This window comes from Thauera propionica, from assembly GCF_002245655.1.
Taxonomy (GTDB): Bacteria; Pseudomonadota; Gammaproteobacteria; order Burkholderiales; family Rhodocyclaceae; genus Thauera; species Thauera propionica.
Genome location: NZ_NOIH01000033.1, coordinates 1 through 52,874 on the forward strand (window position 1 = coordinate 1; position 52,874 = coordinate 52,874).

65 protein-coding genes (1 of these 65 running past the window's edge) are annotated in these 52,874 nt (G+C 66.0%); 57 read left to right on the forward strand and 8 right to left on the reverse strand.

Translation table 11 applies throughout. The features are described from left to right. From CGK74_RS16985 to galE, 31 genes are all read left to right on the forward strand, one after another. A partial coding sequence (locus CGK74_RS16985; RefSeq protein ID WP_240498765.1) for an EF-Tu C-terminal domain-related protein occupies positions 1-456 on the forward strand: 456 nt, incomplete at its 5' end. A 62-nt stretch (positions 457-518) separates the two neighbouring features. Then, the gene (gene rpsJ, locus CGK74_RS16990) at positions 519-830 is read left to right on the forward strand and encodes a 30S ribosomal protein S10 (RefSeq protein WP_004258173.1); all 312 of its coding nucleotides are present in this window, start codon (positions 519-521) and stop codon (positions 828-830) included. Positions 831-942: 112 nt separating this feature from the next. Continuing rightward, entirely contained in the window at positions 943-1,581 is a 639-nt protein-coding gene (gene rplC, locus CGK74_RS16995; protein WP_094269592.1) for a 50S ribosomal protein L3, read from the forward strand. Positions 1,582-1,591: 10 nt separating this feature from the next. Then, positions 1,592-2,212, forward strand: coding sequence for a 50S ribosomal protein L4 (rplD, locus tag CGK74_RS17000; protein WP_094269593.1), 621 nt, complete (start codon positions 1,592-1,594; stop codon positions 2,210-2,212). Next, the gene (gene rplW / locus CGK74_RS17005) at positions 2,209-2,514 is read left to right on the forward strand and encodes a 50S ribosomal protein L23 (protein ID WP_094269594.1); all 306 of its coding nucleotides are present in this window, start codon (positions 2,209-2,211) and stop codon (positions 2,512-2,514) included. Before rplD ends, rplW begins: the two co-directional genes overlap by 4 nt. 6 nt (positions 2,515-2,520) lie before the next feature. After that, positions 2,521-3,348, forward strand: coding sequence for a 50S ribosomal protein L2 (rplB, locus tag CGK74_RS17010; RefSeq protein WP_094269595.1), 828 nt, complete (start codon positions 2,521-2,523; stop codon positions 3,346-3,348). Positions 3,349-3,358: 10 nt separating this feature from the next. After that, entirely contained in the window at positions 3,359-3,634 is a 276-nt protein-coding gene (rpsS, locus tag CGK74_RS17015; RefSeq protein WP_004258198.1) for a 30S ribosomal protein S19, read from the forward strand. Between the two features lie 9 nt (positions 3,635-3,643). After that, positions 3,644-3,973, forward strand: coding sequence for a 50S ribosomal protein L22 (gene rplV, locus CGK74_RS17020; protein ID WP_004258218.1), 330 nt, complete (start codon positions 3,644-3,646; stop codon positions 3,971-3,973). Positions 3,974-3,982: 9 nt separating this feature from the next. Further along, positions 3,983-4,753, forward strand: coding sequence for a 30S ribosomal protein S3 (gene rpsC, locus CGK74_RS17025; protein ID WP_004258219.1), 771 nt, complete (start codon positions 3,983-3,985; stop codon positions 4,751-4,753). Then, positions 4,753-5,169, forward strand: a complete 417-nt coding sequence (rplP, locus tag CGK74_RS17030; protein WP_004258222.1) for a 50S ribosomal protein L16 — start codon at positions 4,753-4,755, stop codon at positions 5,167-5,169. The genes rpsC and rplP overlap by 1 nt, the downstream gene beginning before the upstream one ends. A gap of 2 nt (positions 5,170-5,171) precedes the next feature. After that, positions 5,172-5,366, forward strand: coding sequence for a 50S ribosomal protein L29 (rpmC, locus tag CGK74_RS17035; RefSeq protein WP_094269596.1), 195 nt, complete (start codon positions 5,172-5,174; stop codon positions 5,364-5,366). After that, positions 5,363-5,632, forward strand: coding sequence for a 30S ribosomal protein S17 (gene rpsQ, locus CGK74_RS17040; RefSeq protein ID WP_004258226.1), 270 nt, complete (start codon positions 5,363-5,365; stop codon positions 5,630-5,632). The genes rpmC and rpsQ overlap by 4 nt, the downstream gene beginning before the upstream one ends. Positions 5,633-5,784: 152 nt before the next feature. Further along, positions 5,785-6,153 (forward strand): 50S ribosomal protein L14, encoded by a 369-nt coding sequence (gene rplN, locus CGK74_RS17045; protein WP_004258229.1) that lies wholly within the window; start codon positions 5,785-5,787, stop codon positions 6,151-6,153. An 11-nt stretch (positions 6,154-6,164) separates the two neighbouring features. Beyond that, the gene (rplX, locus tag CGK74_RS17050) at positions 6,165-6,482 is read left to right on the forward strand and encodes a 50S ribosomal protein L24 (RefSeq protein ID WP_094269597.1); all 318 of its coding nucleotides are present in this window, start codon (positions 6,165-6,167) and stop codon (positions 6,480-6,482) included. Between the two features lie 9 nt (positions 6,483-6,491). Further along, positions 6,492-7,031 carry a 50S ribosomal protein L5 gene (rplE, locus tag CGK74_RS17055; RefSeq protein ID WP_094269646.1) on the forward strand — a complete coding sequence of 180 codons (540 nt, stop codon included), beginning with the start codon at positions 6,492-6,494 and terminating at the stop codon, positions 7,029-7,031. Between the two features lie 7 nt (positions 7,032-7,038). Beyond that, positions 7,039-7,344 carry a 30S ribosomal protein S14 gene (gene rpsN / locus CGK74_RS17060; protein ID WP_094269598.1) on the forward strand — a complete coding sequence of 102 codons (306 nt, stop codon included), beginning with the start codon at positions 7,039-7,041 and terminating at the stop codon, positions 7,342-7,344. Between the two features lie 13 nt (positions 7,345-7,357). Then, the gene (rpsH, locus tag CGK74_RS17065; RefSeq protein WP_048706205.1) at positions 7,358-7,753 is read left to right on the forward strand and encodes a 30S ribosomal protein S8; all 396 of its coding nucleotides are present in this window, start codon (positions 7,358-7,360) and stop codon (positions 7,751-7,753) included. Between the two features lie 11 nt (positions 7,754-7,764). Further along, the gene (gene rplF / locus CGK74_RS17070) at positions 7,765-8,298 is read left to right on the forward strand and encodes a 50S ribosomal protein L6 (protein ID WP_094269599.1); all 534 of its coding nucleotides are present in this window, start codon (positions 7,765-7,767) and stop codon (positions 8,296-8,298) included. Between the two features lie 11 nt (positions 8,299-8,309). Then, the gene (gene rplR / locus CGK74_RS17075) at positions 8,310-8,663 is read left to right on the forward strand and encodes a 50S ribosomal protein L18 (RefSeq protein ID WP_094269600.1); all 354 of its coding nucleotides are present in this window, start codon (positions 8,310-8,312) and stop codon (positions 8,661-8,663) included. 12 nt (positions 8,664-8,675) lie between these two features. After that, positions 8,676-9,200 carry a 30S ribosomal protein S5 gene (gene rpsE, locus CGK74_RS17080; protein ID WP_094269601.1) on the forward strand — a complete coding sequence of 175 codons (525 nt, stop codon included), beginning with the start codon at positions 8,676-8,678 and terminating at the stop codon, positions 9,198-9,200. Positions 9,201-9,203: 3 nt separating this feature from the next. After that, a complete protein-coding gene (rpmD, locus tag CGK74_RS17085) occupies positions 9,204-9,386 on the forward strand; it encodes a 50S ribosomal protein L30 (protein WP_004258273.1) in 183 nt (60 codons plus the stop codon). A gap of 1 nt (position 9,387) precedes the next feature. Beyond that, positions 9,388-9,825 (forward strand): 50S ribosomal protein L15, encoded by a 438-nt coding sequence (rplO, locus tag CGK74_RS17090; RefSeq protein ID WP_094269602.1) that lies wholly within the window; start codon positions 9,388-9,390, stop codon positions 9,823-9,825. A gap of 14 nt (positions 9,826-9,839) precedes the next feature. Beyond that, on the forward strand, positions 9,840-11,165 hold the full coding sequence (secY, locus tag CGK74_RS17095) for a preprotein translocase subunit SecY (RefSeq protein WP_094269603.1): 1,326 nt from the start codon (positions 9,840-9,842) through the stop codon (positions 11,163-11,165). 3 nt (positions 11,166-11,168) lie between these two features. After that, positions 11,169-11,387: a translation initiation factor IF-1 gene (gene infA / locus CGK74_RS17100; RefSeq protein ID WP_002931617.1), complete on the forward strand. Its 219-nt coding sequence runs from the start codon at positions 11,169-11,171 to the stop codon at positions 11,385-11,387. A 24-nt stretch (positions 11,388-11,411) separates the two neighbouring features. After that, positions 11,412-11,525, forward strand: coding sequence for a 50S ribosomal protein L36 (gene rpmJ / locus CGK74_RS17105; RefSeq protein ID WP_004258276.1), 114 nt, complete (start codon positions 11,412-11,414; stop codon positions 11,523-11,525). A gap of 53 nt (positions 11,526-11,578) precedes the next feature. After that, entirely contained in the window at positions 11,579-11,941 is a 363-nt protein-coding gene (gene rpsM / locus CGK74_RS17110) for a 30S ribosomal protein S13 (protein WP_004332356.1), read from the forward strand. A gap of 12 nt (positions 11,942-11,953) precedes the next feature. After that, a complete protein-coding gene (gene rpsK / locus CGK74_RS17115) occupies positions 11,954-12,343 on the forward strand; it encodes a 30S ribosomal protein S11 (RefSeq protein ID WP_004332354.1) in 390 nt (129 codons plus the stop codon). Positions 12,344-12,357: 14 nt separating this feature from the next. Further along, on the forward strand, positions 12,358-12,987 hold the full coding sequence (rpsD, locus tag CGK74_RS17120; RefSeq protein WP_004258287.1) for a 30S ribosomal protein S4: 630 nt from the start codon (positions 12,358-12,360) through the stop codon (positions 12,985-12,987). A gap of 39 nt (positions 12,988-13,026) precedes the next feature. After that, positions 13,027-14,007, forward strand: coding sequence for a DNA-directed RNA polymerase subunit alpha (locus CGK74_RS17125; RefSeq protein WP_094269647.1), 981 nt, complete (start codon positions 13,027-13,029; stop codon positions 14,005-14,007). 25 nt (positions 14,008-14,032) lie between these two features. Continuing rightward, a complete protein-coding gene (gene rplQ, locus CGK74_RS17130) occupies positions 14,033-14,428 on the forward strand; it encodes a 50S ribosomal protein L17 (RefSeq protein ID WP_094269604.1) in 396 nt (131 codons plus the stop codon). A 79-nt stretch (positions 14,429-14,507) separates the two neighbouring features. After that, complete coding sequence (galE, locus tag CGK74_RS17135) at positions 14,508-15,530, forward strand: UDP-glucose 4-epimerase GalE (protein WP_094269605.1); 1,023 nt, start codon at positions 14,508-14,510, stop codon at positions 15,528-15,530. 28 nt (positions 15,531-15,558) lie between these two features. Here the strand turns inward: galE and uvrA are convergent, their stop codons facing one another. After that, the gene (gene uvrA, locus CGK74_RS17140) at positions 15,559-18,396 is read right to left on the reverse strand and encodes an excinuclease ABC subunit UvrA (protein ID WP_094269606.1); all 2,838 of its coding nucleotides are present in this window, start codon (positions 18,394-18,396) and stop codon (positions 15,559-15,561) included. A gap of 150 nt (positions 18,397-18,546) precedes the next feature. Between uvrA and CGK74_RS17145 the strand changes: the two genes are divergently transcribed. The 9 genes from CGK74_RS17145 (at position 18,547) to CGK74_RS17185 (ending at position 27,754) form a co-directional block, all read left to right on the forward strand. Beyond that, the gene (locus CGK74_RS17145; RefSeq protein WP_094269607.1) at positions 18,547-19,731 is read left to right on the forward strand and encodes an MFS transporter; all 1,185 of its coding nucleotides are present in this window, start codon (positions 18,547-18,549) and stop codon (positions 19,729-19,731) included. Positions 19,732-19,780: 49 nt separating this feature from the next. Next, entirely contained in the window at positions 19,781-20,269 is a 489-nt protein-coding gene (gene ssb, locus CGK74_RS17150) for a single-stranded DNA-binding protein (protein WP_094269608.1), read from the forward strand. A gap of 116 nt (positions 20,270-20,385) precedes the next feature. Continuing rightward, on the forward strand, positions 20,386-21,351 hold the full coding sequence (locus CGK74_RS17155) for an MBL fold metallo-hydrolase (RefSeq protein ID WP_094269609.1): 966 nt from the start codon (positions 20,386-20,388) through the stop codon (positions 21,349-21,351). A 16-nt stretch (positions 21,352-21,367) separates the two neighbouring features. Further along, a complete protein-coding gene (locus tag CGK74_RS17160; protein WP_094269610.1) occupies positions 21,368-22,222 on the forward strand; it encodes a tRNA threonylcarbamoyladenosine dehydratase in 855 nt (284 codons plus the stop codon). 58 nt (positions 22,223-22,280) lie between these two features. Further along, entirely contained in the window at positions 22,281-22,670 is a 390-nt protein-coding gene (locus CGK74_RS17165; RefSeq protein WP_094269611.1) for a sirohydrochlorin chelatase, read from the forward strand. A 67-nt stretch (positions 22,671-22,737) separates the two neighbouring features. Next, on the forward strand, positions 22,738-23,808 hold the full coding sequence (locus CGK74_RS17170; RefSeq protein ID WP_094269648.1) for an efflux RND transporter periplasmic adaptor subunit: 1,071 nt from the start codon (positions 22,738-22,740) through the stop codon (positions 23,806-23,808). A gap of 14 nt (positions 23,809-23,822) precedes the next feature. After that, positions 23,823-27,086 (forward strand): efflux RND transporter permease subunit, encoded by a 3,264-nt coding sequence (locus tag CGK74_RS17175; protein WP_094269612.1) that lies wholly within the window; start codon positions 23,823-23,825, stop codon positions 27,084-27,086. Next, complete coding sequence (locus tag CGK74_RS17180) at positions 27,083-27,307, forward strand: YgaP family membrane protein (RefSeq protein WP_094269613.1); 225 nt, start codon at positions 27,083-27,085, stop codon at positions 27,305-27,307. Before CGK74_RS17175 ends, CGK74_RS17180 begins: the two co-directional genes overlap by 4 nt. 126 nt (positions 27,308-27,433) lie before the next feature. Then, a complete protein-coding gene (locus tag CGK74_RS17185; RefSeq protein ID WP_094269614.1) occupies positions 27,434-27,754 on the forward strand; it encodes a PilZ domain-containing protein in 321 nt (106 codons plus the stop codon). Here the strand turns inward: CGK74_RS17185 and CGK74_RS17190 are convergent. After that, on the reverse strand, positions 27,751-28,260 hold the full coding sequence (locus CGK74_RS17190) for a disulfide bond formation protein B (protein ID WP_094269615.1): 510 nt from the start codon (positions 28,258-28,260) through the stop codon (positions 27,751-27,753). The genes CGK74_RS17185 and CGK74_RS17190 overlap by 4 nt on opposite strands. A gap of 36 nt (positions 28,261-28,296) precedes the next feature. Beyond that, positions 28,297-29,223 carry a LysR substrate-binding domain-containing protein gene (locus CGK74_RS17195; protein ID WP_094269616.1) on the reverse strand — a complete coding sequence of 309 codons (927 nt, stop codon included), beginning with the start codon at positions 29,221-29,223 and terminating at the stop codon, positions 28,297-28,299. A gap of 113 nt (positions 29,224-29,336) precedes the next feature. Here CGK74_RS17195 and CGK74_RS17200 point away from each other — a divergent pair, with 113 nt between their 5' ends. Then, positions 29,337-29,936 carry an FMN-dependent NADH-azoreductase gene (locus CGK74_RS17200; protein WP_094269617.1) on the forward strand — a complete coding sequence of 200 codons (600 nt, stop codon included), beginning with the start codon at positions 29,337-29,339 and terminating at the stop codon, positions 29,934-29,936. An 87-nt stretch (positions 29,937-30,023) separates the two neighbouring features. Continuing rightward, entirely contained in the window at positions 30,024-30,893 is an 870-nt protein-coding gene (locus CGK74_RS17205) for a pirin family protein (protein WP_094269618.1), read from the forward strand. Here CGK74_RS17205 and ybiB read toward each other — a convergent pair. After that, entirely contained in the window at positions 30,890-31,807 is a 918-nt protein-coding gene (gene ybiB, locus CGK74_RS17210; protein WP_094269619.1) for a DNA-binding protein YbiB, read from the reverse strand. The genes CGK74_RS17205 and ybiB overlap by 4 nt on opposite strands. An 86-nt stretch (positions 31,808-31,893) precedes the next feature. On the opposite strand from ybiB, the gene CGK74_RS17215 reads away from it, so the two are divergent. Both CGK74_RS17215 and CGK74_RS17220 read left to right on the forward strand, forming a co-directional pair. Beyond that, on the forward strand, positions 31,894-32,775 hold the full coding sequence (locus CGK74_RS17215) for an NAD(P)-dependent oxidoreductase (RefSeq protein ID WP_094269620.1): 882 nt from the start codon (positions 31,894-31,896) through the stop codon (positions 32,773-32,775). Positions 32,776-32,786: 11 nt separating this feature from the next. After that, positions 32,787-33,668: an NAD(P)-dependent oxidoreductase gene (locus CGK74_RS17220; RefSeq protein WP_094269649.1), complete on the forward strand. Its 882-nt coding sequence runs from the start codon at positions 32,787-32,789 to the stop codon at positions 33,666-33,668. A gap of 28 nt (positions 33,669-33,696) precedes the next feature. On the opposite strand, the gene CGK74_RS17225 is transcribed toward CGK74_RS17220, so the two are convergent. The 3 genes from CGK74_RS17225 to CGK74_RS17235 are packed head-to-tail and all read right to left on the reverse strand — an operon-like array spanning position 33,697 to position 36,690. Beyond that, complete coding sequence (locus tag CGK74_RS17225; RefSeq protein ID WP_094269621.1) at positions 33,697-34,395, reverse strand: class II aldolase/adducin family protein; 699 nt, start codon at positions 34,393-34,395, stop codon at positions 33,697-33,699. Then, a complete protein-coding gene (gene mtnA / locus CGK74_RS17230) occupies positions 34,392-35,492 on the reverse strand; it encodes an S-methyl-5-thioribose-1-phosphate isomerase (protein WP_094269622.1) in 1,101 nt (366 codons plus the stop codon). The genes CGK74_RS17225 and mtnA overlap by 4 nt, the downstream gene beginning before the upstream one ends. A gap of 40 nt (positions 35,493-35,532) precedes the next feature. After that, on the reverse strand, positions 35,533-36,690 hold the full coding sequence (locus CGK74_RS17235; RefSeq protein WP_094269623.1) for a pyridoxal phosphate-dependent aminotransferase: 1,158 nt from the start codon (positions 36,688-36,690) through the stop codon (positions 35,533-35,535). A 167-nt stretch (positions 36,691-36,857) separates the two neighbouring features. Between CGK74_RS17235 and CGK74_RS17240 the strand changes: the two genes are divergently transcribed. Genes CGK74_RS17240 through CGK74_RS17250 form a run of 3 tightly spaced genes read left to right on the forward strand, consistent with a single transcriptional unit; the run spans position 36,858 to position 40,067 of the window. Further along, the gene (locus CGK74_RS17240; protein ID WP_094269624.1) at positions 36,858-37,115 is read left to right on the forward strand and encodes a PP0621 family protein; all 258 of its coding nucleotides are present in this window, start codon (positions 36,858-36,860) and stop codon (positions 37,113-37,115) included. Then, positions 37,081-38,676 carry a sensor histidine kinase gene (locus CGK74_RS17245; RefSeq protein ID WP_094269625.1) on the forward strand — a complete coding sequence of 532 codons (1,596 nt, stop codon included), beginning with the start codon at positions 37,081-37,083 and terminating at the stop codon, positions 38,674-38,676. Before CGK74_RS17240 ends, CGK74_RS17245 begins: the two co-directional genes overlap by 35 nt. Next, complete coding sequence (locus CGK74_RS17250; protein ID WP_094269626.1) at positions 38,673-40,067, forward strand: sigma-54-dependent transcriptional regulator; 1,395 nt, start codon at positions 38,673-38,675, stop codon at positions 40,065-40,067. The genes CGK74_RS17245 and CGK74_RS17250 overlap by 4 nt, the downstream gene beginning before the upstream one ends. Here the strand turns inward: CGK74_RS17250 and CGK74_RS17255 are convergent, their stop codons facing one another. After that, positions 40,068-41,324 (reverse strand): MBL fold metallo-hydrolase RNA specificity domain-containing protein, encoded by a 1,257-nt coding sequence (locus tag CGK74_RS17255; protein ID WP_338056394.1) that lies wholly within the window; start codon positions 41,322-41,324, stop codon positions 40,068-40,070. A gap of 426 nt (positions 41,325-41,750) precedes the next feature. Here CGK74_RS17255 and CGK74_RS17260 point away from each other — a divergent pair, with 426 nt between their 5' ends. The 10 genes from CGK74_RS17260 to xrtA form a co-directional block, all read left to right on the forward strand. Next, positions 41,751-42,380 carry an XrtA/PEP-CTERM system exopolysaccharide export protein gene (locus tag CGK74_RS17260; RefSeq protein WP_206186285.1) on the forward strand — a complete coding sequence of 210 codons (630 nt, stop codon included), beginning with the start codon at positions 41,751-41,753 and terminating at the stop codon, positions 42,378-42,380. 82 nt (positions 42,381-42,462) lie between these two features. Further along, positions 42,463-44,010: an XrtA system polysaccharide chain length determinant gene (locus CGK74_RS17265; protein ID WP_094269627.1), complete on the forward strand. Its 1,548-nt coding sequence runs from the start codon at positions 42,463-42,465 to the stop codon at positions 44,008-44,010. Between the two features lie 14 nt (positions 44,011-44,024). Continuing rightward, positions 44,025-44,978 carry an XrtA-associated tyrosine autokinase gene (locus CGK74_RS17270; protein ID WP_094269628.1) on the forward strand — a complete coding sequence of 318 codons (954 nt, stop codon included), beginning with the start codon at positions 44,025-44,027 and terminating at the stop codon, positions 44,976-44,978. Between the two features lie 13 nt (positions 44,979-44,991). Then, a complete protein-coding gene (locus CGK74_RS17275) occupies positions 44,992-46,482 on the forward strand; it encodes a TIGR03016 family PEP-CTERM system-associated outer membrane protein (protein WP_094269651.1) in 1,491 nt (496 codons plus the stop codon). Between the two features lie 11 nt (positions 46,483-46,493). Further along, complete coding sequence (locus CGK74_RS17280) at positions 46,494-47,570, forward strand: XrtA/PEP-CTERM system-associated ATPase (RefSeq protein WP_094269629.1); 1,077 nt, start codon at positions 46,494-46,496, stop codon at positions 47,568-47,570. Beyond that, positions 47,567-48,736 carry a non-hydrolyzing UDP-N-acetylglucosamine 2-epimerase gene (wecB, locus tag CGK74_RS17285; protein ID WP_094269630.1) on the forward strand — a complete coding sequence of 390 codons (1,170 nt, stop codon included), beginning with the start codon at positions 47,567-47,569 and terminating at the stop codon, positions 48,734-48,736. The genes CGK74_RS17280 and wecB overlap by 4 nt, the downstream gene beginning before the upstream one ends. 2 nt (positions 48,737-48,738) lie before the next feature. After that, positions 48,739-49,578 carry an XrtA system polysaccharide deacetylase gene (locus tag CGK74_RS17290; RefSeq protein WP_094269631.1) on the forward strand — a complete coding sequence of 280 codons (840 nt, stop codon included), beginning with the start codon at positions 48,739-48,741 and terminating at the stop codon, positions 49,576-49,578. An 18-nt stretch (positions 49,579-49,596) separates the two neighbouring features. Further along, a complete protein-coding gene (locus CGK74_RS17295) occupies positions 49,597-50,646 on the forward strand; it encodes a FemAB family XrtA/PEP-CTERM system-associated protein (RefSeq protein WP_094269632.1) in 1,050 nt (349 codons plus the stop codon). A gap of 4 nt (positions 50,647-50,650) precedes the next feature. Beyond that, positions 50,651-51,871 (forward strand): TIGR03087 family PEP-CTERM/XrtA system glycosyltransferase, encoded by a 1,221-nt coding sequence (locus CGK74_RS17300; protein ID WP_094269633.1) that lies wholly within the window; start codon positions 50,651-50,653, stop codon positions 51,869-51,871. Then, a protein-coding gene (gene xrtA, locus CGK74_RS17305; protein WP_094269634.1) for an exosortase A crosses the window boundary here: on the forward strand, positions 51,868-52,874 show its 5' portion. Its footprint extends 514 nt past the window's final position; 1,007 of the gene's 1,521 nt are visible here — the first part of the coding sequence; its start codon is at positions 51,868-51,870; the stop codon falls past the right edge of the window. The genes CGK74_RS17300 and xrtA overlap by 4 nt, the downstream gene beginning before the upstream one ends.

Consider the following 52,874-nt stretch of genomic DNA (forward strand, 5'->3'; position numbering starts at 1 on the left):
GAGATCGTCGGCATCAAGCCCACCGTCAAGACCACCTGCACCGGCGTGGAAATGTTCCGCAAGCTGCTGGACCAGGGTCAGGCCGGTGACAACGTCGGCGTGCTGCTGCGCGGCACCAAGCGTGAAGACGTCGAGCGCGGCCAGGTGCTGTGCAAGCCGGGTTCGATCACCCCGCACACCCACTTCACGGGCGAGATCTACGTTCTGTCGAAGGAAGAGGGCGGCCGTCACACTCCGTTCTTCAACAACTACCGTCCGCAGTTCTACTTCCGTACCACGGACGTGACCGGTTCGATCTCGCTGCCTGAGGGTACCGAGATGGTCATGCCGGGCGACAACGTGTCGATCACCGTCAAGCTGATCGCCCCGATCGCCATGGAAGAAGGTCTGCGCTTCGCGATCCGCGAAGGTGGCCGTACCGTCGGCGCCGGCGTCGTCGCCAAGATCATCGAGTAAGTCTCGATGGAGCGGAGTCGTCCGACTCCGCTCCATGCTCTTTTCGCTCTTTAGGAAAAACCATGCAGAACCAGAAAATCCGCATTCGTCTGAAAGCCTTCGATTACCGCCTGATCGACCAATCGGCGCTCGAGATCGTCGAAACCGCCAAGCGCACCGGCGCCGTGGTTCGTGGTCCCGTGCCGCTGCCGACCCGTATCGAGCGTTTCGATCTGCTGCGTTCGCCGCACGTCAACAAGTCGTCGCGTGACCAGATGGAGATTCGTACTCACCAGCGCCTGATGGACATCATCGATCCGACCGACAAGACGGTCGACGCGCTGATGAAGCTGGACCTTCCGGCGGGTGTGGATGTCGAGATCAAGCTTCAGTAAGCAATCCCTGCTTGCAGAAGTTTCGAATAGGCCGGTATAATCCGGCCTTTGTGCCTTTTGGCGCATTAATTGTGACCCCCGGTCAATCGCAACCGGGATTCAGGAGAAAAAAATGAGTCTAGGCCTTGTTGGACGCAAGGTCGGCATGACTCGCATCTTCGCCGAGGATGGTCGTACCATCCCGGTGACGGTGCTTGACGTGTCGGACAATCGTGTGTCCCAGATCAAGACGGTTGAGACCGACGGTTATGCCGCGGTGCAGGTCGCTTATGGCAAGCGTCGCGCCAGCCGCATCACCAAGCCGGTTGCAGGCCATCTGGCCAAGGCGGGCGTTGAGCCCTGCCGCGGCATGAAGGAATTCCGCATCGCTGAGGATCAGGTTGCAGGCTTCAATGCCGGTGATGTGATCGAGGCGGACCTGTTCCAGGTTGGCCAGAAGGTCGATGTGACGGGTGTGACGATCGGTAAGGGCTTTTCGGGTCCGATCAAGCGTCACAACTTCTCGTCGAACCGTGCTTCCCACGGTAACTCCATCTCGCACAATTCGCCGGGCTCGATCGGTATGGCGCAGGATCCGGGTCGCGTCTTCCCGGGTAAGCGCATGGCTGGTCAGTACGGCAATGTGCAGCGCACGACCCAGGGTCTGGAGATCGTTCGCGTGGATGTCGAGCGTCAGTTGCTGCTGGTGAAGGGTGCAGTGCCGGGTTCGAAGGGTGGCGACGTGGTCGTCTGCCCGGCGGTCAAGGCCTAAGGAGCGCGGAATGGAACTGAAACTCTTGAATGATCAGGGTCAGGCCGCGTCGACGCTGCAGGCGTCGGATGTGCTGTTCGGTCGTGACTACAACGAAGCGCTGGTGCATCAGGTCGTGACCGCCTACATGGCGAACGCGCGCTCGGGCAACCGCAAGCAGAAGGGCCGTTCGGAGATCGCCAAGTCGACCCGCAAGCCGTTCCGCCAGAAGGGTACGGGCAATGCGCGTGCCGGTATGGCCTCGAGCCCGCTGTGGCGCGGGGGCGGCAAGATCTTCCCGAATACCCCGGACGAGAACTTCAGCCAGAAGGTCAACCGCAAGATGTATCGCGCCGGTGTGGCGGCGATCCTCTCGCAGCTGGCGCGCGAAGATCGTCTCGCGATCGTGGACAACTTCAGCGTCGAGGCGCCGAAGACCCGTCTGCTGTCGCAGAAGCTTAAGGGTATGGGCCTGGATTCCGTCCTGGTCATCACCGACGAAATCGACGAGAACCTGTTCCTGTCTTCGCGCAACCTGCACCAGGTTCTGGTGCTGGAAGTCAACGAGGCGGATCCGGTGTCGCTGGTGCGTTTCCCGAAGGTGCTGGTCACCAAGGGTGCGCTGGCGAAGATGGAGGAAGCGTGGCAATGAGCGCGATCAGTCAGGAACGTCTGCTGCAGGTGCTGCTCGCCCCGCAGATCTCCGAGAAGGCGACGTTCGTCGCCGACAAGAACGAGCAGGTGGTATTCAAGGTCGCCGCCGATGCAACCAAGCCTGAAGTGAAGGCGGCCGTCGAGGCGCTCTTCAAGGTTGAGGTCAAGTCGGTGCAGGTCTTGAACGTCAAGGGCAAGACCAAGCGCTTTGGCAAGACCATGGGTCGTCGCAAGGACTGGAAGAAGGCCTTCGTCTGCCTGAAGCCCGGCCAGGAAATCAACTTTGCGGCTGGGGAGTGATAGATCATGGCAATCGTAAAACTCAAGCCTACCTCTGCCGGCCGTCGCGCCCAGGTCAAGGTGGTCAATCCGGACCTGTACAAGGGTCGTCCGGTTGCGTCCCTGGTCGAGAAGCAGAGCAAGAACGCTGGCCGTAACAACAACGGCCGCATCACCGTTCGCCATCAGGGCGGTGGCCACAAGCAGCACTATCGTCTGGTTGACTTCCGTCGCAACAAGGACGGCATTCCGGCGAAAGTCGAGCGTATCGAGTACGACCCGAACCGTTCGGCGCACATCGCACTGCTGTGCTACGCCGATGGCGAGCGTCGTTACATCATCGCTCCGCGTGGCGTTGAGGTCGGTCAGCAGCTGCTGAGCGGCGCAGAGGCGCCGATCAAGCCGGGCAATGCCCTGCCGATCCGCAACATCCCGGTCGGTTCGACGATCCACTGCATCGAGATGACGCCGGGCAAGGGTGCCCAGATTGCGCGCGCTGCCGGTACTTCGGTTCAGCTGCTGGCGCGCGAAGGTACCTATGCTCAGCTCCGTCTGCGCTCGGGCGAAATTCGCCGCGTGCATGTCGAGTGCCGCGCGACCATCGGTGAAGTCGGCAACGAAGAGCATGGCCTGCGCAAGATCGGCAAGGCTGGTGCGAATCGCTGGCGTGGCATCCGCCCGACCGTTCGCGGTGTGGCGATGAACCCGGTCGATCACCCGCACGGTGGTGGCGAAGGCCGCACCGGTGAGGCTCGCGAGCCGGTCAGCCCGTGGGGTACGCCTGCCAAGGGTTATCGCACCCGCAGCAACAAGCGCACCGACAACATGATCGTGCAGCGTCGTCATAAGCGTTAAGGGGTAAAAGATGGCACGTTCTATCAAGAAAGGCCCGTTCATCGACGCGCACCTCCTGAAGAAGGTCGACGCGGCTCGGACGAGCAACGACAAGCGCCCGATCAAGACCTGGTCGCGTCGCTCCACGATCCTGCCCGACTTCATCGGTCTGACGATTGCCGTTCACAACGGCAAGCAGCACATCCCCGTGTTCGTGACCGAAAACATGGTCGGCCACAAGCTGGGTGAGTTCGCGCTGACGCGTACCTTCAAGGGTCACGCTGCCAGCAAGAAGGCCAAGCGTTAAGAGGACGACATGGAAACCAAAGCAATTCTCCGTGGCGTACGCCTTTCGGCCCAGAAGGGCCGTCTGGTCGCCGATCTGGTGCGCGGCAAGTCCGTCGAGCAGGCGCTCAACATCCTTGCTTTCTCGCCGAAGAAGGGCGCAAAGATCATCCGCAAGGTGGTCGAGTCCGCAATCGCGAATGCCGAGCATAACGACGGTGCCGATATCGACGCGCTGAAGGTCAAGACCATTCACGTGGAAGAGGGCATGACGCTCAAGCGCTTCACCGCGCGTGCGAAGGGTCGCGGCAACCGCATCCTCAAGCCCACCTGCCACGTCTACGTGACTGTCGGCGAGTAAGGAGTAAACATGGGTCAGAAAATCAATCCCACTGGCTTCCGCCTCGCCGTCACGCGTGACTGGGGTTCGCGCTGGTTCGCTTCCAGCCGCGACTACGCCGGTATGCTGCACGAGGACCTGAAGGTCCGTGAGTATCTCAAGAAGCGACTGGCGCACGCATCGGTGGGTCGTGTCATCATCGAGCGTCCGGCCAAGAATGCCCGCGTCACGCTGTACAGTGCGCGGCCTGGTGTGGTCATCGGCAAGAAGGGTGAAGACATCGAGGCGCTGAAGCGCGACCTGCAGAAGATCGTTGGCGTGCCGGTTCACGTCAACATCGAGGAAGTGCGCAAGCCCGAAGTCGATGCCAAGCTGATCGCCGACTCGATCGCGCAGCAGCTCGAGAAGCGCATCATGTTCCGCCGTGCGATGAAGCGCGCGATGCAGAACGCGATGCGTCTGGGTGCCCAAGGCATCAAGATCATGAGCTCCGGCCGTCTGAACGGTGCCGAAATCGCCCGTACCGAGTGGTATCGCGAAGGTCGTGTTCCGCTGCACACCCTGCGCGCCAACATCGACTACGGTGTTTCGGAAGCCAAGACGACCTACGGCATCATCGGCATCAAGGTTTGGGTGTTCAAGGGCGAGATGCTGGGTCGCAATGAACAGCCGGTTGCCGCCGAGCCGGAAGCCGACAACCGCCGTGGCCGCCGTGGCGCCCCGCGTGATGGCGAAGGCCGTCCGGGTCGTCGTCCCGCCCGTCGTGGCGAAGGCCGGCAAGAAGAAAGCAGGGGTGAATGATGCTGCAGCCGACTAGAAGGAAGTATCGCAAGGAGCAGAAGGGCCGCAACACGGGTATCGCTACCCGTGGTGCTAAGGTGTCCTTCGGCGAGTACGGTCTGAAGGCGGTCGGTCGTGGCCGTCTGACGGCGCGCCAGATCGAGTCCGCGCGTCGCGCGATGACCCGCCACATCAAGCGCGGTGGTCGCATCTGGATCCGTATTTTCCCGGACAAGCCGATCTCGAAGAAGCCCGCCGAAGTCCGTATGGGTAACGGCAAGGGTAATCCGGAGTACTGGGTTGCCGAGATCCAGCCCGGCAAGGTGCTGTATGAAATGGACGGCGTGGACGAGGCCCTCGCTCGTGAAGCATTCCGGCTTGCTGCCGCGAAGCTTCCGATCGAGACGGTGTTCGTCACTCGCATGGTGGGAGCTTGAGCATGAAAGCGAGTGAACTCCGCGCCAAGAGCGCTGATGAGTTGAACACGGAGCTGCTCGACCTGCTGAAGGCGCAGTTCTCGCTGCGCATGCAGCATGCGACGCAGCAGTTGGGCAATACGAGTCAGATCGGGAAGGTTCGTCGCGACATCGCGCGCGTCCGTACCATCCTGCGCGAAAAGGCGGGTCAGCAATGAGCGAGCAAGTTCAAAAGGTTCGCCGCGCGCTGGTTGGGCGTGTGGTGAGCGACAAGATGCAGAAGACCGTGACGGTCCTCGTCGAGAGCCGGGTGAAGCATCCGCTCTACGGCAAGATCATCACGCGTTCGGCGAAGTACCACGCCCACGTCGAAGACGGCGTGGCGGCGGCTGGCGACCTCGTGGAAATCGAGGAGTGCCGTCCGATCTCGCGCACCAAGACCTGGCGTGTTGCCAAGGTGCTCGAGAAGGCACGTGTCATCTGAGTAGCGAGTAAGTAGCAAACGAAAAAACAGCTTGGCACCCCGGTGTCAGGCTGTTATACTTTTGCCTCTTTGCTCCGGGGCTCGCTCGGGGCATCCTACCCTGACGGGTTCCAAGACTGTCCGCACATGCGGGATAAGTTGGAGATATTTTCATGATTCAAATGCAGTCCAGACTGGACGTGGCCGACAACACCGGCGCGCGCTCGGTGATGTGCATCAAGGTCCTGGGTGGTTCCAAGCGCCGCTATGCCGGCATTGGCGACATCATCAAGGTCACCGTGAAAGATGCCGCGCCGCGCGGTCGTGTGAAGAAGGGTGACGTCTACAACGCCGTGGTGGTTCGTACCGCCAAGGGTGTTCGTCGTCCTGACGGCTCGCTGGTCAAGTTCGACAACAACGCGGCCGTCCTCCTGAACAACAAACTCGAGCCGATCGGCACCCGTATCTTCGGGCCGGTGACGCGCGAGCTGCGCTCCGAGCGGTTCATGAAGATCGTCTCGCTGGCGCCTGAAGTGCTCTGAGGAGTCGCTAGATGAACAAGATCCGCAAGGGTGACGAAGTGGTGGTGCTGACGGGCAAGGATCGTGGCCGTCGCGGCGCCGTGCTGCGCCGCGTCGATGACGAGCGCGTCGTGGTCGAGGGTGTGAATCGGGTCAAGAAGCATGTGCGCCCGAATCCGCTGAAGGGTGAAGTGGGTGGCATCGTCGAGAAAGAGATGCCGATCCATGTTTCGAACGTCGCGCTGTTCAATCCCGCCACCCAAAAGGGTGATCGCGTCGGGATCAAGACGCTTGAGGACGGCCGCAAGGTCCGCTTCTTCAAGTCGAACGGCGAGCTGGTGAACGCCTAAGGAGTGACGATGGCTCGCTTGCAACAGGTTTACAAGGACGAAGTGGCGCCGGCGCTGCAACAGCAGTTCGGCTACAAGTCCGTGATGGAAGTGCCGCGCATCACCAAGATCACCCTGAACATGGGTGTCGGTGAGGCAGTTGGCGACAAGAAGATTCTCGAGCACGCCATTGGCGACATGACCAAGATTGCCGGTCAGAAGCCCGTTGCCACCAAGGCGCGCAAGTCGATCGCTGGCTTCAAGATTCGTGATGGCTACCCGATCGGCTGCATGGTCACGCTGCGTGGTCCGCGCATGTTCGAGTTCCTGGATCGCCTGGTCACGATCGCGCTGCCTCGTGTTCGCGACTTCCGTGGTATTGGTGCCAAGGGTTTCGATGGTCGTGGCAACTACAACCTCGGCGTCAAGGAACAGATCATCTTCCCGGAAATCGAGTACGACAAGATCGATGCTCTGCGCGGGATGAACATCAGCATCACGACGACGGCGAAGACGGACGAAGAGGCGCGTGCGCTTCTGGGTGCGTTCAAGTTCCCGTTCAAGAATTGAGGGTGATATGGCGAAACTCGCTCTGATCAATCGCGAAGCCAAGCGCGCGAAGCTGGTGGCCAAGTTTGCCGCAAAGCGCGCCGCACTGGTTGCGCAGGTCCAGGACACCAAGCTGTCCGAAGAAGAACGCATGACGGCTCGCCTTGCGCTGCAGCAGCTGCCGCGCAACGCCAACCCGACGCGTCAGCGCAATCGTTGCGCGCTGACCGGTCGTCCGCGTGGTGTGTTCCGCAAGTTCGGTCTGTGCCGCAACAAGCTGCGCGAGATCGCTTTCCGCGGCGAAGTGCCTGGCATGACCAAGGCGAGCTGGTAAGGAGAATTCGAAGATGAGTATGTCCGATCCCATCGCCGACATGCTGACGCGCATCCGCAATGGCCAACAGGCGCAGAAGGCATCGGTCTCGATGCCCTCGTCGAAGCTGAAGGTCGCGATCGCGAAGGTTCTGCAGGACGAAGGTTACATCGACGGCTTCGCCGTCAACGACGAAGCCGGCAAGGCCACTCTGGACGTGACGCTGAAGTACTACGCGGGTCGTCCGGTCATCGAGCGCATCGAGCGTGTGAGCCGCCCTGGTCTGCGTATCTACAAGGGAAGCGACGAGCTGCCGCGCGTGATGAACGGCCTCGGCGTTGCAATCGTGTCCACCCCGCGTGGTGTGATGACTGACCGTAGCGCGCGTGCGAATCGCGTCGGCGGCGAAGTCATCTGCCTGGTTGCCTAAGGGGAGATGCCATGTCTCGTGTAGCTAAGAATCCGGTGGCGATTCCGAGTGGTGTCGAAGTCATGATTTCCGACGCCGAAATCGCCGTGAAGGGCCCGCTGGGTACACTTCGCCAGCCGCTGACCGGCCAGGTGAGCGTCGAGCGCGAGGGTGACGCGATCGTGTGCAGGGCGCGCGATGGCGTGCCAAACGCTCGTGCAATGTCGGGTACCGTGCGCGCTCTGGTGAACAACATGGTGACGGGCGTGACCAAGGGCTTCGAGCGCAAGCTGACCCTGGTTGGCGTCGGTTACCGTGCGCAGGCTCAGGGTGACAAGCTCAACCTGTCGCTCGGCTTCTCGCACCCGGTTGTCCATCAGATGCCGGCAGGCGTCAAGGTCGAGACGCCGACGCAGACCGAGATCCTGATCAAGGGTGTCGACAAGCAGCAGGTTGGCCAGGTCGCGGCCGAGGTGAGGGCCTACCGCTCTCCCGAGCCCTACAAGGGCAAGGGCGTTCGCTATGCGGACGAGGTGGTGGTGCTCAAGGAAACCAAGAAGAAGTAAGGCGGTTCGTCATGAACAAGAAAGAAACTCGTCTTCGCCGTGCGCGCAAAACTCGCGCCAAGCTGGCGGAGCTCAAGGCGGTTCGCCTCGCGGTGTTCCGGTCCAACTGCCATATCTACGCGCAAGTCATCTCGGGTTGCGGCTCGAAGGTTCTCGCGGCTGCGTCCACCGTCGAGGCGGGCGTTCGCGCCCAGGTGCCGAACGGTGGCAACAAGGCTGCTGCGGAACTCGTCGGCAAGCTGATCGCCGAGCGCGCCAAGGCTGCTGGGATCGAGCAGGTTGCGTTCGACCGCTCCGGCTTCCTGTATCACGGCCGCGTGAAGGCGCTGGCCGAGGCTGCCCGCGAAGGCGGCCTCAAGTTCTAAGCGAGGAATCGAATGGCTAAGCAGCAAACCAAACGTGCGCAAGCCTCCGACGAGCGCGATGACGGCCTGCGGGAGAAGATGGTCGCGATCAATCGCGTGACCAAGGTCGTCAAGGGCGGTCGGATTCTCGGCTTCGCGGCGCTGACCGTGGTCGGTGACGGCGACGGTGCGATCGGCATGGGCAAGGGCAAGTCCCGCGAAGTGCCGGTGGCGGTTCAGAAGGCGATGGACGAAGCGCGTCGCAAAATGCGCAAGGTCTCGCTCAAGAACGGCACGCTCCAGCACACCGTGATCGGCAAACATGGCGCATCGTCCGTGCTGATGCAGCCCGCTCCGGCCGGTACCGGCATCATCGCCGGCGGCCCGATGCGCGCCGTGTTCGAAGTGATGGGCGTGACCGACGTTATCTGCAAGTGCATTGGCTCGGCCAATCCTTACAACGTCGTGCGTGCCACCATCAACGGCCTGATGGCGATCAACACTCCGGCTGAGATTGCTGCCAAGCGCGGCAAGACTGTCGAAGAGATCCTGGGGTAAGCGATGTCGGACAAGAAAATCAAGGTGACGCTCGTCAAGAGCGTGATCGGCACCAAGCAGTCGCACCGCGCTACCGTGCGCGGGCTCGGCCTGCGCCGCCTCAACCACACGGTTGAGCTGGCGGACACGCCCGAGGTGCGCGGCATGATCAACAAGGTGTCCTACCTGGTCAAGTGTGAGGGTTGATATGCGCCTGAATACCATTAAGCCGGCCGCCGGCTCCAAGTCTGTCGCCAAGCGCGTCGGGCGTGGCATCGGCAGCGGCCTGGGCAAAACCTGCGGCCGCGGCCACAAGGGTCAGAAATCCCGCGCGGGCGGTTTCCACAAGACGGGCTTCGAAGGCGGTCAGATGCCGCTGCAGCGTCGCCTGCCGAAGCGTGGCTTTGTGTCGCTGACGCGCGCCCGCAACGTGGAAGTGCGCCTGTCCGAGCTTGCTGCTGTGCCGGTCGAAGAGATCGACCTGCTGACGCTGATGCAGGCGGGCGTGGTTCCTGCCGACGCGCTGTCCGCGAAGGTTGTGCTGTCGGGCGCGATCGACCGCAAGGTCGTGCTTCGCGGCGTCGGTGCGACCAAGGGTGCCAAGGCAGCGATCGAAGCTGCCGGCGGCTCCGTGTCGGCTGAGTAAAAAAGGGACAGGCTGTGGCTACTCCTTCTGCCACGCTGGGCAATCCGGGGCGGTTCGGCGACCTCAAACGTCGCCTGCTGTTCCTGGTGGGCGCACTGATCGTCTATCGGTTGGGCGCGCACATCCCCGTCCCGGGCATCGATCCCGAGCGGCTGGCTGAGCTGTTCCAGTCGCAGGCGGGCGGCATTCTCGGCGTCTTCAATCTGTTCTCGGGTGGTGCGCTCTCGCGCTTCACGATCTTCGCGCTGGGCATCATGCCCTACATCTCGGCCTCCATCATCATGCAGTTGATGACGGTGGCGGTGCCTACACTGGAGGCACTCAAGAAAGAGGGCGAGGCAGGGCGTCGGAAGATCACTCAGTACACGCGTTACGGCACGCTCGTCTTGGCCTTTGCACAGTCGCTGGGTATTGCGATCGCGCTCGAGGGGCAGCCGGGCCTGGTGCTCGATCCGGGGCTGATGTTCCGCTTCGTCACGGTCGCGACGCTCGTCACGGGCACGATGTTCCTGATGTGGTTGGGTGAGCAGATCACGGAGCGCGGTATCGGCAACGGGATCTCGATCATCATCTTCGCGGGTATCGTGGCGGGGCTGCCGAGCGCAATCGGTGGGTTGTTCGAGCTGGTGCGGACGGGTTCCATGCATCCCTTCACGGCGCTGTTCATCTGCACGCTGGTGGTGCTGGTGACCGGGTTCGTGGTGTTCGTGGAGCGGGGGCAGCGGAAGATCCTGGTGAATTACGCCAAGCGGCAGGTCGGCAACAAGGTGTACGGTGGTCAGAGTTCCCACCTGCCCCTGAAGCTGAACATGTCGGGCGTGATCCCGCCGATCTTCGCGTCGAGCATCATTCTGTTCCCGGCGACGCTGGGTCAGTGGTTCGGCTCCTCCGAGGGGATGTACTGGCTGCGTGACATCTCGTCCACGCTGTCGCCCGGGCAGCCGATCTACGTGATGCTGTACGCGCTGGCGATCGTGTTCTTCTGCTTCTTCTACACGGCGCTGGTGTTCAACGCCCGCGAGACGGCTGACAACCTGAAGAAGAGTGGGGCCTTCGTTCCGGGTATCCGGCCGGGCGATCAGACCGCACGCTACATTGACAAGATTCTCATGCGGCTGACGCTGGCTGGCGCGGTGTATATCACCCTGGTCTGCCTGCTGCCCGAGTTCCTGATTCTGAAGTGGAACGTTCCGTTCTATTTCGGTGGCACCTCGCTGTTGATCATCGTCGTCGTCACGATGGATTTCATGGCTCAGGTTCAGGCGTTCGTGATGTCGCACCAGTACGAGAGTCTGCTGAAGAAGGCGAACTTCAAGGGGGCCGGTCTCCCGACCAGGTAAGACATGGCGAAGGAAGATGTCATCGAGATGCAGGGCGAGGTGACGGAGAACCTCCCCAACGCAACGTTCCGCGTCAGGCTCGAGAACGGACACATGGTCCTCGGCCACATCTCCGGCAAGATGCGCATGCATTACATCCGCATCCTTCCCGGTGACAAGGTGACGGTGCAGCTCACCCCCTACGACCTGACCAAGGGCCGGATCGTGTTCCGGACCAAGTGAGAATAGAGAAACAGGAGCAAGAACATGCGAGTCCAGGCTTCAGTCAAGCGGCTTTGCCGCAATTGCAAAATCATTCGCCGCAAAGGTGTCGTTCGCGTCATCTGCACCGATCCGCGGCACAAGCAGCGCCAGGGTTGATTAAGTCAACTCTTGCTATTAAAATTTAATGTTTCGCGTTTTGGGGTAGACGGATGGCCCGTATTGCTGGGGTAAACATTCCCAATCACAAGCACGCCGAGATCGCGTTGACCGCAATCTTTGGGATCGGCCGTACGCGTGCTCAGAAGATTTGCGACGCCGCAGGCGTTGTTCGCTCGACGAAGATCAAGGATCTGACCGAGTCGGACATGGAGAAGCTGCGTGACGAAGTCGGTCGTTTCGTTGTTGAGGGCGATCTGCGTCGTGAAGTGACGATGAACATCAAGCGACTGATGGACCTGGGCTGCTATCGCGGCGTGCGTCATCGTCGCGGCCTGCCGCTGCGGGGTCAGCGCACTCGTACGAATGCGCGTACCCGCAAAGGTCCCCGCAAGGCGATCGCCGGCAAGAAGTAATAGGAACCGATAATGGCTAAGACTGGAACGAAGGTTCGTAAGAAGGTCAAGAAGAATGTGGCCGAGGGTATCGCCCACATTCACGCGAGCTTCAACAATACGATCATCACCATCACCGACCGTCAGGGCAACGCGCTGTCGTGGGCAACGTCTGGCGGCGCCGGCTTCAAGGGCTCGCGCAAGAGCACGCCGTTCGCGGCGCAGGTCGCCGCTGAAGCGGCTGGCAAGGTCGCCCAGGAATGCGGCATCAAGAATCTGGAAGTGCGCATCAAGGGCCCCGGCCCGGGTCGCGAGTCTTCCGTTCGCGCGCTGAACGCGCTGGGGATCAAGATTTCCAGCATTACGGACATCACCCCCATCCCGCATAACGGCTGCCGTCCGCCGAAAAAGCGCCGTATCTGACAAGGAGTTGATAAGTGGCTCGTAATCTCGATCCCAAGTGCCGTCAGTGCCGTCGCGAAGGCGAAAAGCTGTTTCTGAAGGGCGAAAAGTGTTTCACCGACAAGTGCGCCATCGAGCGCCGCGCTTACGCGCCTGGCCAGCATGGTCAGCGCTCGGGTCAGCGTCTGTCGGGTTATGGTGTTCAGCTGCGTGAAAAGCAGAAGATCCGCCGTCTCTACGGCGTGCTCGAGCGCCAGTTCCGCAAGGTGTACGCCGAAGCTGACCGTCGTCGCGGTCAGACCGGCGAGAACCTGCTGCAACTGCTCGAAGGCCGTCTGGACTCCGTGGCTTACCGCATGGGGTTCGGCGCTTCGCGTGCCGAGGCTCGTCAGGTGGTGCGCCACAACGGTGTGCTGGTCAATGGCAAGCGCGTGAACATCCCGTCGTACGTCGTGCGTCCGGGTGACGTCGTCGAGCTGACCGAGCGTGCTCGTGGTCACCTGCGTGTCAAGGCTGCGCTGGAAGCGGCCGCCTCGCGTGGTTTCCCCGAGTGGCTGGATGTGGATACGAAGGCCGGCAAGGGCGTGTTCAAGGCGTATCCGGTTCGTTCCGAGCTGCCCCCCACGATCAATGAAGGCCTGGTGGTGGAACTGTACTCCCGCTGATCGGGAGGCTGATCCTCTTCTAGTTCCGAGGGAATGCTGATGCAAAGCAATGCACTGCTGAAACCGCGCATCATCGACGTCCAGAGCACCTCGCCGGTCCAGGCGCGGGTGACTATGGAGCCGTTCGAGCGCGGTTTCGGCCACACGCTGGGGAATGCGCTGCGGCGCATCCTCCTGTCGTCGCTGCCGGGTCACGCACCGACCGAAGTGACGATCGAGGGAGTGCTCCATGAGTACTCCACGCTGGATGGCGTCCGCGAAGACATCGTCGATCTGCTGTTGAATCTGAAGGGTGTGGTGTTCAAGCTGCACAACCGCAGTGAAGTCACCCTTCGCCTGGCGAAGTCGGGTGAGGGCGTGGTCACGGCGGCGGACATCGAACTGGGTCACGACGTCGAGATCATCAACCCCGACCACGTCATCGCGCACATCGCGCCTGGCGGCAAGCTGGACATGCAGATCAAGGTCGAGGAAGGTCGCGGCTACGTGCCTGGCAACGTGCGTCCGGTCAATGCCGAGAGCAAGGCGATCGGGCGAATTGTCCTTGACGCCTCGTTCGGCCCGGTGCGCCGCGTCAGCTACCTGGTCGAGAGCGCGCGCGTCGAGCAGCGGACCGACCTGGATCGCCTGGTCATCGACATCGAGACCAACGGTGCCGTGGATCCGGAGCAGGCCATTCGCTACGCTGCGCGCGTGCTGATGGACCAGTTGTCGGTGTTCGCCGAGCTGGAAGGCACGGCCGCGCCGCAGGTGACGAAGCCCGAGGTCACAATCGATCCGGTGCTGCTGCGCCCGGTCGACGATCTGGAGCTGACGGTGCGTTCGGCCAATTGCCTGAAGGCCGAGAACATCTACTACATCGGCGATCTGATTCAGCGTACCGAGACGGAACTGCTGAAGACCCCGAACCTGGGTCGCAAGTCGCTGAACGAGATCAAGGAAGTGTTGGCCTCGCGCGGTCTCACCCTTGGCATGAAACTGGAAAACTGGCCGCCGGCCGGGCTTGAGAAGCTCGGTTGAGACGCCGGGCAAGTGAGGAATTGAAATGCGTCACCGTAACGGTCTTCGCAAGCTGAATCGTACCAGCAGCCACCGCCAGGCGATGTTCCGCAACATGGCTAACTCGCTGCTGCGTCACGAAGTGATCAAGACGACCCTGCCGAAGGCGAAGGAACTTCGCCGCGTGGTGGAGCCGATGATCACCCTGGGCAAGAAGCCCAGCCTGTCCAATCGCCGTCTGGCTTTCAACCGTCTGCGCGACCGCGACATGGTCGTGAAGCTGTTCGACGAGCTGGGCCCGCGCTACGCCACCCGCAACGGCGGCTACCTGCGCATCCTGAAGTGCGGTTTCCGCGATGGCGACAACGCGCCGATGGCGTTTGTCGAACTGCTGGATCGCCAGGAAGGGGAAGCGGTCGAAGTGGAAGGCGAAGCGGCCTGAATCGGGTCGTGAAGTCGAGGAAACCGGGCTATTGCCCGGTTTTTTTTCGCCTGGCGTCGGGCGTGCCCGGAGGTTTCAGATGGCTGTGACGTTGGTGACTGGCGGGGCGGGCTATATCGGCTCGCACACGTGTGTGGAGTTGCTCGACGCGGGACGGGAGGTTGTCATCGTCGACGATCTGTCCAATGCGTCGCCGGAGGCGGTGCGAAGGATCGTGGAGCTGGCAGGACGTCCGCTGCGCGCCTTTGTCCGGGGTGACGTCCGGGACCGTCGGCTGCTGGCCGAGGTGTTCGCCACGCACGACATCGAAGCGGTGGTCCACTTCGCGGCGAAGAAGGCGGTCGGCGAGTCGGTGGCGCAGCCGCTCGCGTACTACGACAACAATCTGCAGGGACTGCTGTCGGTACTGCAGGCGATGGAGAACGCAGGCTGCCGGAAGCTGGTGTTCAGCTCCTCGGCGACCGTGTACGGCGACCCGGCGCGCGTGCCGATCGACGAGAGTTTCCCGACGACGGCGACGAATCCGTACGGCTGGACCAAGCTCATGGGGGAGCAGATCCTGCGCGACCTCGGAGCTGCGGACCAGCGTTGGCACATCGTGCTGCTGCGCTACTTCAATCCGGTGGGCGCACACGCCAGCGGGCGAATCGGAGAGGATCCTGACGGCCTGCCGAACAACCTGATGCCCTACGTCAGCCAGGTCGCAGTGGGACGCCTGCCGCGCCTGCGGGTGTTCGGCAGCGACTACCCGACGCCAGACGGTACCGGTGTGCGCGACTACATCCACGTCGTCGATCTCGCGGTCGGGCACTTGCGTGCGCTCGAGCGGATCGACGCCTTGTCCGGCGTGACGACGCTCAACCTCGGCACCGGACGCGGCTACAGCGTACTGGAGATGGTGCGCGCCTTCGAGAAGGCGTCGGGCCGGCTGGTGCCGTTCGATATCGTCGCGCGCCGCCCCGGGGATGTCGCCGCATGCTGGGCCGATCCGTCGCGGGCGCAGTCGGTGCTCGGCTGGCGCGCCGAGCGTGACCTGGATGCGATGTGCGTGGATGCGTGGCGTTGGCAGAGCATGAATCCGCTCGGTTACCGCGACGCATGAAGTGCGGAGTGCCGAGCCTGCGCGCGGGTCATGCGCGCGCGACGCTGGCCGCTAGCGCCTTGCCGAGGTAGCGGCCGGTGTGGCTCTGCGGATTCGCGGCGACACTTTCCGGGGTGCCGCAGGCGACCACGGTGCCACCGCCGGCGCCGCCTTCGGGGCCCATGTCGATGATCCAGTCGGCAGTCTTGATCACGTCAAGGTTGTGCTCGATGACGACGATGGTGTTGCCGTGGTCACGCAGGCGGTGCAGGACCTTCAGCAGCAACTCGATGTCCTGGAAGTGCAGGCCGGTGGTCGGTTCGTCGAGGATGTAGAGCGTGCGGCCGGTGTCGCGCTTGGAGAGTTCGAGCGCGAGCTTCACGCGCTGCGCTTCGCCGCCCGACAGGGTCGTCGCGCTCTGGCCAAGGCGAATGTAGCCGAGGCCGACGTCCATCAGGGTTTCGAGCTTGCGTGCGACGGTCGGGACGGCGGCGAAGAACGCCAGCGCCTGTTCGACCGTCATCTCCAGCACTTCCTGGATGCTGCGTCCCTTGTAGCGGATCTCGAGGGTCTCGCGGTTGTAGCGCTTGCCGTGGCAGACGTCGCAGGGCACGTACATGTCCGGCAGGAAATGCATCTCGACCTTGATCAGGCCGTCGCCCTGGCAGGCCTCGCAGCGGCCGCCGCGGACGTTGAAAGAGAACCGCCCCGGCCCGTAGCCGCGCGCACGCGCTTCGGGTACGCCGGCGAACAGTTCGCGGATCGGTGTCAGCAGGCCGGTGTAGGTCGCCGGATTGGAGCGCGGGGTGCGGCCGATCGGCGACTGGTCGACGTTGATCACCTTGTCAAAAGCGTCCAGGCCCTCAATGGTTTCGTGCGGCGCCGGTTCGGTGGCGGACTTGTACAGCTGGCGTGAAGCGGCGGCGGCCAGCGTGTCGTTGATGAGCGTCGACTTCCCCGAACCGGAGACGCCGGTGACGCAGGTCAGCAAGCCCAGGGGCAGGGACACGTCCACGTTCTTCAGGTTGTTGCCGCGCGCACCGACGATGCGCAGCTGGCGTGCCTCGTCCGGTACGGCGCGGCGGGACGGTACTGCGATGGCGCGGCGGCCGGACAGATAGTCGCCGGTGACCGAGGCCGGATCGGCGATGACCTCCGCCGGCGTGCCGTGGGCGACAACGTGGCCGCCGTGCTCGCCGGCGCCCGGTCCCATGTCCACCAGGTAGTCGGCGCTGCGGATCGCATCCTCGTCGTGTTCGACGACGATCACGGTGTTGCCGAGATCGCGCAGCTGCGCCAGGGTTGCCAGCAGGCGGTCGTTGTCGCGCTGGTGCAGGCCGATCGAGGGCTCGTCGAGCACGTACATGACGCCGGTCAGACCTGAGCCGATCTGGCTCGCGAGGCGGATGCGCTGGGCCTCGCCGCCCGACAGGGTGTCGGCGGAGCGGTCGAGCGACAGATAGTCGAGACCGACGTTGATCAGGAAGCTCAGGCGGTCGGCAATCTCCTTGACGATCTTGTCGGCGACCTGGGCGCGCGCGCCACTCAGGTTCAGGCCTGCGAAGAAGTCGCGGCATTCGCCCAGCGGCAGATGGCCCACCTCATGCAATGCGCGTCCGCCAATCAGCACGTGGCGGGCCTCGCTGCGCAGCCGGCTGCCGTGACAGCTGGTGCAGGGCTGGGTTGCGCGGTATTTGGTCAGCTCCTCGCGCACCGCGATCGAGTCGGTCTCGCGGAAGCGCCGCTCGAGGTTCGGAATGATGCCTTCGAAGGGGTGCTCCTTGAACACCATGCGGCCGTTGTCCGCCATGTAGCGGAAGGCGATTTTCTCCTTGCCCGAACCGTGCAGCACGACGTCGCGTACGCGCTCGGGCAGGGTCTCGAATGCGGCTTCGATGTCAAAAGCGTAGTGCGCCGCCAGGCTCGCCAGCATCTGGAAGTAGAACTGGTTGCGCCGGTCCCAGCCGCGGATCGCGCCGGCCGCCAGCGACAGTTCCGGGTGGGCGACCACGCGCGCCGGGTCGAAGAAGTCCACCTGGCCCAAGCCATCGCACTTGGGGCAGGCGCCGGCCGGGTTGTTGAACGAGAACAGCCGCGGCTCCAGTTCGGCGAGCGCGAAGCTGCACACAGGGCAGGCGAAGCGGGCCGAGAACAGGTGCTCACGCCCGGAGTCCATCTCGACCGCGATTGCGCGTCCGTCGGCATGTGTCAGCGCAGTCTCGAAGGACTCGGCGATGCGTCCGCGCACGTCGTCGCGCACCTTCAGGCGGTCGATGACGACCTCGACGTTGTGGCGCCGGCCCTTCTCCAGCGGCGGCATCGCATCGAGCTCCATCACCTCGCCGTCGACGCGCACGCGCACGAAGCCCTGAGCGCGCAGGTCGGCGAAGAGGTCGTGCTGCTCGCCCTTGCGGCCCGCGACGACCGGCGCCAGGATCATCAGCCTTGTCTCGGCGGGCAGTGCCAGCACGTGGTCCACCATCTGCGCCACGCTCTGCGCTTCGAGGGCGTGCTCGGGGTGATCGGGGCAGTGCGGCGTGCCGGCGCGCGCGTAAAGCAGTCGGAGGTAGTCGTGGATCTCGGTGACCGTGCCGACCGTGGAGCGCGGGTTGTGGCTGGTTGCCTTCTGCTCGATGGAGATCGCCGGCGACAGACCCTCGATCAGGTCCACGTCCGGCTTCTCCATCAACTGCAGGAACTGGCGCGCGTAAGCCGACAGCGACTCCACGTAGCGACGCTGCCCTTCGGCGTAGAGCGTATCGAACGCCAGCGAAGACTTACCCGAGCCCGACAGCCCGGTGATCACCGTCAGCCGGTTGCGCGGCAGATCGATGTTGATGTTCTTCAGGTTGTGGGTTCGTGCACCGCGGATGCGGATCTCGTCCATGGCGGCAGGCCTGGCGGTAGGGAACCCGAAACTATAAGAGAGAACGCCTGCGCGGGCCAACGCAATCCGTCAGCCAGGGGTGGGGCAATGTTAGAATTCGCGGCTTTACCGCAACCGGCCTTTCGCATGTCCGTCCCGTCGCGAGATCCCATGACTTCCGCTGAACGTCGCGCAGGCATGAGCCTGGCCGCGATCTTCGCGCTGCGCATGCTCGGCCTGTTCCTGATTCTGCCGGTCTTCGCGGTGCACGCGGCGGGCATCCCCGGGGGCGACAACCTGACGCTCGTCGGCCTCGCGATCGGCGCCTACGGGCTGACCCAGGCCTGCCTGCAGATTGCCTATGGCGCCGCGTCCGACCGTTTTGGCCGCAAGCCGGTCATCGTCTTCGGCCTGGTGCTGTTCGTCGTGGGCAGCATCGTCGCCGCCCTCGCCGACAGCATCCACATGATCATCGCTGGCCGTGTGCTGCAGGGCGCGGGCGCCATCTCGGCTGCCGTCACCGCGCTGGCTGCCGACCTCACGCGCGACCAGCACCGCACCAAGGTCATGGCGATGATCGGGTCGTCGATCGGCCTGGTGTTCGCGCTGTCGATGGTGGCAGCGCCGTTGCTGTATGCCGCCATCGGCATGGACGGGATCTTCTGGCTGACTGCCGTGCTCGCGTTTGGCGCGATCGGCGTCCTGCTGTGGGTCGTGCCCGAGGCGCCGCCGGTGCCACGCGCGAACGGTGGGCGCTTCATCGACGTGCTGCGCGACGGCCAGCTGATGCGGCTGAACTTCGGCGTGTTCGCGCTGCACCTGATCCAGACCACGATGTGGGTGATGGTGCCGGCCGCGCTGGTGTCGAGCGGCGGCCTGCCGGTGCCCGAGCACTGGAAGGTCTATCTGCCGGCGGTGCTGCTGTCCTTCGTCGTCATGGTGCCGGCCGTCATCGTCGCCGAGCGCCGCAACCTGATGAAACCGGTGTTCAATGCCGCGGTCGGATTGCTGGCGCTGGTGCAGTTCGGGCTGTGGCTGGTGGGTGACGGGCTGATACCATTGGCATTGCTGCTGACGCTGTTCTTCGTCGCCTTCAACGTGCTCGAGGCGACGCAGCCGTCGTGGATCTCGCGCATCGCGCCGGCGCATGCAAAGGGGACCGCGCTCGGGGTCTACAACACCCTGCAGTCCATCGGCCTGTTCCTCGGCGGCCTGCTCGGTGGCTGGCTGGGGCAGCGTTTTGGCGCGGGTGCCGTCAGCCTTTTCTGCGGCGTGCTGGCGCTGGCCTGGCTGGTGTTGTCGACCAGCATGAACCCGCCGCCGGTTCGTGTCGCACCCGCACCGGCGCGGGACTGAATTTTTCGCTGCGCGTCGCGCAGCCACTTGCACACCTAGGAGAAACCCGATGGCATCCGTCAACAAAGTCATCCTGATCGGCAACCTCGGCGCCGATCCCGAAAGCCGCTTCGCGCCGTCCGGCGACGCCATCTGCAACATCCGCCTGGCGACCACCGAGAACTGGCGCGACAAGAACACCGGCGAACGCCGTGAAGCCACCGAATGGCATCGCGTCACGTTCTACGGCAAGCTCGCCGAGATCGCTGGTCAGTACCTGCGCAAGGGCAGCCAGGTCTACATCGAGGGCAGCCTGCGCACGCGCAAGTGGCAGGACCAGAGTGGTCAGGACCGCTACACCACCGAGATCCGTGCCGACGAGATGAAGATGCTTGGCCGCCGTGAAGGCGGCGACGCGCCGATGCGCGGCTCCGAGGGCGGCTACGATGCCCCCGCGCCGGCCCCGCGCCAGGCCCCGGCGGCGGCGCCGCGCCCGCAGTCGCAGCCTGCGCAGTCCTCGTCGGGTTTCGGTGATTTCGACGACGACATCCCGTTCTGAATCGCGACGAACGCATCGCACAACGTGACGTGCGTCCGGGCTGCGGACGCACGTCACGCCTAGGATTGAATTTGGGCATTCGAACCCAAAGTTGCGGTAGGAGGAGGGAGACCATAATGAACGAACTCATCAGCCAGCCGGACGGCATTCAGGCCCTCGAATCCGGTTATGGCCGGCCGTTGCTTGCCGCCATCCATATCGTGGTCGAGGAGGGGCGGGCGGCGATCGTCGATACGGGCAGCAACGATTCCGTGCCGCGGGTGCTCACTGCACTCGCTTCCTTGGGCATTCCGCCGGAGAACGTCGACTGGGTCATGCTGACCCACATTCACCTCGATCATGCGGGTGGTGCGGGCAGCCTGATGTGCGCGCTACCCAACGCGAAACTGCTGGTGCATCCGCGCGGCGTGCGCCACATGGTCGATCCGAGCAAGCTCTGGGAGGGAACCTCGGCCGTCTACGGCGCCGAGCGCGCCTACCAGTTGTATGGCCGGCTCGTGCCGGTGCCGGCCGAGCGCATCGTGCCCGCGACCGACGGGCTTGAGCTGCGCCTGGCTGACCGTCGCTTCCGCGTCTTCGACACCCCGGGGCATGCGCGCCACCACATCTGCATCTGGGACAACACGGCCCGTGCCTTCTTCACGGGCGACACCTTTGGCCTGTCCTATCGCGAACTCGATGTGGATGGTCGCGCCTTCGTCGTGCCGACCACCACGCCGACGCAGTTCGAGCCGCAGGCGATGCACGATTCGATCGACCGCATGATGGCCATGCAGCCCCAGGCCATGTACCTGACCCACTACAGCCGCGTCACCGACGTGCCGCGCCTTGCGGCCGACCTCCACCGCCTCATCGATGCCATGGTCGCCGTGGCACAGGCCGCGCGTGGCGACGGCGTCGCGCGCCACGTCGAGATCCTTGCCGGACTGGAACAGGTGATGCGCGAGGAGGCGGATCGCCAGAAATGGGCGCTCGACGAGGAGCAGACGCTGGAACTGTTACGCATGGACCTCGAACTCAACGCCCAGGGGCTGGGTGTGTGGCTCGACAGCCAGCGCGCCGTCGAGGCCCAGTTGGTCTGAGAAGGACCGTCGCCTGATGTCGTCCAGCGCCGCGTTGCCTGCCACCGTTTCCGATCAGCCCGAGGTCGATGCCGAGCGCCGCTTCGGCGGCATCGATCGCCTCTACGGACAAGGGGCAGCGCACGCGCTGGCCGCTTCGCATGCCTGCGTGATCGGGATCGGCGGCGTCGGCTCCTGGGTCGCGGAGGGGCTTGCGCGCAGCGGGGTGGGGCGCCTCACGCTGATCGACCTGGACCATGTGGCCGAGTCCAACATCAACCGTCAGGTGCATGCGCTCGACGCCACGCTGGGGCAGGCAAAGGTGCAGGCGATGGCCGAGCGCATCGCGGCCTTCAGCCCACACTGCCGCGTCGACACGGTCGAGGACTTCCTCACGGCCGAGAACGCCGAGGCCCTGCTGCAAGGTTTCGACGTCGTCGTCGATGCCATCGACAATGTCCGCGCCAAGGTGGCGATCGCCGCCACCTGTCGTGCGCGTGCGCTGCCGCTGGTGATGGCGGGTGGCGCTGGCGGCAAGCTCGATCCGGCGCAGATCCGGGTGGACGACCTTGCACGCACGCTGCAGGATCCGCTGCTGTCGAAGGTGCGTGCGCGTCTGCGCAAGGAGCACGGCTTCTCGCGTGACCCGAAGAAGAAGTTCGGCATCGAGGCGGTGTTTTCCACCGAAGCGCTGCGCTATCCCGCAGCGACCGCCTGCGATGTCGGCGAATTTGCGGCGGCGGATATGCCTGCGGCGCGGCGCGGCCTGCACGGGCTGGCCTGTGCCGGCTACGGCTCGAGCATGGCCATGACGGCCAGCGTCGGCCTGTTCTGCGTGTCGCGTGCCATCGAGCACCTGCTGCGCGCCGGGCGGGCCCGGCTGGCCGGCTGAGCGACGCGAACGATCACGGGTTCCGCGGGTCGGAGCTCACTTTGACCGGAGTTGAAGCATGAGCCAGACCTCGCCTACCGAATCTTCTGCCGTGGTGCTGTTCGGCCATGGTGCGCGCGATCCCGAATGGGCCGGGCCGATGCGTCGCATCCGCGAGCGCCTTCTCGCCCAGCCTGACGCGCCGCAGGTCGAACTCGCCTTCCTCGAGTTCATGCAACCCACGCTGCCCGAGGCCATCGCGACGCTGGCGGCCGCAGGCGCCCGTCACATCGCGGTCGTGCCGATCTTCCTGGCGCAGGGCGGCCACCTCAAGCGCGACTTGCCGCTGCTGCTGGACGAGGTGCGGCAGGCCCATCCCCAATGCACGATTGACCTTGCCACCGCGGCCGGCGAGGCGGATCCGGTCGTTGCCGCGATGGCCGAGTACGCGCGCAGCTGCGTTTCCTGACCGCGCCGGGTGCGCGTAGCCGTGCTACGTGCTTGATCTTCATAAATATAAGCATATACTTATGCGCATGAAGATCTCCATCATTCCCATGCTTGCGCGTGCGGGCTTCGCGCTCGCAGGCGTGCTCGGTGTCGCGTCGGCGCACGCCGAAGTGCCGACCGTTCGTATCGAATCCCGGGTGCAGGCGACCAGCCTGGCCGCCGAAGCCAGCATCGAGGCCGTACGCCAGTCGACGCTGGCCGCGCAGATGCCGGGCCGTATCGTCGAGCTCGCGGTCGATGCCGGTGACCGCGTCCGCAAGGGGCAGGTGCTGCTGCGCATCGACCCGGCCGAGGCCAGTGCGGCGGTGGCGGCGGCCGATGCCAATGTCGCCCAGGCGCAGACTGCACTGATCAACGCGCGTGCCGAGTACGACCGCGCCCGCAGCCTGGTCGAGCGCAAGTTCTTGAGTCAGTCGGCGCTCGATGCCGCCCGCACCCAGTTCGAAGCCGCCGAGGCCCAGGTGCGTGCCGCGCGCGCGGCACGCGTGCAGGCGTCGACCGTGCAGGGCTATGCCACGATCGACTCGCCACTCGACGGACTGGTCGCCGAGCGCCAAATCGAGGCCGGCGAAATGGCCCAGCCCGGCCGGACCCTGCTCACGGTCTACGATCCCGCACAGATGCGCGCGGTGGCCGATCTCGCGCCCCAGCGCCTGGCGCTGCTGGGCGACGGACCGCTCAAGGCGAGCGTGGAGCTTTCGGACGGCCGCCTGATCGAAGCCGTCGCCGTCACCGTGCTGCCGGCGGCCGATGCACGCACGCATACGGTCAGGGTTCGCGTCGATCTGCCGGACAGTACCGGCAACGTGCTGCCGGGCAGCTTCGCCCGCGTTCACTTCCAGGCCGCTGCGGCCGTGCCGGTCGCAGCCCAGGCTATCGTGATTCCGGCCAAGGCCGTGCTGCGTCGCGGCGAACTCACCGCGGTGTATGTCGCCGACGGCCAGGGTGGTTTCGGGCTGCGCCAGATTCGCCTTGGCCGCGCCTTGCAGGGCGGCGAGACGGTGGAGGTGTTGTCCGGCCTCAAGGGTGACGAGACGCTGGCGCTTGATCCGGTGCAGGCCGGCATCCGGGCCCGTTCGGCCACGGCCGCACGCTGAGCCGGGAGGCGACTATGGAAAACCGCCTCGGCATCTCCGGCCGCATCGCGGCCGGATTCCAGCGCAACGCGATCACGCCGCTGCTGGCCCTGGTCCTGCTGCTGGCCGGCATCTTCGCAACGCTGATCACGCCCAAGGAAGAAGAGCCGCAGATCGACGTCACCATGGCCAACGTACTGGTGCCCTTCCCGGGCGCCTCGGCGCGTGACGTAGAGGCGCTCGTCGCGCGGCCGGCGGAGCAGGTGCTGTCGCGCATCGCCGGCGTCGAGCATGTCTATACCGTGTCGCGCCCCGGCATGGCGGTGATCACGGTGCAGTTCGAAGTGGGCGTGCCCAACCAGACCGCGCTGGTCCGCCTCTACGACACCGTGCATTCGCATGCCGACTGGTTGTCGCCGCAGCTGGGCGTGGGAACGCCGCTGATCAAGCCCAAGGGCATCGACGACGTGCCCATCGTCAGCTTCACGTTCTGGACGGCCGACATCGAGCGCGCCGGCTTCGAACTGCAGCAGGTCGCGCGCGCCACCGAGACCGAGCTCAAGCGCATCCCCGGCACGCGTGACGTCGCCACCATTGGCGGCCCCGGCCATGTGATCCGGGTGAACATGGACACCGAGCGCATGAACGCGCACGGCATCACCGCGCAGGACCTGCGCGCTGCGCTGCAACTTTCCAACGCCTCGCAACCGGCGGGCAGCCTGGTGTCCGGTAGCCGTGAGGTGCTCGTGCAGACCGGCACCTACCTCGAGTCGGCAGAGGACGTGCGCAAGCTCGTGGTGGGCGTGGAGGACCGCAAGCCGGTGTTCCTGCGGGACGTGGCCGAGGTAAGCGACGGGCCGGACCAGCCCTCGCAGTACGTCTGGTTCGGCACCGGCGCCGCGGCGGAGCAGAGTGGCATCGCGCAGCAGGGCCTGTTCCCGGCGGTCACGCTCGCGCTGTCGAAGAAGCCCGGCGCCAACGCTGCCGACGTCGCCCGGGCGGCGATGCAGCGGCTGGACAACCTGCGCGGCAGCGTCATCCCCGAGGGCGTGGAGGTCACCGTCACGCGCAACTATGGCAAGACCGCCAACGACAAGGCCAACCAGCTCATCGGCAAGCTCGCCTTTGCCACCGCCGCGGTCGTGGCGCTGGTGTTCTTCGCGCTGGGCCGGCGTGAGGCGATCATCGTCGGCATCGCGGTGTCGCTGACGCTCGCCGCCACGCTGTTCGCGTCCTGGGCCTGGGGCTTCACGCTCAACCGGGTGTCGCTGTTCGCGCTGATCTTCTCGATCGGCATCCTGGTCGACGACGCCATCGTGGTGGTGGAGAACATCCACCGCTGGCACACGCTCGAGCCCGATACGCCACTGTGGCAACTGATCCCGAAGGCGGTCGACGAAGTCGGCGGCCCGACCATCCTTGCCACCTTCACCGTGATCGCGGCGCTGCTGCCGATGGCCTTCGTGACCGGCCTGATGGGGCCCTACATGAGCCCGATCCCGATCAATGCCTCGATGGGCATGTTCATCTCGCTGGTGGTGGCCTTCGTCGTGACGCCCTGGCTGGCGCAGAAGATGCTGAAGAATGTCGACGCCCATCACCACGAGGGCGAGGACAAGATGACCCGGCGGCTCGACGGCTTCTTCCGCCGCATCATGACGCCGATGCTCCACGCGCAGCGCGGCGCCCGCAACCGGCTGATGCTGTGGCTCGGGGTGCTGGCACTGATCGGCGCCTCGGTGGCGCTGCCGGTGGTGCAGCTCGTCGTCATGAAGATGCTGCCCTTCGACAACAAGAGCGAGTTCCAGGTCGTGCTCGACATGCCGGTGGGCACGCCGGTCGAGGACACGGCGCGCGTGCTCAACGAGATCGGCGCGCACCTGGCGACCGTGCCCGAGGTCACCGACTGGCAGTCCTACGCCGGCACCGCCGCGCCGATCAACTTCAACGGCCTGGTGCGCCAGTACTACCTGCGCAGCGCGCCGGAGCAGGGCGACATCCAGGTCAACCTGGTCGACAAGACCGCGCGCAGCCGGCAGAGCCACGAGATCGCGGTATCGGTGCGCGAGGCCGTCACCGAGATCGCGCGCCGCAACGGCGGCAACGCCAAGGTGGTGGAGGTGCCGCCCGGTCCGCCGGTGATGTCGCCCATCGTGGCCGAGATCTACGGCCCGGACTACGACGGCCAGGTCGAGGTGGCGAAGCGCGTGCGCGAGGCTTTCGAGTCGACCGCCGACATCGTCGGCGTGGACGACACGGTGGACGAGGCGGCGCCCAAGCTGGTGCTGCGCGTCGATCAGCCCAAGGCGGCCCGCATGGGCGTGGCGCAGGCCGACATCGTCGAGGTCGTTCGCCTCGGCCTGTCGGGCGAGAACGTCACCCCGGTGCATGGCGGCGACAACAAGTACGAGATTCCGGTCCGCATCCAGCTGCCGGCGGTGCGCCAGTCCGAGGTCGGCAACCTGCTGGCGATGCAGGTGCGCGCCCGCGATGGAAAGCTGATCGCGATCTCCGAACTGGTGCAGGTCGCCGAAACAAGGCGCGAACAGATCCTCTACCGCAAGGACCTGCTGCCAGTCGTCTATGTCACCGGCGACATGGGCGGCAAGCTCGATTCGCCGCTGTACGGCATGTTCGACATCCGCGACAAGGTCAATGGCATGGCGCTCGACGGGGCACCGGGGCTGTACGGTACGCTCGGCGAATGGTTCATCAGCCAGCCGGACGATCCCTACGCCGGCTACCAGCTCAAGTGGGACGGCGAGTGGCAGATCACCTACGAGACCTTCCGCGACATGGGCGCCGCCTACGCAGTCGGCCTGGTACTGATCTACCTGCTGGTGGTGGCGCAGTTCAGGAGCTACCTGGTGCCGCTGATCATCATGGCGCCGATTCCGCTCACCATCATCGGCGTGATGCCCGGCCATGCGCTGTTCGGCGCTCAATTCACCGCCACTTCGATGATCGGCATGATCGCGCTGGCCGGCATCATCGTGCGCAACTCGATCCTGCTGGTGGATTTCGTCAATCAGCAGGTCGCCGAAGGCATGGCGTTCGGTGAGGCGCTGATCCGCGCCGCGGCCGTGCGCGCCAAGCCGATCGGCCTCACCGCGCTGGCGGCCATGATCGGCGCCATCTTCATCCTCGACGATCCGATCTTCAACGGGCTGGCGCTCAGCCTGATCTTCGGCATCTTCGTATCCACCGTGCTCACCCTGGTGGTGATCCCGGTGCTCTACTACGCGGCCATGCGTGGCCGCATCGCCCGTCTGCAAAACCCCGAGGAGAACTCCGCATGACCACCAATGAATACGTCCGCGCCTTTGCCGGCGGCTTCGTCCTGATCTCTCTCGCGCTCGGCGTCGAGGCCTCGCCGCTTTTCGTCAGCAAGCATTTCCTGTGGTTAACCGCCTTCGTCGGCGCCAACCTGTTCCAGAGCGCCTTCACCGGCCTGTGCCCGCTGGTGAACATCCTGCACAAGCTTGGCGTCAAGGACGAGAAGGCGAGCTGCTCGAACTGAGTCGGGCCGGATCTGCCTGCCCGGCGTGATGTTGTGCACGCCGGGCGTGCGAAGCCCTGTGCGCGGCACCGCCGACGGTGGCAGGTAGCGCTAGAATCGCGGAACTCTCATCTGCTCCGTACGCACATGAATATGAAGGACATCCCGCCGCATCAGGATCGACGTCTCGACCGGCGGCTGCCGCTGGGTTGCCCCGCCTTCATCGCGCTGCGTAGCGGCGAACGGGTCGACGCGACCTGCATCGAGATCGGAGTCGGCGGGATGACGCTGCATGCGGCTTATGTGCCGGCACGCAACGAAATCATCGACGTCGCGGTGCTCGGGCCGCAGGGCTCACCGACGCCCGACCGCCCGCCGCTCATTACCAAGCTCGAGGTGCTGCGCTGCAACGCCCTCGGTGACGGCCGATACGAGATCGGCGGGCGGATCGTGCGCGTGGTCGATTAAGGCTCGCGCCGGACCAGCATCCACAGCGCGAAGGCCACGGTCGCCGAAAAAGTCACCAGCGACCAGTTGGCGATCGACAGGCCCAGGAAGGTCCAGTCCACCGCGGCGCAATCGCCCGCGCCGCGGAAAATCATCGGCAAGGCCTCGCCGAGCGGAAAACTCTCAAGCATGAACTCCAGCCCCGGCCCGCACTCGGGGATCTCCGGCGGGTACAGCTGCATCCAGGTCTGGCGAGCGGCGATACTGCCGCCGGTCAGCGCACCCAGGCCGATCAGCGCCGCATAGACGCGGCTGCCGGTCCGCGCGGGACCGTGCACGCCGCCCACCAGCGCGATCAACGCGACACCGAGGAAGGCGTAGCGCTGCATGATGCACATCGGGCAGGGCTCGAGGCCCTTCACATGCTGGAGATAGAGACCGAAGCCGAGCAGGCCGATGGCCGTGGCAAACAGGGCGAGGTAGAGCACGCGCGCCGGCAGGCGCAGCAGGGTGTGGAGCAGGGGCATCGTATATCGCAGTCCTGGGCGGGCGCCCATTGTAGGTCATGCTCCCTCGGAGCGCGGCGTGTCGGCAGAGGTTCCCAGCGCGGTCTGCAGCATGTCGAGGAAGGCGCGTGTCTTGGCCGGCATCAGCCGGCGGCCCGGGAACACCGCCCAGGCGCTGTTCGGTGGCAGGCACCAGTCCGGCAGTACGCGGCGCAGTTCGCCGCGACGCACGTAGGATGCCGCGAAGTAGTCCGGCACCGCGGTGATGCCGGCGCCGCCACGCGCCAGCCGGATCAGCAACTCGGGTGAGTTCGCCGTGATGCTGCCCGGCGGCGTGCCCTGCCAGCGGTCCGCGCCGCGCATCAGCGTCCAGCCGATCGGCTCGCCGGTCCGTGCCAGCAGCCGTAGCGCGCGGTGTGTGTTGAGCGCCTCGGGCCGGTCGGGTTCGCCATGTTCGGCGAGATAGGCGGAGGAGGCATACAGGCCGTTGGGGAACACCGCCAGGCGGCGCGCGGCGAGCAGGGCATCGTCGGGCAGTTCGCCCATGCGGATGGCGACGTCGAAGTTCTCGCCCAGCAGGTCCACCCGGCGCGGGGACAGGTCCAGTTCCAGCGACACCGCGGGATGCAGCGCGGAGAAGGCCGCGAGCGTGTCGGTCAGCAGCAGGTTGGCGAAGTCACTCGGCATCGACACCCGCAGCCGGCCGCTCGGGCGCGCCTGGCGGCTTTCGGCCAGCGCCTTCACCGCGTCGATCTCGCTCGCAACCTGGCGTGCGTGTTCCAACAGTGCCTCACCGAACTCGGTCAGCGTCAGGCGGCGCGTCGTGCGCAGCATCAACCGCTCGCCCAGGCGTTCCTCAAGCTGCGAGATGCGCCGCGATACCGTCGATTTGGGCAGGCCTAGACGCTCAGCGGCGGCGGTGAAGCTGCCCCCCTCGGCCACGCGGGCGAAGATCAGCAGGTCGTTGGGGTCGTATTGTTCCATTTGAAGGACAAAGTTGCTCGTATTGGTGGGTTAATGATTCTTTTCGGTACGATTAGACTCTCGTCACCGTCCTGGAACAAGCCCCGGACTCCAACAGCCCCTGGAGAGCAAGCATGAACATCCTGCAGATCAACGGCAGCGCCCGCAGCGAAGGCGCCAACTCTACCCGCGTCGCCAACGACATCGTCGCCCGCCTGAAGGCGGCGAACCCGCAGGCGAATGTCGTGCTGCGCGACCTGGCCCGTAATCCCGCCCCGGTGGTCGACGAAGCCGCGCTCGGCGCCCTGTTCACCCCGGCCGAGCAGCGTACGCCGGAACAGGCCGCCCGCGTGGCAGTCAGCGATGCGCTGATTGCCGAGGTGCAGGCCGCCGACGTCATCGTGATCGGCGTGCCGATGTACAACTTCAGCATTTCAGCCCAGCTCAAGAACTGGATCGATGCCATCGCCCGCGCCGGCGTCACCTTCCGCTATACCGAGAACGGTCCCGAAGGCCTGGTCAAGGGCAAGAGGGTCATCCTCGCCTTCGCTCGCGGCGGCCGCTATCGCGGCACGCCGGCCGACACCCAGACGCCCTTCCTGCAAACCGTGCTCGGCTTCCTCGGCATGACCGACGTGCGCTCTGTCTATGCTGAAGGCCTGAACATGGGCGAGGAGGCGGCCAGGCAGGGCTTTGCCGAAGCCGAGGCCGACATGGCCACGGCGCTGGCCTGATTCGTCGGCCGTTGCCTCCAGGGTGACGCCGGGCGCTGTGGCGCCTGGCGCACTCTCCATCTCCAACCCGATCCGAGGAGCGCTGCCATGTCCGTCCGTCCCGCCGAATCCATCACCCGCGCGCGCAGCGTCGAACGCCTCGTCACCGGCCAGGCTACGTCGGATGGTGCAGGGGTCAAGCTCACCCGTGTGCTGACGCAGCCGCTACAGCGCCGGCTCGACCCTTTCCTGATGCTGGACGCCTTCGGCAGTGACAGGGCCGACGACTACATCGCTGGCTTTCCCGATCATCCGCACCGTGGCTTCGAGACCGTCACCTACATGATCGCGGGCCGCATGCGGCATCGTGACAGTGCCGGCCACGAGGGCCTGCTGGAGAATGGCGGCGTGCAGTGGATGACCGCCGGCCGCGGGGTGATCCATTCCGAGATTCCGCAGCAGGAGGAGGGCCTGATGGAGGGCTTCCAGCTGTGGCTGAACCTGCCCGCCAGGGACAAGCTGTGCGCCCCCTGGTACCGCGATTTCACCGCTGACGAGCTGCCGCGCTTCGTGACCGAAGAAGGCGTCGAGGTCACGGTGATCGCCGGCGAGAGCCACGGTGTCGTCGGTGCCGTCACGCGCGAATCGACCGCGCCGCTGTATCTCGACCTGCAGCTGCCGGCCGGCGCGAGCTTCACGCAGGCATTGCCTGCCGGGCACAACGCCTTCGTGTATGTCTATCGCGGCGAATTGACGCTGGGCGACACGCCGGTGCCGCCCAAACGCATGGCCATCCTCGCCAACGACGCGGACAGCGATGGCGTGCGCATGGTGGCCGGCGCCGACACCCGTGCCCTGCTGATCGCCGGCCGCCCGCTGAACGAGCCGATCGCACAGTACGGGCCTTTCGTCATGAACACCGAGCAGGAAATCTACCAGGCGGTGGCCGACTACCGCGCCGGCACGCTGGCCGTCTAGCCGGCTGCGAGCGCCTTCAGTGCGGCCACCTGAGCCGTGATCGGCGTCGGGATGGGTATTTCGCCGGTGAGCATGGCGCGGATCAGCGCCGCGTTGTCCGCCACCGAGGGCGCGTCGGGCAGGGTGTCGAGCGGCGGCGCGCCACCTTCCTCGCCGGCCACGCCGATCGAGGCCGCGCCGTCCACATACACCTTCATCTCCGGGCAACGCCGAGGGTTGGCGTAGATCTCGCCTTCGGTGCCGCGCAGCAGCATCGCGCGGCCGCCATCGACGCGCAGGAAGGCATCCATACGCTCGAGGTATTCCGGGTGCGTCACCGCCACCACGCGCAGCGAACGTCCGCGACAGGGGTCGAGCAGCTTGGCGACGATGTGGCCGCTGGCGCGCACGCCCATGCGCGTGCGCAGCGCCAGCAGCGGATCGAGTCCGGGGAGCAGCCTGTCGGCGCCGATACAGGCCAGCCGGCCCGCCGCCAGCTGGCGCGATGCCGCGTCCGCGTCGGCCGCCGGCTGCAGGCCGAGGGCTGCGAGCAGCTCGAAGGGGCTGACGCGGGTCTCGAAGTCGTGGCGGCCCTGGATCAGCACCGGCACGCCCTCGCGCGCCAGCACCATCGCCACCAGTGGCATCAGGTTGGCCTGGCGGCGGGCGCCGTTGTAGGTGGGCAACACCACGCAGCGCGGGCCGTCGGGCACGGCGATCTGCACGGTGCGTGCATCCATCGCCTGCTTGAAGCCAACCAGTTCGTCGAGCGATTCGCTCTTGATGCGGAAGGCAATCAGGATGGCGCCGAGCTCGATGTCCGGCACCTTGCCGTCGAGGATGTCGCCGAACAGCGCGGTGGCAGTGGCGGTGTCGAGCGAACGCGCGCCCTTGGCGCCCCGTCCGATTTCCTTGATGATTGGGCCATAGTTCATGGCCGCGATTATGGGCAGGTTTGCACGGCCCTGCCAGCCCGCCGCGCGCGTCGCGCATCGAACCCCAGACAAGGAGATTCCACACGATGGATGTCGGATTCATCGGCCTCGGCCTCATGGGCCGGCCCATGGCGCTCAACCTGATCAAGGCCGGCCACACGGTCCATGTGTGGAGCCGGCGGCGTGCGTCGATGCAGCCGCTGCTCGAGGCCGGCGCCGGTGACTGCGCGAGCGCGGCCGAGGTGGCGCGCCGTGCCCCGGTGACGATCAGCATGGTGGCTGACGCGCCCGACGTCGAGCAGGTAACGCTGGGCGCGGACGGCATCGCCGACGGCGCAGCGGCCGGCCACATCCACATCGACATGAGCACGATCGCTCCAGCCGCCGCGCAGTCCATCGCCGCGCGTCTTGCCGCTCGCGGGGTGACCGCGCTCGATGCGCCGGTGTCGGGCGGCGAGGGCGGCGCCATCGGCGGCACGCTGACGATCATGATCGGCGGCGATGCGGCGGCCTTCGAGCGTGTCCGGCCCCTGTTCGAGGCCATGGGCCAGTCCGTCACCCGCATCGGCGAGGCCGGCGCGGGCCAGGTCGCGAAGGCCTGCAACCAGATCATCACCGGCGTGGGCGTGGCCTCGGTAGCCGAGGCGCTCAACTTTGCCCACAAGAGCGGCGTCGATGCGACCAAGGTGCGCGAGGCGCTGCTGGGCGGCTTCGCCTGGTCGCGCATCCTCGAGAACCACGGCCAGCGCATGCTCGACCGCAACTTCAAGCCCGGCTTCAAGGCCTGGATGCATCAGAAGGACCTGCGCATCGTCATGGACGAGGCCCACCGCCTCGGGCTGGCGCTGCCCTCGGCGGCGGCGACCGCGCAGATGTTCAATGCCATGGTGGGCTGCGGCCTGGGCGAGGACGATTCGATTGCGATGCTGAAGCTGCTCGAGCGCATGAGCGGCGGCGCGGGCGAATGAAGGAGGGCGGGATGAAAGTCGGATTCATCGGGCTGGGCGTGATGGGCGAGCCGATGGCGCGCCACCTGCGTGCCGCGGGGCACGACCTGGCGGTGTGGGCGCGGCGCCCGGCGTCGGCTGCGGCGCTGGTTGCCGAAGGTGTCCCGCTGTGCGCGACGCCCGCCGAACTGGCGGCGCGCAGCGAGGTGGTGATCACCATCGTCACCGGCAGCGCCGACGTCGACGCGCTGGCCTTCGGCGCGGACGGACTGGCCGCAGGCTTCGCTCCCGGCACCATCCATGTCGACATGAGCACGATCGCGCCGGCGATGGCGCGTTCGCTGGCCGAGCGCTACGCCGCGCGCGGCATCGGTTTCGTCGATGCGCCGGTGTCCGGTGGCGGCCAGGGCGCACGCGATGCGACGCTGGCGATCATGGCGGGCGCCGAGGCGGAGGCGCTCGAACGGGTGCGGCCGCTGCTCGCGGCGATGGGCAAGCGCATCGTCCACATCGGCCCGCCGGGGGCCGGCCAGGTAGCCAAGGCCTGCAACCAGATGATCATGGTCTCCGCCATCCAGGCCTGCGCGGAGGCCGTGCGGTTGGCCAACGCGCATGGGGTCGATGTCGCCGCGGTGCGCACCGCGCTGATGGGCGGTTCGGCCGTTTCGCGCGTGCTGGAAGTGATGGGCGGCAGAATGGTCGAGCGCGACTTCGCTGCCGGTATCGAGGCGCGCCTGCACCACAAGGACTTCGCCCTCCTGATGGACGAGGCGGGCAAGCTCGGCGCGCCCTTACCGGTTGCCGCGCAGGTGTGGCAACAGCTCAACGCGCTGATGGGCGCGGGCTGGGGACGGGAGGATACGTCCAGCCTGTTGCGCGTGCTGGAGGCTTCCGCGCCGCACGGCGCGGGCTGAGCGGGCCGCTTGTTCGCGGCTGCGGTGCTCAGCTGCGCGCCCGGCCGTACCAGCGGAAGCGCTCGATGACCTCGGCCATCTCCGCCTCCGTCAGCAGCACCGGCACGCCGAGCTGCAGCGTGCGCCAGTACTGCTCGCACAGGGTCTCGAACTCGATCGCCAGTGCCAGCGCGTGCGCGAGGTCGCGGCCGTAGACCACCATGCCGTGGTTGGCGAGCAGGCAGGCGCTGCGATCCTGCAGTGCGGCGACGGTGGCGTCCGACAGCGCCTGGGTGCCGAAGGTGGCGTAGGCGGCGCAGCGGATGGTGCTGCCGCCGAAGCGGGCGATCATGTAGTGGAAGGGCGGAATCTCGACGCGCTGGCAGGCGAGCGCGGTGGCGAAGGGCGAATGCGCGTGCAGCACCGCGCCCGCGGCCGGGAAGGCCGCGTAGATGTCACGGTGCAGCTGCCATTCGGACGAGGGGGCGAGCGGGCCGTGGTAGCTGCCATCGGCCTCGGCCACCGCCATGTCCTCCGGCCGGCAGCGCTCGGCCGGCACGCCGCTGGGCGTGATCAGCATGCGTGCGGTCGCGTGCGCAGCGTCGGCGTCGGCGTCGGCGGGCAGGCGCACGCTGGCGTTGCCAGCCGTGCCGACGTTCAGGCGCGCATCGCCCATCGCGCGCATCGTGTCGAGCAGCGCGCTGCGCAGTCCGGGATCCACCTGGTCGCTGACGTTGCTCGCATTCATCGTGCCGCCTCCGGATACAGGGTCGCCAGCTCGCCTGCGGCAGTGATGCCGCGCTCGGTGATGATGCCGCTGATCAGCGCCGCGGGCGTGATGTCGAAGGCCGGATTGGCCACGCGCGTGCCGGTCGGCGCCAGCCGGACCTCGGCCAGCGTGCCGTTGTCGGCCAGGCCGCGCAGCAGACAGACTTCGTCCGCGCCGCGGTCCTCGATCGGGATCGCCCTGCCGTCAGGGCAGGCGAAGTCGAGCGTGGAGTGCGGTGCGGCGATGTAGAACGGCACCCCGGCCGCCTGCGCGGCGAGGGCCTTCAGGTAGGTGCCGACCTTGTTCGCGGTGTCGCCATTGGCGGCGATGCGGTCGGCACCGGTGATCACCATGTCCACCTCGCCCTGCATCAGCAGCAGCCCGGCGGCGTTGTCGGCGATCAGCGTGTGCGGCACGTCGGCCGCGCGCAGCTCCCATTCGGTGAGCAGGCCCTGGTTGCGCGGGCGGGTCTCGCTGACGAAGACCTCCACCGCGATGCCGGCCGCCTGCGCGGCGTAGATCGGTGCCAGCGCCGTGCCGGCGCCACAGGTGGCCAGCCAGCCGGCGTTGCAGTGGGTCATCAGGCGCACCGGGCCGGGGCGGCGCGCGGCAATGGCCTCGATGATCGCCAGGCCGTGGCGGCCGATGGCGTCGCAGGTCGCGGCGTCGTCGGTGCGGATGGCCTCGGCCTCGGTCCAGGCGGCGTCGAGGCGTTCTGCGCGCGGCAATGGCCGCAGGCGGCGCTCCATGCGTGCCAGCGCCCAGTGCAGGTTTACCGCTGTCGGCCGGGTGGCGCCCAGCACCTGCAGTGCGCGTGCCAGCGCGGCGTCCTCGCTGCCTTCGTGCAGCAGCGCCAGCGCCACGCCGTAGGCCGCGGTGGCGCCGATCAGCGGCGCACCGCGCACCTGCATGCTGCGGATGGCATGGGCGGCATCGGCCAGGGTGTGCAGCGTGCGGGTCTCGGTGCGGAAGGGCAGCAGCGTCTGGTCGAGGACGAGGACGCTGTCGCCTTCGCGGCGCAGGGTGGGGATCGGCTGGATGAAGGTGTGGTGCGTGAGGGCGGGCTGGGCGGTCATGGGCGGCAGTTCAGGCGGTTGGCGTGGGGCAGGGGGGCGCTCACACGCGCAGCAGGCGCTCGCAGGCGGCAGCCAGCGTGGCCTCGTTCTTGGCGAAGCAGAAGCGCACGATGCGGTCGTCGCGGCTGTCGGCGAAGAAGGCCGACACCGGGATCGCGGCGACGCCCACTTCGCGCGTCAGGTACTGGCAGAAGGCGACATCGCCGAGGTCGGAGATCGCGGTGTAGCGCGCGAGCTGGAAGTAGGTGCCGCGCGAGGGCAGCAGTTCGAAGCGCGAGCCGGCCAGGGCGTCGCGAAAGAAGTCGCGCTTGGCCTGGTAGAAGGCCGCCAGTCCGAGGTGGCGCGAGGCGTCGGCCATGTAGTCCGCCAGCGCGAGCTGCACCGGGGTGTTCACGGTGAAGACGTTGAACTGGTGCACCTTGCGGAACTCGGTCATCAGCTCGCGCGGCGCGACGATGGTGCCGACCTTCCAGCCGGTGATGTGGTAGGTCTTGCCGAAACTCGACACCACGAAGCTGCGGTCCGCCAGTTCGGGGTGGGCGGCGCAGCTGGCATGCGTGGCGCCGTCGAAGACGATGTGTTCATACACCTCGTCCGCCACGACGACGATGCCGGTATTGCGCGTTAGCGCGGCCAGGCGGTCGAGGTCTGCCCGTGTCCATATCGTGGCCGTGGGGTTGTGCGGCGTGTTGATCATGATCATGCGCGTGCGTGGCGTGATCGCGGCGGCCACCGCCGCCCAGTCGGGCCGGTAGTCAGGCGCGGCCAGTTGCAGGCGCACCGGCGTGCCGCCCGCCAGTTCGATCGCCGGTATGTAGGAATCGTAGACCGGCTCGAACACGATGACCTCGTCGCCCGGCCGCACGCAGGCCGTCACCGCGGTGAACAGTGCCTGGGTGGCGCCTGCGGTGATCGTGATCTCGGACTCGACGTCGTAGCGCGTGCCGTACAGCGTCTCCACCTTGGCCGCCACCGCCTCGCGCAGCGGCAGGCAGCCCGCCATCGGCGCGTACTGGTTGTGGCCGGCGCGCATCCAGTGTGCGACGCGCTCGAACAGCAGGTCCTCGGCGTTGAAGTCGGGGAAGCCCTGCGACAGGTTGATCGCGCCGCATTCCTGCGCAAGGCGCGACATCACGGTGAAGATGGTGGTGCCGACGCCGGGCAGGCGGGATTCGAGCGGGGCGGGAAAGTGGGGCATGGGGGTACGGCATTACGAAAGGAGCCCGCATTGTCGCAAAGACGGCGCGACGATGGCAGCCGACGACGCGCCCGTACCCGGGCGGGTGCCGAAGGTGTAACCCGGGCGCATGATAGAATCCGGCCGTCGAAATCCTGTCCGCGAGTGCGTTCTCGCCCCTCCGAATCGTGCGCAATCTGCTCATCCTCATCCTTGTCGTCGCCGGTATCTGGTGGGTGCAGCGCGCGATCGCCCGTGCCAAGGAGCGGGCCGCCGAAGCCGGCCGGACCGGGCGCAAGAAAGGCGGGCGTGCCGTCGCGTCGCCTGAGCGCATCATCGAATGCGCGCACTGCGGTCTCAACGTTCCCGAATCCGAGGGCGTGCGCGACGGCGATCGCTTCTACTGCTCCGATGCGCACCGTATCGCCGGACCGCGTGCCGACTGACGTGCGCGAGGCCACGGAGCGTTCGCGGCGGCTTTCGCTGCGCTACTTCAATCTTTTCCGGCTGCTTCTCGCAGGTCTTTTCGTCGTTGCCGGGCGCGAATTCGGCCTCGGCAATGAGGCGCCGCTCGTCTTCAACGTCATCTCCATCGGCTATCTGGCCGCGGTGCTCGCGCTCGGCTTCCCCGACGCTCAGCGCCGCTTCGGCGTCGATCGCGTCATCGCGCTGCAGGCCATCATCGACATCCTCGCGCTGTCGGTGATCATGTGGGCGAGCGGTGGCTACCGCAGCGGCATGCCGGTGCTGATGATGGTGATCCTGGCCGGGGCCGGGCTGGTCGCCGAAGGGCGCATGGTGCTGTTCTTCGCCTCGATCGCCACGCTCGCGGTGCTGGTCGAGAACGCATGGCGTCTGGCGGTGGGCGGTCACTCGGTCGATTTCCTGCAGGTCGGCATCTTCTGCACCGGTTTCTTCGGCATCGCCCTGGTCGCGCGCCTGCTTGCCCTGCGCGCGCAGAGCAACGCCTCGCTGGCGGCCGAGCGCGGCGCGCTGCTGGCCAAGCAGCAGGCGGTGAATGAACGCATCATCCGCGACATGCAGGACGGCGTGATCGTCGCCAGCCAGGACGGCCGCGCGCTGCAGGCCAACCCGCAGGCCGCGGTGCTGCTGGGGCTGCGCGAGGCGGGGCCAGGCATGATCGAGGGGCGCCGCCTGACCGACATCGACGCCGCCTTCGACGAGGTGTTGCTGCGCTGCGATGCGGACGAGGGGCGTCTTCTGCGCATCGGGCCGGGCGGGCGCCTGCTGCGCTGTCGCGCGGTGTGCGGCGAGCCGGGCAGCGCCGCGGCCGGCGATACGCTGATCTATCTGACCGATTTCGAGGAGATTCAGCGCCAGTTGCAGCAGATCAAGCTCGCCGCGCTGGGCCGGCTCACCGCCAGCATGGCGCACGAGATCCGCAATCCGCTGTCGGCTGTCACCCAGGCGGCCGAACTGCTGGCCGACGAGAAGCGTGCCGAGATGCAGGGCCGCCTGGCGCGCATCATCAACGACAACGCTTTGCGCATCGAGCGCATGATCCGCGATGTGCTGGCGCTCGGCCGGCGCGAACAGGCCTTGCCCGAAGCGCTGCCGCTGGCGGAGTTTGTGGCGGGCGTGATCGAGGAGCGCCTGTTCCGCCACCCGGAGGAGCACAATGTCTTCGACGTCGATATCGATCCGGCGCTGACCTTCGCCATCGACCGCGCCCACCTGCACCAGATTCTCGACAACCTGCTGGCCAATGCCTGCCGCTATTGTTCCGGCAAGTCCGGTGCGGTTCAGTTGCAGGCCTTGCCGCAACCGTGCGAGCGGATCGTGCTGCACGTGCGGGATGACGGGCCGGGGCTGGACGAAGCAACGCAACGACATCTTTTCGAACCTTTCTTCACGACGCACCCCAAGGGCACCGGGCTCGGGCTCTACATCGCGCGCGAACTGGCCGAGGCCAACGACGCCACGCTGGAACTCGCGGCAGCCGGGCCGGGTGCGAACTTCGTGCTCAGCGGGCGCCAAAGACCATGACCGTCACCGAACGCCGCAACCGTCCCGATTCGATCGACGTCCTCGTCGTGGACGACGAGGACGATATCCGCGAACTGATCGAGCTTTCCCTGATGCGCATGGGGCTGGGCTGCGACACCGCCGGCTCGGTGCAGGAGGCGCGCGCGCTGATCGAGAGCCGGCGCTATCGCCTGTGCCTGACCGACATGCGCCTGCCGGATGGCGACGGGCTCGAACTGGTCGAGCTCATCCAGGCGCGCCAGCCAGGTACGCCGGTGGCGGTCATCACTGCCTTTGGCAGCATCGAGACCGCCATCCGTGCGCTCAAGCTGGGTGCGTTCGACTTCGTGACCAAGCCGGTCGAACTCAAGCGCCTGCGGGAGCTCGTCACCCATGCGCTCAAGCTCGAGCCTTCGGCCGCAGCCGTTGCGCCCGGCGGCCGCACGCTGATCGGCAGTTCGCCCGCCTTCCTGCAGTTGCGCGCGCAGGCCGAGAAGCTCGCGCGCAACCAGGCGCCGGTCTTCATCCACGGTGAATCCGGCACCGGCAAGGAAGTGATCGCGCGCCTCATCCATGGGCTCGGGGCACGCGCGAATGGCCCCTTCGTGCCCGTGAACTGCGGCGCGATCTCGCCTGAGCTGATGGAAAGCGAGTTCTTCGGCCATCGCAAGGGCAGCTTCACCGGTGCCGCCACCGACAAGGAAGGGCTGTTCCAGGCCGCCAGCGGTGGCACCCTGTTCCTCGACGAGATTGGCGAGCTGCCGCTGGCGATGCAGGTCAAGCTGCTGCGGGCGATCCAGGAACGCGCCGTGAGGCCGGTGGGCGCGCATGCGGAAGAGCCGGTTGATGTGCGCATCTTGTCCGCCTCGCATCAGGATCTGTCGCGGCTCGTGGCCGACGGCAAGTTCCGTCAGGACCTTTTCTTTCGCATCAACGTCATCACGCTGCGCATCCCGCCGCTGCGCGAGCGCGCCGAGGACATCCCCGCGCTGGCGGAGCACATCCTCGCCCGGGTCGCCGAGCGCGAGGGCGGCTCGCCGCGCCGGCTGTCGGTGGCCGCCATGGCTGCGCTGCAGCGCCATGACTTTCCGGGCAATGTGCGCGAACTCGAGAACCTGCTCGAGCGCGCCTGTGCGTTGTGCGACGGCGACGAGATCGGGCCGACCGACGTTGACCTCCAGCCGGCGTGTTTTGCGCCTGCGCCGGCCAGGCCGGAAACGGTCAGCGCGGATGGGCCCCCCGCTGCGGGCACGGATCCGCTCGAGCACGATGCGGACGACACCGAGGTCGAGCGCATGCGGGTGCTCAAGGCGCTCGAGGACACGCGCTGGAACCGTTCCGCGGCGGCGCGCAACCTGGGCATGACCCTGCGCCAGCTGCGCTATCGCCTGCAGAAGTGGGGTATGGAGTAGTCAGGCCAGCACGCGCACCCGGTTGCCGGTCGCTTGCCGCAGGTGTGCGGCGAATGCCTCGCGTACCGCGTCCTCGCCATGCACCAGCCGCACTTCCGACGGCAGGTGGCGCATGCGGGTGACGAAGCGGGTCAGGTCGTCACGGTCGGCGTGGGCGGAGTAGCCCGACAGCGTGTGGATGCCGACGCGGATCGGGATGCGCTCGCCGTCGAGGTCGACATGGCCGCCGCGCGGGCCATAGTTCTGGATCGCGTTGCCCGGCGTGCCCCGGGCCTGATAGCCGACAAACAGCACGTTGTGGCGCGCATCGCCCAGCATCGCCTTCAGGTAATTGACGACGCGCCCGCCTGCGCACATGCCGCTGGCGGCGATCACGATCGCCGGCTCGCCGCTGCGCGCCAACCGGCGCACGTTGGCGAGGTGCGCCTCGTGGGTGTCGATCGCCACCAGTTGCTCGTAGCTCAGCGGTTCGCGCCCGGCGCGCACCCGGGCCTTCGCCTCCGCATCCCAGAACGGCTGAAGCTCGCGGTAAAGCGTGGTGAAGCGACTGGCAAGCGGTGAGTCGAGATAGATCGGAAGCGCGGCCCAGCGCGCCGCGTTGCGGCCGGGCTTCTGGCGCTGGCGGTGCAGGATGTCCTCGAATTCATATAGCAGTTCCTGCGTGCGGCCGATGCTGAAGGCGGGGATGATGACCGTGCCGCCGTCTTCCAGCGCGCGCTCGACCACGGCGCGCAGGCGCTCGCGGCGCGACTTGCGGTCTTCATGCACGCGATCGCCGTAGGTGCTCTCGAGCACGACAATGTCGGCCTGCCATGGCGGTTGCGGGGCCGGCAGCAAGGGCGCATGCGGCGCGCCCAGATCGCCCGAGAACAGCACGCGGCGGCGTGTCGGCCAGACGCTGCCCGACAGTTCGACTTCGACGTAGGCCGAACCCAGAATGTGTCCGGCGCGTTGCAGGCGGATCCTGCAGGTGGCCGTGGCGCTGCGGTAGAGCGTGTGCCACTGGCGGTAGGGCAACGGGCGCAGACGCGCCTCGATCATCTGCAGGTAGCGCGCCACCAGTCGCTTGTCGCGTGTCACGCCGACCTCGAACGCGTCGGCGAGCACGGTTGGCAGCAGGCGCGCCGACGGTTCGCTGCACAGGATCGGCCCCTTGAAGCCGGCGGCCAGCAGCCACGGCAGGCGCCCGCAGTGGTCGATGTGGACATGGGTCAGCACCAGTGCCCCGATGCGGTCTACCGGGAAGGGAATCTCCAGCCGGTCGGCACTCGACTGGCCATCGGGTGCCGTTTCCGCTCCCTAGAACAGGCCGCAGTCGACGAGCAGGCTGTTTTCGCCTTCGATGAACAACTGGTGGCACGAGCCGGTGACGCCGTGACGGGCGCCATGGTGAAGAATGGTCGGGTTCATGACATCATTCTATATGTCATGTGAAAATTCGTGCGAGGTCTGCGGATTCTTGCAACGATTTGCTGTGCAAAAGCCATTATTTGCTTGTATTGTTTTTCAAACGGCAAATACGCTGAAAGCTCCGTCACTTGCGCCCGTTCCCGGGTATTTCGCTCGAACCGTTGTCACGTCGGTGTGCAATTGTTCCTGCGGGCTGCATTTGGCGACTTCGTAGCATGTAATCACAGCATGTCGACGTATCATATGGCGCATTCAAAACAGGGAGCCCCGATCATGAAGATGTGTGTTTCGTCCGTGTGTGGCCGTGTCTGGCAGGTTGTTGCGGTGGCGCTGGCCGGGCTGCTGCTGTCGGCATGCGCGACGTCCTTTCCGCCCGCTCCGGCGTCGGCAGCCGACTCGGAATACAACTACGTGATCGGTCCTGGCGACAACGTCAATATCGTCGTCTGGCGCAACCCCGAACTTTCGATGTCCGTGCCCGTGCGCCCGGACGGCAAGATCACCACGCCGCTGGTGGAGGATCTGCCGGCCATGGGCAAGGATGCGACCACGCTGGCGCGCGACATCGAGAAGGAACTGGCGAAGTTCATCCGCGACCCGGTCGTCACGGTCATCGTCACCGGTTTTGTCGGTCCGTACAGCGAGCAGATCCGCGTGGTCGGCGAAGCCGCCCAACCGCGCATCCTCCCTTACAACCAGAAGATGACCCTGCTCGACGTCATGATCGCCGTGGGCGGCATGACCGAGTTCGCCGACGGCAACAACGCCACCATCCTGCGGACCGCAGAGGGCAACAAGCAGTACAGCGTCCGTATCAAGGATCTCGTTAAGCGTGGCGACGTTTCGGCCAACGTCGAGATGCGTCCGGGCGACGTCCTGATCATCCCGCAAAGCTGGTTCTGATTCGCCAGTCCGCCAACCTCCGGAGCCTGTTCGTCCTGCATTCCTGCACGACAACGGGTTCCGCGTCGATTGAAGAAGCTCGATGGAAGAACTCGTAACACAGATCGTCGGTTACCTGCGCGGCATGTGGCGCTTCCGGTGGTGGGGGCTTGCGTTCGCCTGGGTGATCGGGCTTGCCGCGGGCGTGGCCATCTACATGATGCCTGACCGCTACGAATCCACCGCCCGCATTCATGTCGACACACAGTCGGTCCTTCGCCCGCTGATGTCCGGGCTGGCCGTCCAGCCCAACATCGACCAGCAGATCGCCATGTTGAGCCGAACGCTGATCAGCCGGCCCAACGTCGAAAAGCTGATCACCATGGCGGATCTCGATCTCGACGTGCGTACGCCCGAGCAGCGCGAGGCCTTGATCACCCGTCTCGCGAGGGATCTTCAGATCCGTTCGGCGGATCGCACCAACCTGTTCGCGCTCGCATACTCCGATACCAAACCCGAGCGGGCGCAGCGTGTCGTGCAGTCGCTGGTTTCGCTGTTCGTCGAGTCCGGGCTGGGCAGCAAGCGTCAGGACTCGGATGCTGCCCGCCGCTTCATCGAGGAGCAGATCCGCAACTACGAGCAGAAGCTGGTCGAAGCCGAAAACAGGGTCAAGGAATTCCGGCTGCGAAACATGGGGCTGCTCGGCGACGGTGGACGTGACTACATCACCCAGATTGCCCAACTCAATGCACAGCTCCAGCAGGCGCAACTCGAGCTGCGCGAGGCGGAGAACGCGCGCGACGCCATGCAGCGCCAGCTCGTCGGCGAGGAGCCGGTCCTGCTGCCGCAGACGCCGCCGAATTCGGCGGTGTCCATTCCCGAGATCGATGGGCGCATCGAAGCGCTCAAGCGCAATCTCGACGCCTTGCTGCAGCGCTACACGGAGCAGCATCCGGACGTGACCGGCGCCCGCCGCGTGATCGAGGATCTCGAGGCGCAGAAGCGCGAACAGATCGAGATGATGCGGGCTGCAGGCGGGGGTTCGCAGTTCGGGGCGCTGAACTCCAACCCGGTGTTCCAGCAGATGAAGCTCGCACTGGCCGAGTCGGAATCGCGGGTGGCGTCGATGCGCGCGCGCGTGGCGGAGTACCAGAGTCGCCTCGGTCAACTGCAGGAGCTCGCCAAGCGCGTGCCCGAAATCGAGGCCGAGATGGCGCAACTCAACCGCGACTACAGCGTGAACAAGGCGAACTACGACAGCCTCGTGTCCCGGCGCGAGTCGGCGGCGATTTCGGTCGAAATGAACACGCAGGGCGGGATTGCCGATTTCCGCGTGATCGATCCGCCGACGCTGCCGACAACGCCGTCCGCTCCTAATCGCATCCTGTTGCTGCCGCTCGCGGCCCTAGCTGGCCTGGGAGCAGGCTTTGCGCTGACTTTCCTGATCAGCCAGCTTCGTCCGGCGTTTGCCGACGGGCGCATGTTGCGTGAGGTCACCGGCCTTCCGGTGCTGGGGGTCGTGTCGATGCTTCAGACCGATGAGCGCAGGCGCAAGCGGCGGAGGGGGCTGCTTGCGTTCGGCGGGGGGGTGCTCGCGTATGCAGCGAGCTTTGCCGTTGCCGTCGTCGCACTCAAACTGATCCAGGGCTGAAGGGAAACGCTACGATGAGCCTTATCGAAAAAGCCGCACAGCGGCTAGACCAGCTGAAGCAGGCCTCGGCCGAGCCCGAGGACGAACTGCCCGTCAAGCCCGTCGCGACTGTGCCTGCCGCCACGCCGGTACCGCAGGCGCCCGTGACGGAGGCTGACGGTGTGCAGTCATCGGAGGTGCCGAAGGCCGACAGCCACACATTCAGCCGCGTCGTATCCCGCGTCGCGCAGATCGATCTCGCACGGCTCCACTCGCTCGGGATGGTGACGCCTGACCGGCCGCGCAGCACCACTGCCGAAGAATACCGGGTCATCAAGCGCCCGCTGCTGCGGAACGCCACGGCCACGGGGGCCGCAAAGATTGACGACGGCAACCTGATCATGGTGACCAGCGCCCTCCCGGGCGAGGGCAAGACCTTCAACTCGGTGAACCTCGCCATCAGCATGGCCATGGAGCTGGACTACACCGTCCTCCTGGTGGATGCGGACGTCTCGCGTCCTTCCGTCCTCCGGCAACTCGGCCTGCCGCCCGAGAAGGGGCTGATGGATGTGCTTACCGGCGACGTCACCGACCTCAGCGATGTCCTGCTTCGGACCAACATCGAGAAGCTCTCGATCCTGCCTGCCGGCATGCCGCACCAGCGTGCGACCGAACTGCTCGCCTCCGAGGCGATGACGCGCCTGCTTGAGCAGATGGCGACGCGTTATCCCGACCGCATCATCGTCTTCGACTCGCCGCCGCTGCTGGTCACGACCGAGTCCCGTGTCCTTGCCACCCACATGGGGCAGATCGTGATGGTCGTGGAAGCCGAGCGCACCACGCACGCAACGATCAGGCAGGCGCTGGCAACGATCGAGAGTTGCCCGATCAAGCTGATGGTGCTCAACAAGTCGCGCGAGCGCAGTCCCGGCTCCTACTATGGCTATGGTTATTCTTATGGCGATACCCCGCGCGAACAGGCGGCCTGAGGTGCGCGCACGCATGCAGGCCATGTCGCCGTTGCTGTCGGTGCTGACGCTCGCTGTCGTGACCGCAGCGCCGGCGTTCGCACAGACGGTGACGGTGACGCCGACGCTCAATACGCGGCTAACGTGGACCGACAATGTCGACACCACTGGCGAAGATCCCACACAGGACTGGATTGCGGAAGTCTCCCCCGGCATATCGGTGTCGCGCGCTTCCGGCCGGTTTCGCGGCTACCTGGATGCGAGCCTGCGTAACCTCGTTCATGCTCGGGAAACCGACCAGAATGAAACCTTTCTTGCGTTTCGGGGCAACGGCGAGTTCGAGGCCATCGAGGACGCGGTGTTCATCGCAGCTTCGGGCTCGATTAGCCGCAACGAAACCTCGTCTTTCGGTCGTCGCTACAGTGGCGATGAGCTGAGCGCCAGCGAAGACAATGAGACGCGCGTCTGGTCCATTGCGCCGCGCTACGAGTTCAGATTCGGTGATGCGGGTTCAGGTCGGCTCGGCTATGAATCGCGCTGGCTGCAGGGCGGAAGTGCGAGCTACGGTGACCAGCACCAGAAGCGGTGGACGCTTGGCGTTTCCGATCCGGGGGCATTCAGGCTCTTCGGCTGGGGTGTCGATTACGTCCGCACCGACAACAGCTATGAGGAAGATCAGGGTCGTAACGTGACGCAGGAGGTCGGTCGTGCCACCTTGTTCGTCAATGTCGATCCCCAGTTCCGAGTGCGCGCGATCGGGGGATATGAGTCGAATGATTACGCGGTTGCCGACGGCGAAGAGGGTGCGATCTGGGGGATGGGGTTCGACTGGTACCCCACCGAGCGTACCAACATCTCGGTCACGGGCGAGGATCGTATCTTCGGCACCGGATACGACGTCCAGGTGCGCCATCGTATGGCGCGCTCCGTCTGGAATGTTTCCGTTAGCCGCGACATTACGTCTTCGCTTGATGAACTGGCGGGTGGGTTCGTCCTTGACCCGGTTTTCCAGCTTTTCTATCAGCTGACCGACCCGGCGTTGCCGGAAGCCGAGAGGGTTCGCATCGCACGCTCGGCCTACGAGCGGGCCGGAGGTGTGGGTATTCGCACCAACGCCTATTACCTCCAGCGCACGGCGCGGGCTGGCGTAACGTTTACCGGGGCCCGCAACACCCTGTCGGTTTCCCTCAATCAGACCGAGCGCGAACGCTTGAATACGTTCTCGGGCTTCTTGCTCACCGACGATTTCACCGAGTTCGACTACATCAAGACACGCTCTGCCTCTGTCTCGCTGTCACACAAGCTCTCGGGCCTTGCAACCCTGAACGGTGCGCTTACGCGCTCCAAGTCCGAAGGCCAAGGTAGCAGTCGCCGCGAGGTCGACCGTTCCATCTTTACCGTGGGGGTCACGCGCAAGCTCGGGTCGGACACCACTGGTGGTCTCAACTACCGATACCAGAAGGCCGAAGGAACCGACGACTACACCGAGAACGCCGTCACCGCCACGCTGGGCATGCGTTTCTGACCGGAAACCCGATGTACGAATCCTTCTTCAAGTTCAACGGCAAGCCCTTTCAGCTCAACCCCGATCCGTCCTTCTTCTACGGCAGCCGCGGGCACAAGCGCGCGATGGCCTATCTGGAGTACGGCCTGCACCAGAGCGAGGGCTTCATCGTCATCACCGGCGAAATCGGTGCGGGCAAGACCACGATCGTGCGCAGCCTGCTCGAGCAGCTCGACCCCGACAAGGTCGTGGCGGCCAACCTGGTCAGCACGCAGATCGACGCCAATGACATGCTGCGCATGGTGGCGGCCGCCTTCGGCGTGCCCAGCCGGACGCTCGACAAGGCCGGCCTGCTGCTGGCGCTCGAGACCTTCCTGGTGTCCGTCGCCGCGTCGGGCAAGCGGGCGCTGCTGATCGTCGATGAGGCGCAGAACCTCACCCCGGCCGCGGTCGAGGAGTTGCGCATGCTGTCGAACTTCCAGCTCGAGGACCACGCGCTGCTGCAGAGTTTCCTGGTCGGGCAGCCGGAGTTCCGCGACATCATGCAGAGCGGCGAGATGCAGCAGTTGCGCCAGCGGGTTATCGCGTCCTACCACCTCGGGCCGCTCGATTCGCAGGAAACGCGCGGCTACATCGAGCACCGACTCGGTCATGTTGGCTGGAACAGCGATCCTGCCTTCGAGCCCGGCGCCTACACCGCCATCTACGGCTACACGGGCGGCATCCCGCGCAAGATCAACACGCTGTGCGACCGTCTGCTGCTGGGCGCCTACCTGTCGGAACGGCACACGATCGGCGAAGCCGATGTGCGCGAGGTCATCGACGAGCTCAAGGAAGAGTTCGCCGCGGCGGGCGCCCGTGCAGTGCATACCGCGGGCGCGCCACACCATCCGCAAGGCCTGGCGTTCGATCAGCTGGCGCTGGAGCGCCTGCAGGTCTCGCCCGAACTGGCCGATCAGGTCTCAGGCATGGCGGCCGGTTTCGACATGCAGCGCATCGAGGCCCGCCTGGCCGGCCTTGAACATTCGGTCTCGGCCACGCTGAACGTCCTCAACCAGTTGCTGCAGGCGGTGCGCCGCGATGCGCCTGCCAGCGAGAAGACGCCATGAGCACGCCAACGCCGTCCACCGCACCGGTCATCTGCATCGTCGGCGCGCGCCCCAACTACATGAAGGTGGCGCCGATCATCAAGGCCTTCGCCGCCCACAATCCGCCGATTCCGACGCTGCTGGTGCATACCGGCCAGCATTACGACCCGGCGATGAAGGACCGGCTGTTCGCCGACCTCGACCTGCCCGAGCCCGACGTCAACCTGGCCGTCGGCTCCGGTTCGCATGCGGTGCAGACTGCCGAGGTCATGAAGCGTTTCGAGCCCGTCATCGACCAGCATGGCGCCCGCGCGGTGCTGGTGGTGGGCGACGTGAATTCGACGCTGGCCTGCGCGCTGGTGGCCAGCAAGCGCCACATCCCGGTGGTGCATGTCGAATCCGGCCTGCGCAGCTACGACCGCCGCATGCCCGAGGAAATCAACCGCATCCTCACCGACCAGCTGTCGGACGTGCTGTACACCACCGAGCGCAGCGCGCACGACAATCTCGCGCGCGAGGGCATTCCTGACGAGCGTGCGGTCTTCGTCGGCAACGTCATGATCGACAGCCTGCGAGCCAGCCTGCCCAAGGCCGTGCCGGCGACTGAGCTGCTCGCTGCCGCCGGGCTCGACGCCGGGCGAATCGCCAACGGCTATGGGGTCGTAACGCTGCATCGGCCGTCCAACGTCGACAACGCCGATACCCTCGGCCCGATCATCGACGCCCTGCACGACGTCAGCCAGTCGCTGCCGCTGATCGTCGCGCTGCATCCGCGCACCCGCAACAACCTAGAGCGCTTCGGTATGCTCGACCGACTCGGCGGCGATGGCTTCCTGATCCTGCCGCCGCAGGGTTACCTCGAAATGCTCGGCCTGATGTCGGGTGCGCGCCTGGTGCTTACCGACTCGGGCGGTATCCAGGAAGAGACCACGGCGCTGGGCGTGCCCTGTGTCACGATCCGCGAGAACACCGAGCGCCCGATCACGGTGGAGCAGGGCACCAATACCTTGGTCGGCATCGCGCCCGAGGCCATCGTGGCCGCCGCGCGCACCATCCTGGCTACTGGCGGCAAGGCTGGCCGCATCCCCGAATACTGGGACGGCTGCACCGCCGCGCGCATCGCTGCCCATCTGCATGGCTGGCTTGCCGAGCGGGCCGCCGCCGAACCCCAGGCCGCAAAGGTGTGACCATGAGCAGCCGCATCACCAACGCCTTCACCTGCGACGTCGAGGACTACTTCCAGGTCTCCGCATTGGCACCGCACTTCCCGCGTGAAGGCTGGGATGCCGTGCCCTGCCGGGTCGAGCGCAACGTCGACCGCATCCTGGAACTGCTCGATGGCCATGGTGCCCGTGGCACCTTCTTCACGCTGGGCTGGATCGCAGAGCGCTTTCCGCAACTCATCCGCCGCATCGCCGACAACGGCCACGAGGTCGCCAGTCACGGCTACGGTCACGAGCGCGCCAGCGCGATGACGCCCGAGGCCTTCACCGCCGACATCCGCCTGGCGAAGGCCGTGCTGGAGGACATCACCGGGCAGGGCGTCAGCGGCTATCGCGCGCCGAGCTTTTCCATCGGCACCAACAACCTGTGGGCGCACGACTGCATCGCGCAGGCCGGCTACGCCTACAGTTCGAGCGTCTATCCGGTCAAGCACGACCACTACGGCATTCCCGATGCGCCGCGCTTCCCGTGGCGGCTCGAGAACGGGCTGATGGAAGTGCCCGTCACTACGCTGCGCGCCTTTGGCCGCAACTGGCCGGCCGGCGGTGGCGGCTTCTTCCGCCTGCTGCCCTACCCGGTGTCGCGCTGGCAGATCGCCCGTGTGAATGCGGCCGACAAGCGACCCGCGATCTTCTATTTCCACCCGTGGGAGATCGACCCCGAGCAGCCCCGCGTGCGCGAGGCCACGGCCAAGACCCGCTTCCGCCACTACATCAATCTCGAGCGTACCGAATCGCGCCTCGACCGCCTGCTGTCCGACTTTGCCTGGGGACGCGCGGACGAAGTCTTCCGCGACGCGGCCTGAACACCTGCCGAGGACGCCATGGACAGACTGCCGATCACGGTCAGGACACTCACGCCCGCCGATGCCGCGCGCTGGGACGCCTTCGTGCGCGCCTGCCCGCAGGCGACCTTCTTCCACCTGTCGGCCTGGCAGGGCATCGTCGAGGACGTGCTGCGCCACCGCTGCTTCTTCCTGTTTGCCGAGCGCGCGGGCGAGATCATCGCCGTGCTGCCGCTGGCCGAGGTCAGAAGCCGGCTCTTCGGCCATGCGCTGACCTCCCTGCCGTTCTGCGTCTATGGCGGCATTGCCGCGGCGGACGATGCCGGGCCCGAGGCGTTGTCCGCGCTGGAGGCCGAGGCCGACGCGCTCGCCCGCAAGCTGGGCGTGCAGCACCTCGAGTACCGCAACCTTCAGGTCCGCCACGAAGACTGGCCGCGGCAGGATCTCTACGTCACCTTCCGCAAGGCCATCCTGCCCGAGGTGGAGGACAACATGCTCGCCATCCCGCGCAAGCAGCGCGCGATGGTGCGCAAGGGCATCAAGAATGGGCTCGTCAGCGAGACCGACGGCAACGTGGACCGCTTCTTCGCGCTCTACGCCGACAACGTGCGGCGCCACGGCACGCCCGCGCTGTCGAAGAAGTTCTTCCAGCGCCTCAAGGACAGCTTCGGCGAGGCCTGCGAGGTGCTCACGGTCACCGACCCCGCGGGCAAGCCGCTGTCCAGCGTGCTCAGCTTCTATTTCCGCGACGAGGTGTTGCCGTACTACGCCGGCGACGACCTGGCCGCGCGCGACCTGGCCGCCAATGACTTCAAATACTGGGAGCTGATGCGCCGCGCCTGTGAGCGTGGCTGCAAGGTCTTCGACTACGGCCGCAGCAAGGTCGGCACCGGTCCCTACAGCTTCAAGAAGAACTGGGGCTTCGAGCCGCAGCCGCTGTCCTACGAATACCGCCTGTACAAGCGCGACAGCGTGCCGCAGAACAACCCGATGAACCCGAAGTACCGCGCCTTCATCGCGCTGTGGAAACGGCTGCCGCTGGGCGTGGCCAACGCGATCGGGCCGCACATCGTGCGCAACCTGGGGTAGGGCTTTGGCTGATCCGCGCGCTTCCCTTCCTCCGGTCCTGTATCTGGTGCACCGCATCCCGTACCCGCCCAACAAGGGCGACAAGGTGCGCTCGTTCAACATCCTGCGCCAGCTGGCGCGCACCCGGCGCGTCTTCCTCGGCACCTTCGTCGACCATCCCGACGACCGCCAGCATGTCGCCCGGCTTGGCGAATGGTGCGAGGACGTCTGCGCGGTCGAACTCGATCCGCGATTCGGCCGCATCAAGAGCCTGCGCGGCCTGCTGACCGGCGAGGCGCTGAGCCTGCCGTACTACCGCAGCGCGCGCCTGGCGCAATGGGTGCGCGCCACAGTCGCGCAGCATGGCATCACTCAGGCGGTGGCCTTCTCGGGGCCCATGGCACAGTACCTCGACGCGCCGGGCCTGCAGCGGCGCATCGTCGATTTCTGCGACGTCGATTCGGCCAAGTGGACGCAGTACGCCGCCGACCGGCCGTGGCCGATGTCCTGGCTGTATCGCCGCGAAGGCGAACACCTGCTGGCCTTCGAGCGCAAGGCGGCTATGGACAGCGATGCGAGCCTTTTCGTCACCGAAGCCGAAGCGGCCCTGTTCATCCGCTCGGCACCCGAGGCGCGCGAGCGCACGCAGGTCATGCAGAACGGCGTGGATGCAGACTTCTTCTCGCCGGCCAACGGCGGCGAATCACCCTATCCCGCGGGTGGCCCGGTGATCGTGTTCAGTGGCGCCATGGACTACTGGCCCAACATCGACGCCGTCACCTGGTTCGCCACCGAACTACTGCCGCAAATCCGCCGCGACGTGCCCGATGCGCGCTTCTGGATCGTCGGCATGAATCCCGCTCCTGCCGTCCAGGCCCTGGCGGGCGAAGGCGTCACCGTCACCGGCACGGTGCCGGACGTGCGCCCCTATATCGCACATGCTGATGTCGTCGTCGCGCCCTTGCGCATCGCGCGCGGCATCCAGAACAAGGTGCTGGAGGCCATGGCGATGGCGCGGCCGGTGGTGGTGTCGGCGGAGGCAGCCGTTGGGCTCGCCGCCCGCGCCAGTGAACATTGCGAGATCGCCCGCGGGGCGGACGAGATGGTGAAATGCACGGTCGGGCTGCTTGCCGATCCCGACCGCAGGAACCTGATGGGCCGCGCCGCGCGCGTCTGCGTGGTCGAACGCTACAGTTGGCGGGCCCACCTGCGCCTGTTCGACAAGACCCTCCTGGAGTTCGCATGAGCACCGCTCGCGGTAGTTTCATGTCGGTCGTTACAGTGCTGCTGCTCACGTTCCTGTGGGTAGCGGGGTGGTATTGGCACACCGCACGCGAAGTCGCCGGTATCTGGTGGAACTCAGAAACCTTTGCCCACGGGCTGGCAGTCTTGCCCGCCTTCGGTTGGCTGGTGTGGCGTGCGCGGGATCGCGTCGGCGGCTTGCAGCTACAGCCCACTGCCTGGATGACGCTGCCCATCCTTGTGGCCGGATTACTCTGGCTGCTCGGCGGCATGGTCAGCGTGGCAGCGGCACAGCACTTTGCGCTGTTCGCGTTGCTGGTTTCGGCCTTCGTCGGTGTGCTCGGCTGGCGGCTGAGTCGGGTGCTGCTGTTTCCGCTGTTATTCCTCTTCTTCGGCGTGCCGATCGGCGAGTTCATGCTGCCCACGCTCATGCATTACACCGCCGAGTTCACCGTATGGGCATTGCGCCTGTCCGGCGTGCCGGTGTATCAGGAAGGGCTGCACTTCATCGTGCCCAACGGACGCTGGTCCGTGGTCGAAGCCTGCAGCGGCGTGCGTTACCTCATTGCCTCGCTTTTCGTGGGGGCTCTCTATGCCTATCTGCATTACACCAGCTTCAAGCGCCGCCTGCTGTTCATGCTCGTCGCCGTTGCAGTGCCCATCCTCGCCAACTGGGTGCGGGCGTACTTCATCGTCATGCTTGGCTATCTTTCAGACAACAAGATCGCGGTCGGCGTGGATCACATCCTCTATGGCTGGGTATTCTTCGGCGTGGTCATCTTCCTGATGTTCTGGATCGGCGGCAGATGGCAGGAGGCGCCGGCTGCCGTGGCGCCGCAAGGCGAGGCGGCACAGGGCGATAAGCCGCGCGTGGTGCGCGGGCTCGCGGTCCTGCCCTTGTTGGTGGCCGTCGCCTTGTTCCCACCCGTGCTCAAGCTGCTCGATGCCCCCGTCCCCGAGTTTCCGGTCGCCCTGTCCGCGCCCGCCCCGGCCAAAGGGTGGGTCGA

Excerpts from the sequence above, each read along its gene's own strand:
- rpsQ (WP_004258226.1), top strand. The coding sequence starts at position 5,363 with ATGAGCGAGCAAGTTCAAAAGGTTCGCCGCGCGCTGGTTGGGCGTGTG.
- CGK74_RS17175 (WP_094269612.1), top strand. The coding sequence starts at position 23,823 with ATGGAAAACCGCCTCGGCATCTCCGGCCGCATCGCGGCCGGATTCCAG.
- galE (WP_094269605.1), top strand. The coding sequence starts at position 14,508 with ATGGCTGTGACGTTGGTGACTGGCGGGGCGGGCTATATCGGCTCGCAC.
- CGK74_RS17155 (WP_094269609.1), top strand. The coding sequence starts at position 20,386 with ATGAACGAACTCATCAGCCAGCCGGACGGCATTCAGGCCCTCGAATCC.
- rpsC (WP_004258219.1), top strand. The coding sequence starts at position 3,983 with ATGGGTCAGAAAATCAATCCCACTGGCTTCCGCCTCGCCGTCACGCGT.
- rplN (WP_004258229.1), top strand. The coding sequence starts at position 5,785 with ATGATTCAAATGCAGTCCAGACTGGACGTGGCCGACAACACCGGCGCG.
- CGK74_RS17250 (WP_094269626.1), top strand. The coding sequence starts at position 38,673 with ATGACCGTCACCGAACGCCGCAACCGTCCCGATTCGATCGACGTCCTC.
- CGK74_RS17260 (WP_206186285.1), top strand. The coding sequence starts at position 41,751 with ATGAAGATGTGTGTTTCGTCCGTGTGTGGCCGTGTCTGGCAGGTTGTT.
- rpsS (WP_004258198.1), top strand. The coding sequence starts at position 3,359 with ATGGCACGTTCTATCAAGAAAGGCCCGTTCATCGACGCGCACCTCCTG.
- infA (WP_002931617.1), top strand. The coding sequence starts at position 11,169 with ATGGCGAAGGAAGATGTCATCGAGATGCAGGGCGAGGTGACGGAGAAC.
- rplR (WP_094269600.1), top strand. The coding sequence starts at position 8,310 with ATGAACAAGAAAGAAACTCGTCTTCGCCGTGCGCGCAAAACTCGCGCC.
- CGK74_RS17270 (WP_094269628.1), top strand. The coding sequence starts at position 44,025 with ATGAGCCTTATCGAAAAAGCCGCACAGCGGCTAGACCAGCTGAAGCAG.
- CGK74_RS17205 (WP_094269618.1), top strand. The coding sequence starts at position 30,024 with ATGTCCGTCCGTCCCGCCGAATCCATCACCCGCGCGCGCAGCGTCGAA.
- CGK74_RS17220 (WP_094269649.1), top strand. The coding sequence starts at position 32,787 with ATGAAAGTCGGATTCATCGGGCTGGGCGTGATGGGCGAGCCGATGGCG.
- rpsE (WP_094269601.1), top strand. The coding sequence starts at position 8,676 with ATGGCTAAGCAGCAAACCAAACGTGCGCAAGCCTCCGACGAGCGCGAT.
- CGK74_RS17265 (WP_094269627.1), top strand. The coding sequence starts at position 42,463 with ATGGAAGAACTCGTAACACAGATCGTCGGTTACCTGCGCGGCATGTGG.
- rplQ (WP_094269604.1), top strand. The coding sequence starts at position 14,033 with ATGCGTCACCGTAACGGTCTTCGCAAGCTGAATCGTACCAGCAGCCAC.
- rplP (WP_004258222.1), top strand. The coding sequence starts at position 4,753 with ATGCTGCAGCCGACTAGAAGGAAGTATCGCAAGGAGCAGAAGGGCCGC.
- rpsK (WP_004332354.1), top strand. The coding sequence starts at position 11,954 with ATGGCTAAGACTGGAACGAAGGTTCGTAAGAAGGTCAAGAAGAATGTG.
- rplO (WP_094269602.1), top strand. The coding sequence starts at position 9,388 with ATGCGCCTGAATACCATTAAGCCGGCCGCCGGCTCCAAGTCTGTCGCC.
- rpsN (WP_094269598.1), top strand. The coding sequence starts at position 7,039 with ATGGCGAAACTCGCTCTGATCAATCGCGAAGCCAAGCGCGCGAAGCTG.
- mtnA (WP_094269622.1), bottom strand. The coding sequence starts at position 35,492 with ATGACCGCCCAGCCCGCCCTCACGCACCACACCTTCATCCAGCCGATC.
- CGK74_RS17190 (WP_094269615.1), bottom strand. The coding sequence starts at position 28,260 with ATGCCCCTGCTCCACACCCTGCTGCGCCTGCCGGCGCGCGTGCTCTAC.
- CGK74_RS17235 (WP_094269623.1), bottom strand. The coding sequence starts at position 36,690 with ATGCCCCACTTTCCCGCCCCGCTCGAATCCCGCCTGCCCGGCGTCGGC.
- rplW (WP_094269594.1), top strand. The coding sequence starts at position 2,209 with ATGAGCGCGATCAGTCAGGAACGTCTGCTGCAGGTGCTGCTCGCCCCG.
- rplV (WP_004258218.1), top strand. The coding sequence starts at position 3,644 with ATGGAAACCAAAGCAATTCTCCGTGGCGTACGCCTTTCGGCCCAGAAG.
- uvrA (WP_094269606.1), bottom strand. The coding sequence starts at position 18,396 with ATGGACGAGATCCGCATCCGCGGTGCACGAACCCACAACCTGAAGAAC.
- CGK74_RS17275 (WP_094269651.1), top strand. The coding sequence starts at position 44,992 with ATGCAGGCCATGTCGCCGTTGCTGTCGGTGCTGACGCTCGCTGTCGTG.
- rplE (WP_094269646.1), top strand. The coding sequence starts at position 6,492 with ATGGCTCGCTTGCAACAGGTTTACAAGGACGAAGTGGCGCCGGCGCTG.
- ssb (WP_094269608.1), top strand. The coding sequence starts at position 19,781 with ATGGCATCCGTCAACAAAGTCATCCTGATCGGCAACCTCGGCGCCGAT.
- CGK74_RS17225 (WP_094269621.1), bottom strand. The coding sequence starts at position 34,395 with ATGAATGCGAGCAACGTCAGCGACCAGGTGGATCCCGGACTGCGCAGC.
- rplB (WP_094269595.1), top strand. The coding sequence starts at position 2,521 with ATGGCAATCGTAAAACTCAAGCCTACCTCTGCCGGCCGTCGCGCCCAG.
- CGK74_RS17160 (WP_094269610.1), top strand. The coding sequence starts at position 21,368 with ATGTCGTCCAGCGCCGCGTTGCCTGCCACCGTTTCCGATCAGCCCGAG.
- CGK74_RS17145 (WP_094269607.1), top strand. The coding sequence starts at position 18,547 with ATGACTTCCGCTGAACGTCGCGCAGGCATGAGCCTGGCCGCGATCTTC.
- CGK74_RS17195 (WP_094269616.1), bottom strand. The coding sequence starts at position 29,223 with ATGGAACAATACGACCCCAACGACCTGCTGATCTTCGCCCGCGTGGCC.
- CGK74_RS17170 (WP_094269648.1), top strand. The coding sequence starts at position 22,738 with ATGAAGATCTCCATCATTCCCATGCTTGCGCGTGCGGGCTTCGCGCTC.
- CGK74_RS17185 (WP_094269614.1), top strand. The coding sequence starts at position 27,434 with ATGAATATGAAGGACATCCCGCCGCATCAGGATCGACGTCTCGACCGG.
- rpsJ (WP_004258173.1), top strand. The coding sequence starts at position 519 with ATGCAGAACCAGAAAATCCGCATTCGTCTGAAAGCCTTCGATTACCGC.
- rplX (WP_094269597.1), top strand. The coding sequence starts at position 6,165 with ATGAACAAGATCCGCAAGGGTGACGAAGTGGTGGTGCTGACGGGCAAG.
- rplC (WP_094269592.1), top strand. The coding sequence starts at position 943 with ATGAGTCTAGGCCTTGTTGGACGCAAGGTCGGCATGACTCGCATCTTC.
- CGK74_RS17125 (WP_094269647.1), top strand. The coding sequence starts at position 13,027 with ATGCAAAGCAATGCACTGCTGAAACCGCGCATCATCGACGTCCAGAGC.
- rplD (WP_094269593.1), top strand. The coding sequence starts at position 1,592 with ATGGAACTGAAACTCTTGAATGATCAGGGTCAGGCCGCGTCGACGCTG.
- CGK74_RS17180 (WP_094269613.1), top strand. The coding sequence starts at position 27,083 with ATGACCACCAATGAATACGTCCGCGCCTTTGCCGGCGGCTTCGTCCTG.
- rpsM (WP_004332356.1), top strand. The coding sequence starts at position 11,579 with ATGGCCCGTATTGCTGGGGTAAACATTCCCAATCACAAGCACGCCGAG.
- rpmJ (WP_004258276.1), top strand. The coding sequence starts at position 11,412 with ATGCGAGTCCAGGCTTCAGTCAAGCGGCTTTGCCGCAATTGCAAAATC.
- CGK74_RS17280 (WP_094269629.1), top strand. The coding sequence starts at position 46,494 with ATGTACGAATCCTTCTTCAAGTTCAACGGCAAGCCCTTTCAGCTCAAC.
- wecB (WP_094269630.1), top strand. The coding sequence starts at position 47,567 with ATGAGCACGCCAACGCCGTCCACCGCACCGGTCATCTGCATCGTCGGC.
- CGK74_RS17200 (WP_094269617.1), top strand. The coding sequence starts at position 29,337 with ATGAACATCCTGCAGATCAACGGCAGCGCCCGCAGCGAAGGCGCCAAC.
- rplF (WP_094269599.1), top strand. The coding sequence starts at position 7,765 with ATGTCTCGTGTAGCTAAGAATCCGGTGGCGATTCCGAGTGGTGTCGAA.
- ybiB (WP_094269619.1), bottom strand. The coding sequence starts at position 31,807 with ATGAACTATGGCCCAATCATCAAGGAAATCGGACGGGGCGCCAAGGGC.
- CGK74_RS17290 (WP_094269631.1), top strand. The coding sequence starts at position 48,739 with ATGAGCAGCCGCATCACCAACGCCTTCACCTGCGACGTCGAGGACTAC.
- CGK74_RS17295 (WP_094269632.1), top strand. The coding sequence starts at position 49,597 with ATGGACAGACTGCCGATCACGGTCAGGACACTCACGCCCGCCGATGCC.
- rpsH (WP_048706205.1), top strand. The coding sequence starts at position 7,358 with ATGAGTATGTCCGATCCCATCGCCGACATGCTGACGCGCATCCGCAAT.
- rpmD (WP_004258273.1), top strand. The coding sequence starts at position 9,204 with ATGTCGGACAAGAAAATCAAGGTGACGCTCGTCAAGAGCGTGATCGGC.
- CGK74_RS17165 (WP_094269611.1), top strand. The coding sequence starts at position 22,281 with ATGAGCCAGACCTCGCCTACCGAATCTTCTGCCGTGGTGCTGTTCGGC.
- rpmC (WP_094269596.1), top strand. The coding sequence starts at position 5,172 with ATGAAAGCGAGTGAACTCCGCGCCAAGAGCGCTGATGAGTTGAACACG.
- CGK74_RS17215 (WP_094269620.1), top strand. The coding sequence starts at position 31,894 with ATGGATGTCGGATTCATCGGCCTCGGCCTCATGGGCCGGCCCATGGCG.
- CGK74_RS17245 (WP_094269625.1), top strand. The coding sequence starts at position 37,081 with ATGCGCACCGTATCGCCGGACCGCGTGCCGACTGACGTGCGCGAGGCC.